The organism is Comamonas halotolerans (assembly GCF_030162935.1).
In the GTDB taxonomy this organism is placed as follows: Bacteria; Pseudomonadota; Gammaproteobacteria; order Burkholderiales; family Burkholderiaceae_C; genus Comamonas; species Comamonas halotolerans.
Map to the genome: position 1 here is coordinate 1 of NZ_JASAUZ010000010.1, position 53,947 is coordinate 53,947.

Sequence of the window (53,947 nt, forward strand, 5' to 3'; positions counted from 1 at the left end):
GAGAGTTCCATGACTGGAAGCAAGATTGTGGACTTGGTGGCAAGAGGCTCCTTATTTGCTTTCCTCTGGTGCATGAATGGCATCTGCTCCGTGCTTCTCACCACCCAAATCGACTTGATCACCAAATTGCATAATCATGTAAAGCGAAATGACGGCGAAGATGACAAAGCCCACAGCAATCTTCCACATAAAAACGTCTCCTTTTTGTATTGATAAAAGTGGGCAGCAAGAAAAAAGCCCCAACTCTTGCGAGTTGAGGCTTAAACCTTGGAGCAAGCCCTGCTTGGATTACACCAAGCAGGTATTGCAGAGAACTTACGTTTTATGAGTATTAGAACAGGTGGCGCACGCCCACTGCAACGGAGCGGAAGTCATCACCGGCATTGCTAACACCATAAGATGCATCGTTGCCATTGTTGATCTTGGTGAAGTAGCCATACACCTTGGTGCGCTTGCTCAGGTTGTAGTTGTAGCCCAGAGTCCATTGGGTAGCAGAGGTTTTGCTGCCGTCCAGGTCACCCTTGTAGCTTTGTGCACGACCAACGTTGGCGTGGAACTCGGATGCGCCAACGGTGTACATCGCAGCCAGGCGGTAAGCATGACGCTTGGTGTCGAAGGAGTTGGCATCAACCTTGTAGTACTGGTAGTAGGCACCCAAAGTCAGGTTTTGAATAGCGTAGCTGGCGCGCAGGCCCAGTTGCTGTTCTTTCACATCCAAAGCAGACTCGGTCTTGGCTTGGGTATAGCCCAGACCCAAACCCAGGGGACCATTGTTATAGTTCAGCGCTGCATCGAAAGCGCCCTTGTGTTCGCCCGTAGCGCTCAAGGCAGTTGTGCCAGGCATGCTGGTAGAGCGATCAGCTTTTTCGCCAAAACCGTAGTTGAATTCAGCAGTCAAACCTCCGAAATCAGGCGAACGGTAGGCAAGTTGATTGCCTTCAGGGAACACGTAGGCATACAGAGCATCAGCAGAAGTGCCGGTGTCATGGTTATGCATGCTGATGTAGTCAGCGGTGGCCAGGTAAGAACCCACGTTGAATTTACCCATGCGGATGGCACCGAAGCTACCGGACAGGTTGATTTCGCTGTGACGCTTGAAGTCGAAGCCAGAACCATCGTCAGAGCCAAAGTTACCTTCCAGTTGGAAGCCCGCCTTCAGACCATTTCCCAGATCTTCCACGCCGCGGAAGCCGAGGTAGGAGCTGTTGCTTTCCATTGCAGCGCGGGTATCACCACCGATTTTCTGGTGTTCTACAGTTGTGTTCACGCGGCCATACAGGGTCACGCTGCTTTGTGCCAATGCAGCAGAAGTACCGCAAACAGCCAGAACAGCCAGCATCAGGCGAGTTGTCTTTGTCATGTTTATTCCTAGGTGGGTTTGAGGGTAGCCAGAAACTTTGGCGTTCGACACATTTAAAGAGGTGTTTGACACTTTAAAGATCTCGACCAATTCTAGTTTTACCCAATAGGAAGAAGGCGGTTTTTATGAATATTTGGTGCCATATGATGTGTGGTAGCAACATTGAGTCGCCATAGGCACTAATAGTGAGCAGCACCGATCAATAAAAACCCCCGCCATGAAGCGGGGGCACCAAAAAGAGGCAGCTGTAATTTGCTATCGATTAATCGTCTGCGTAAATATCGACATTCTTGGTTTCTGGCAAGAACAGGGTGCCAATGACTGCCGTGACACCTGCAATGATGATGGGATACCACAAACCGTTATACATATTGCCGGTCTGCGCAACGATGGCAAAAGACATGGTAGGTAACAAGCCTCCGAACCAGCCATTTCCGATGTGATAAGGCATGCTCATCGATGTATAGCGGATGCGTGTGGGGAACAACTCGACCAGCATGGCGGCGATAGGGCCGTAGACCATGGTGACCAGCAGAACCAGATAGAACAGGATGAGAATCATCATCGGTTTGTTCATCTTGGCAGGGTCTGCTTTTTCAGGATATCCATCGTTTTTCAGTGTCTCAGACAAGGTTTTGCTGAATTCTGCGGACTTGGCCTTCAGCTCTTCGGCGCTAAGACCAACTTGTGAATAGCTTGGAATGCTATGTTCACCAATCTTGATGACGGCAGGGGTGCCTGCAGGTGCATTCTCCGTGTCATAGCTGACAGAGCGGCTGGCCAGTGCTTGCTTGGCAACGTCGCAAGAGCTGGTGAACTTGGCTGTACCGGTGGGGTTGAACTGGAAGGAGCACTCTGCAGGATCAGCAACGATGACGACCTTTGCGTTGGCTTGTGCAGCTGCCAAGTCAGGGTTGGCAGCACTGGTCAGTGCCTTGAATACAGGGAAGTAGGTCAATACAGCAAGTGCGCAGCCCAACATGATGATGGGCTTGCGACCGATCTTGTCGGACAGGGAACCAAAGATTACAAAGAAGGGTGTTCCCAGCAGCAAAGCTGCAGCAATCATGAGGTTGGCGGTGACCGCGTCTACCTTGAGTTGCTGCGTGAGGAAGAACAGCGAATAGAACTGGCCGGTGTACCAAACCACGGCTTGTCCAGCGGTAAGACCAATAAGGGCCAACAGCACAATCTTCAGGTTTTTCCATTGGCCGAAGGATTCGGTCAAAGGTGCCTTGGATGTCTTGCCTTCGGCCTTCATTTTCTGGAATGCCGGCGACTCATGCAGGGTCATGCGAATCCATACAGAAACTGCCAGCAGCAGGATGGAGACCAGGAATGGAATGCGCCAGCCCCAGTCCACAAACTTTTCTTCACCCAAGGTGGTACGTACCCCCAGAATCACCAGCAGGGACAGGAACAGCCCCAAGGTGGCTGTGGTTTGAATCCATGAAGTGTACGCACCGCGTTTGCCGTGGGGAGCGTGCTCAGCCACGTAGGTTGCTGCGCCACCGTACTCGCCACCGAGAGCCAAGCCTTGCAGCATGCGCAGAGCAATCAAGATGATTGGAGCAGCAACACCAATGCTGGCGTAGGTCGGCAGGATACCCACGATGAACGTGGAGATACCCATGATCAAGATCGTGACCAAGAAGGTGTACTTGCGGCCAATCATGTCGCCCAAGCGGCCGAACACTAGCGCCCCGAATGGGCGCACGATGAAGCCTGCTGCAAATGCCAGCAACGCAAAGATGAAGGCAGAGCCTGCATCCAAGCCACTGAAGAACTGTTTGGCAATAATGGCTGCGAGTGAGCCATACAGATAGAAGTCGTACCACTCGAACACGGTTCCGAGGGATGACGCAAAGATGACTTTGCGTTCTTCTGGCGTCATGGGGCGGGCAGCTACGCCTTTCGCTCCTACGCCTTTTGCAGCGTTGATGGCCATGTGTTGTCTCCTGAATATGTTTTTGAGCCGCTTGATGCGGGCAATCACATTTTTGGAGTCGGTACTGACCCGCTTCTGACGTCAATCCAACTATAACTTGCGTCAAACTGACGCATCTCTGACAAATTCAGGTCAAACCCGCGCTTGTGATTTCACCTTGTGACAAGGCTTCGATTTCCTAAATGCTGCCGAGTAATCTGGAATCAGGCTAAACCCGAGGAAATGCCCCTGGCGTTTTCCCAGGTCTTGGATTGGAACCAAGCGTTGCCATCCAGAAAATCACGCAGCATGGGAAGGCTGTCCATGCCCCAAAAAACCTCCCCTCTAACTTCAAACGCAGGAACTCCAAAGACACCTGCTGCGGATGCCTGCTCGCTGTTGTTGCGCAGCATGTGCTTGGATTGCTCTGCGACGTCTGCATGTGTGCGAATGCGTGGCTGCAAGGTGCTCTGCAAGGCTTGCAGTCGCTCGGGGGCCAATGGATCAAGGCCTCCTTCCCAGACATGCCGAAATACAGTCTCGGTGACATAGCGATTGATGCTGCCGTCAGTACTGGTTTGCAGTGCCAGGCGTAACAACTCAACAGGGTTGAATGGATGTACAGCGGGCATCTCCAACGAAAGTCCGTTGTGCTGAGCTAGCCAAAGTGCATGGTGATAGATCCATATGCGCTTTTTGGGAATGGTTGCTGGCCCCGGATTGCTGTTCTCGCGCAGCAACGCACCAAGTAAAACGGGGCGGTATTCCACATGCACGCTGAGCCCTTGCAGGGTCTGGGGCAACTGCTGGAAAGCCAACCATGCGTAGGGTGACACAAAATCCAGATGCATGATGATGTGGTGCATGGAGGCTTCCTTGGTGTTATGTGGGGGGCGTGCAGCGAGCACGAATGCGCAACCAGATCTCGCGCTGGGTTAAGGCATCTGCGCTGCCCCATGCGCGCAATTCGTCCAGTGTACGCAAGCATCCGACGCAGTACTGCCGCGCATCATCCATGCGGCATACGGATATGCACGGAGATGGCAGGGGCTGCGCGACTGGCTGAGCAGAAAGGTCAATACTGCGAAGTTTGTGTAGCAGTGCGTCTGGCGCTGGAGGTGGTGTTGTCACAGTGCTAGATCGCATTGCTGCTGTGTTCTTGGGCTACATCAACTACGGGAGCCTGGGCCAGACTTTGTAATTCGGTCAGTGTCATGGGAAAGACCGCATTGGGGTGCCCTGCTGCTGCCCAAAGCACTTCAAAGCGTGCCAAGCTGCTATCAATCAAGGTGACGGGTGGGTGCAGGTGCGCAACAGGGCTGACGCCACCAATGCTGAAGCCGGTTTGCACTTTGACAAATTCCGCATCGGCGCGGCCGATTTTTCCGACCAGAGCGGCGACCTTTTTCTCATCGACACGCCGATCTCCAGCTGCAACCACAAGTATGTGGCGCCCATCCTCTTTGCGCTTGAAAATCACACTTTTGGCGACCTGCCCAACCAAAATGCCGAGCTGATCTGCCGCTTCCTGCGAGGTGCGCGCTGCAGCCTGCAGCATCTGTGGGGCGTGGGTATGGCCAGCATGCTGCAAAAAGCGTGCGACACGTTGCACGCCTTCTGGCAAGGGAAAGACTTCAGCACCGCACATTCACACAGCCTCACACACGCTGTCGTTGGCGCGTTTGGCCAAAATGGCCTTGGCAACGCGCGACTGGGTGGTGCGGCCCAGCGCTGCGCTGATAAAGGCACCGGTGTCTACCAGCTGATCCAGATCCAGGCCGGTTTCAATTCCCATGCCGTGGAGCATGTAGACCACGTCTTCGGTCGCCACATTGCCTGTGGCACCCTTGGCATAGGGGCAGCCACCCAGGCCAGCCACAGCCGTGTCAAACTGCCACACACCCATGCTCAAGGCAGCCAGTGTATTGGCCACCGCTTGGCCGTAGGTGTCGTGGAAGTGCCCGGAAACGTCGTTGATGTCAAAGTGCTGCAGTGTGGCCTCGATGGCTTTGCGGATCTTGATTGGCGTGCCAACGCCAATCGTGTCTGCCACACCAATGTGCTGCACACCGATGTCTTTCATCAGCTTAGCCAGATACCCGACCTGCTGTGCGGAAACATCGCCTTCGTAGGGGCAGCCCACAGTGCAGCTCATTGCGCCACGCACATAAATGCCAGCAGCGCGAGCCGCTTGCACCACCGGGGCAAAGCGCTCGATGCTTTCAGCGATCGAGCAGTTGATGTTCTTTTGGCTAAAGGCTTCGCTGGCGGCACCAAAAACCACGATTTCATCAGGTCTGGTCAAGGCTGCGGCTTCGTAGCCCTTCATGTTGGGCGTAAGTACCGAATAACGCACTCCGGGCAGGCGCGTGATGCCGTTCATCACCTCAGCGTTATCTGCCATCTGGGGCACCCACTTGGGGCTGACAAAGCTGGTCACTTCAATTTCTTTGCAGCCTGCGGCTTGCAGGCGGTGAATCAGTTCGATTTTGGTGGCAGCTGGTACGGGCTGTTTTTCATTTTGCAGGCCGTCGCGCGGACCAACTTCAACCAGTTTGACGCGGGTGGGGTAAGACATGGCGGGCTCCTTGTAATACGAGTGGGCTTTCATTGAACGGCCGCAGGGTGCAGTTTTTTGACCTGAGGGAACCAGTCTCCACACAGGCTGTTGTCTGCGGGGGGAGGATAAGCGCCTGCCGCAGTGGTTGTGAATGCAGGTAGCTCGGCTTCATAGCCCAGCAGCTGACTGATGGCCTGGGCCGGCATCAGTGTGTTGTAGCGTGGTATGCCATTTTCTGAGACGGCATGCTGGCCGAGTGCCACCCATTGCTGCCACCAGTTGCCAGCTTGCTGGCGCACGGCCTCGTTGGTCCACAGCAGGAAGGGTACCTCATAGGTGCTACGTGTCACACCATGCACATAACTGCCTCCGCACACGGGGAAGTCTTGGCCATGGTCGGAGACATAGACCAAGGCAGTGCGCAATCCCTGGAGTGCATCGAGCTGGGCGATCCACTGTGACAGCAATTGGCTGGTGTAGTGCATGCTGTTGTCGTATGGGTCATCCCAGATGGCCGAGGCTTCAGGCGTGCGCTTTTCCACGCGCGGGTGACTGCCGTAGGTGTGCAAGGTGACAAGCAAGGGCTGTGAGGTCTTCTGTGCGGCTTGCAGCGCGGCTTCCAGATGCGGAGTGAATGCCTCATCGAGTTGACCATCTTGCAACTGCATATAGCTGTCAGAGCGCATACGCAGTGCCACATTGGCGAATCCGGGCGCTTGCTGGTTGGCATACACCGCATTTTTGAAGCCCGCCGCCTTGCCTTGATCCAGATAGGAAGACAGCGAGGTGGTGGGCAGAGGTGTCAGTGACTTGCCTGCAATGATCACGGGCAGTGTTTTGCCCGTATTGTTGCCGTTGGTGGTCAAAGGCATGCTGACCAAGCCCTGTTTCCAGGGGGCCAAGGCCGCATTGGTGTCATTGCCGGTGTAACCGAGCAAAGACCAGCGATGGGCGCTGGCGCTTTCTCCCAGAACGACCACCAGCACGTCGACCATGGGCGCGTTGGTTGGGGGCATGACATCGCTTTTCAATGCGGCCAGTTGCGCATTGCGTTCATAGCGCTCCCAGGACTTCACCATCATGAGTGGGTAGACACGGTCAACGCGGCTGAAGATGCGGTAGATGTCGTAGCCTTTGAACAGACTGACTGCGACCCAGAGTAGCCAGATGGCTAAAGTCAGCCACGCTAGGGCGCGCAGCTTGGTATTGCGCAGTGGTTGGGGCAGGCGCCAAAGGTGGATGCAGGCCCACAGTGCGGGTAGCGCCCACGCCAGCATCAGTGCGGCATCGGCAAGTCGAAAGGACAAGGCGTATTCCAGCGCTTCCGTCGCATTGGAGCCCAGGATGGATTGCCAGAAGAACTCGTCAGGCAGGCTGTGCACCGCGAAAAAATAGCCCAAAAAACACATGCCCACCACCCACAGCAGCACCACGGCAATGCGCGTGGTGACCTGTGAAAGCAAGATGCCCATCAGCAGCAGCGCAGAAAGCAAAACCTCGGTGGCACTGCGTGCGTTGGGCCACATCCACACCAAAGGGATGAACAGCCACAACCAAGCCAGCAAGGTCAACAGTTTGGAGGACAGGCCAGGAGTGGGTGCGGCAGGGGCGGAGGCGTTCATTGCAAACAAGGCGAGGCGGGCAAAAGGCGCATTCTGAAGGAGGTGTAAACCTTGGTTGATGCTGCGCGTCAATAACCGCGCTGCGGATTCACCATGCCTTGTACGGCCTCGCCGCGACTCATGGCAGCCACTTTGCCCACAATTTGCGCAATGCTTTCGTCACGCAGGGTGCGGGCAGAGGTGTGCGGTGTCATGGTGATTTGTGGCACCTGCCAGAACGGATGGTCTGCAGGCAGTGGCTCTTCACGGAAGACGTCGAGCATCGCGCCTGCCACATGCCCAGTTTGGATCATGGCAATCAGGTCCTCGTCCACCAGGTGTGCGCCTCGTGCCACATTGATGACGTAGGCGCCGGGGAGCAACTGCTGCAGCAAGCTGCGGTTGATGAGGTTCTCGGTATCTGGCGTCAGCGGGAGCAGGTTCACCAGAATACGGGTGCCACGCAGGAACTCGGACAATCCTTCTGCACCACTGAAGGTCTGAACACCTTCGACGTGCTTGGCACTGCGGCTCCAGCCGCGCACGGGAAATTCAAACACAGTCAGTGACTTGGCCACGCGTTCGCCCAGCACGCCAAGGCCCATTACGCCCACCGGGAAGTCGGCGCGCATCTGTGGTTTTCGGAACTTCCACTGACCTTGGCGCATATCGGCTTCGTAGCCATCGAGCTCGCGGAAATGGCGAATCACGGCCTGCGTCACATACTCGGCCATCTGTACAGACATACCCGCGTCATCCAGACGTACCACTTGTGCTTGAGGGGGGAGCTTCAGTTTGAGCAATGCATCGACACCAGCGCCAATATTGAACAGGCCTTTGAGCGCCGGTTGCTCATCCATGAACTGTTGAGGGGGGGCCCAGACCACAGCGTAATCCGCCTGAGGAGCGCCTGGCTCCCAGACACTGATCTCTGCGTCAGGCAAGGCCGCGCGCAAACCATCCAACCAAGGTTCGGGCTTGGTGCCCGTGCAGCAAAAAGTGACTCTCATGACTCGCAGATTACAGGGGGTAGAGGATGAAGTCAGTCACTTGCATGTACAGACTTCATAAAAATGAGCGTCAAACGCAGATATTGTCAGTATTTCAAAAGCTTTTCTATCTGAAGTACCCAATCATCGTGCGCTGGCAGCGCGCAGTATCATGCTGCAACCGCAGCCTCAATGCGAATCAGCTCTGCACCTTCTGTGACTTGATCTCCAGGCGCATACAGCACCTCAAGCACCACGCCATCAGCGGGGGCAGCAATGGTGTGTTCCATCTTCATGGCCTCCATCACCGCCAGAGGTTGGCCCTTGGTGACGCTATCTCCCGCCTTGACGGCAAAAGACACCACCTTGCCCGGCATGGGGGCGGTCAGGCGGCCACCTTCGCTGTGGCCTTCGCCAGCATGAGCCAGCGGGTCTTGTAACTCCAGCACGGCAGCGCCGCGTGGGGTGAAGATATGGCGCTCATCACCGACGGTGTGAACTTGCGCAGTGCTGCGGTTTTCTGCAAACGCCACGTCCAGGCCATTGCCTTGCACGCGCCATTGCAGTTCGCCTTGTGTATCACCCTCTTGCAGCAGCATTCCGCTGCGGCCATAGCTCAGTGTGGCGTTGACGGTGGCGCTGCCTTGCATGAAGGTGAAGTTACGGCGTACCACGCCATGGCTGTGCCAGCCATCGCGTTGGCTGAACGGGTCATTGCCCTGCAAGGCTTGTTCTGCCTGCAGTTGCTGGGCGATGGCAATGGCGACAGCCAGCGGTATGGGCACGGAGGTTTGCTCAAACAGCACGGCTTTTTCGCGCTCAATCAAGGCGGTGTCCAGCTTTGCGGAGGCAAAGGCATCACTGTGGACCACATGGCGCAGGAATTGCACATTGGTGGACAACCCCACAATCTGTGTCTGTGCCAGGGCTGTATCCAGGCGGGCCAGAGCCTGCTCACGTGTGTCACCGCGCACGATGAGCTTGGCGATCATGCTGTCATAGAACGGGCTGATGGCATCGCCCTCGCGCACGCCATCGTCCACGCGCACATCGCTGATGGTGAAGCTGCTGCAGGCTGGTTTGCGGTAGATGTGGAGCGTGCCGGTAGCCGGCAAAAAGCCGTTGTCTGGGTTTTCGGCGCAGATGCGCGCCTCAATGGCGTGGCCGAGAATCTGCAATTCGTTTTGCTGTTTGGGCAGCGGCTGGCCGGCAGCCACACGCAATTGCCACTCCACCAAATCTTCACCGGTGATGGCTTCAGTTACCGGGTGCTCTACCTGCAGGCGGGTGTTCATTTCCATGAAATAGAACTGCATGGCCTCAGGCTGCCCGTAGCCGCCAGGCTGCTCCACGATGAATTCCACCGTGCCAGCACCAACATACCCGACGGCTTTGGCTGCTGCCACTGCTGCCTCACCCATTTGCTTGCGCAGTGCCTCGGTCATGCCCGGGGCAGGCGCTTCTTCGAGCACTTTCTGGTGGCGGCGCTGCACGGAGCAGTCGCGTTCAAACAGATAGACCACATTGCCCTGGGTGTCGCCAAACACCTGAATTTCGATATGGCGTGGGCGCAGCACGTATTTTTCAATCAGTACAGCATCGTTGCCAAAACTGTTGATGGCCTCGCGTTGGCAACTGGCCAGCGCGGCTGCGAAGTCTTCGTGTTTTTCGACCAAACGCATGCCTTTGCCCCCGCCACCGGCACTGGCTTTGATGAGCACGGGGTAGCCAATCCGGTCCGCCTCACGCTGCAGCAGCTCCGGGTTCTGGTCGGTGCCGTGGTAGCCGGGCACCAGAGGCACGCCCGCTTTTTCCATCAACTGTTTGGATTCGGCCTTCAGACCCATGGCACGAATGGCACTGGCTGGTGGGCCAATGAAGACCAGGCCTGCCGCTTGGCAAGCTTGTGCAAAGTCTTCGTTTTCACTCAAAAAGCCGTAGCCAGGATGAATGGCTTGCGCACCGGTTTGCTTGGCAGCTTCCAGGATGCGCTCCCAGCGCAGATAGCTATCTCTGGGGGCGCTGCCGCCAATGTGCACGGCCTCATCGCAGGCTGCTACATGTTTGGCCTGGGCGTCGGCATCCGAATACACCGCAACGGTCCGGATACCGAGACGTTGCGCGGTTGCAGCAACGCGGCAGGCGATTTCACCTCGATTTGCGATCAATATTTTTTGAAACATGCCTTGTCTCCAATTTTTAAGTCTTTATGGCATTGAGCACTGGCGTAGCAAGCGCCAGCAGCTATGTTTTGGGTAATTGCAAAGGGTCTGGTTCCGAGGTCCCCAACCAGCTTTTGAGCTTGCGAATAGCCGCCTTGAGAAAGCGCCACAGCATCCAGGTCACGATCCACATCAAAATCACGGCCACCACCAGCACGCCCGCAAAGACGGCTGGGTTGGCCAGCGCCAGCCAGACAGCGCCTACGGCAGCGGTGTCTTCGGCGAGGCTGGCCCCCACATTGCTGAAGGGCTCGGGGCTGGTGTTGATGAGTGCGCGTGTGGTGGTCTTGGCAGCTTGACTGGTGGCAGCCAGCGTGCCGCCCATCAGCGCGGCTACGGTGGCCATGGTGGCGTTGTCAGCACCGAAAACCCCTGCCGCCAAAGCCGCGCCTGCTGGCACGCGCAGCACGCTCTGTAGAAGATCCCACAGCGAATCCACGCCGGGAATCTTGTCTGCGAAGAACTCCACAAACAGCAGTCCACCACTGGCAAAAAGCATGGCTGGATGTTCCAGCACATGCAGACCGCCGGGAAGCTCCATCAAGCCGAACGCGCCCAGGGCACCGACAATGAACACCACGATATACAGGCGAAAGCCGCTGGCCCACCCCAGCGCAGCAGCCAGCGCCAGCAGACTGGCCATGTCCATGCCGCTGGTGGCCTGGCCTACGGTGCTTGCCATTTCGCTGGCGCTGTCCAGCACGGCAGTGCCCGCACGCTCGATCACCTCGCGGTCGGGGTGCAGGCCCACGCTGTGCAGCCATTCAAGCAGGGTGTTCCAAAGTTCAGTCATGGTGGAGTGCTTTCGCTGAAATCAACACCCCATCACGATAACCAGGCTGGCTTGCGCTTGCTGAGAAAGGCTTGCACACCCTCTTTGCCTTCATTGCTGGCGCGGATATCGGCAATGGCCTCGACGGTATCGCGGGTCAGCTGGGCATTGATTTCCCGCTCTGCCGTGTCCAGTACCAGCTTCTTGCAGGCTTTGAGGGCCGTAGGGCTGGCTTGCAGCAGGTGCTTGAGCAGGCCATCCACGGCAGCATCCAGATCGTCCGCCGCAGCCACCTGGTGCACAAAACCTATGCGCAGCGCCTCTGCGGCATCAAAGCGCTCCGCTGTCAGAAAATAGCGATGCCCGGCACGTGGCCCCATGGCACGCAGCACATAGGGGGCAATAGTGGCTGGAATCAGACCGATCTTGACCTCGCTCAGGCAGAAGTTGGCGCTGTCTGCGGCCACCGCCATGTCGCAAGCCGCAACCAGTCCCATGCCTCCTGCATAGACATCGCCCTGAATGCGCGCAATGGTGGGCTGTGGGCAGGTGTAGATGGTGTGCAGCATGGCGGCCAACTTGCTGGCATCGGCCACATTTTCTTCGCGGCTGTAGTCGGCCATGCGGCGCATCCAGTTGAGGTTGGCGCCAGCACAAAAAGCAGGGCCTTCAGCAGCCAGTACCACGGCGCGCACATTGCTGTGCTGGGCCACGGTTTCAAAGGCGGCGGTGATTTCGGCAATCACTTCGTCGCTGAAGGCGTTGCGGATTTCGGGCTGCGTCAGGGCGACGGTGGCAACGCCAGCATTCATGGTGAGAGTAACAGGGCGGGACATGTGTGCTCCTTGTTTATGCAGTGGTCTGTGCCGCAGGCACAAAGGCTTGTTGCAGGTAATAGATCAAATCCAGCGCTGGAGATTCCACGCCCAGTTGCGTCAGCGCCGCAGTGATCTGGCCTCGGTGGTGTGTAGCGTGGTTGAACACATGGGCCACTGTTGCGGCCAGGGGTAGGCGCACTGCAGTGCCGTGCATGGTGGTGTAGTGGAGATCTCCGGCCCAACGCTCGGTATCCAGGGTGGGGATCCAGCTTTGCCAGCGTGCACTCAGGCTGCGTAGCTGCACATCCACCATGCCGCGATCTTCGTGCACGATGGCGTTGAGCTGAGCCTGAGGGGACTGGCCCATGGTGAGGCGTTGCCACCATATCTGATGCTCGGCCACCAGCAGGTGGTTCAGCGTGCCGTGGACGCTGCCAAAGAACAGGCCCACATCACGGCGGTAGTCTGCATCACTCAGCATTTGTACTGCATCGAGCAGGCGCCCAGTGGCCCACAAGTGGTAGCGTGCCAGAGTGACAAAGTGGTCTGCGGCGTGCATGGCAATCATTTACATGCGGAACACACCAAATCGGGTGTCCTCAATCGGCGCATTGCGGCTGGCTGACAAGCCCAGTGCCAGCACGCGGCGTGTATCGGCGGGGTCGATCACGCCGTCATCCCACAAGCGAGCGGTGGCGTAATAAGGGTGGCCCTGTTCCTCATATTGTTGACGGATTGGCGCTTTGAAGATTTCTTCGTCCTCAGTGCTCCAGCAGCCCCCCTTGGCTTCGATGCCATCTCGCTTGACGGTAGCCAGCACGCTGGCGGCTTGCTCGCCGCCCATGACCGAGATGCGGGCGTTAGGCCACATCCACAAAAAACGGGGGCTGAAGGCTCGGCCACACATGCCGTAGTTGCCTGCGCCAAAACTGCCGCCAATAACGATGGTGAATTTGGGCACACTCGCGGTAGCCACTGCGGTGACCAGCTTGGCTCCGTGACGGGCAATACCTTCGTTTTCGTATTTGCGGCCCACCATGAAGCCGGTGATGTTCTGCAGGAACACCAGTGGAATCTTGCGCTGGCAGCACAATTCAATAAAGTGTGCGCCTTTGACGGCTGACTCGCTGAACAAAATCCCGTTGTTGGCAATGATGCCTACCTGCATGCCTTCAATCCGGGCAAAGCCGCAGACCAGCGTGCTGCCAAAGCGGGCCTTGAATTCATCCAACACGCTGCCATCGACAATGCGGGCAATGATTTCGCGCACATCGAAGGGCTTGCGGGTGTCGGTGGGAATCACGCCATACAGCTCCTGGGCATTGAACAGCGGTGCCAAGGGGGCTGTGTCTGCAGGGATTGCGGCTTTGGCTTTGTTCAGATTTTTTACGGCTGTGCGGGCAAGCGCCAGCGCGTGGATGTCGTTCTCAGCCAGGTGGTCAGCCACCCCGGACAGGCGCGTGTGCACATCGCCACCACCTAAATCTTCGGCACTCACCACTTCACCCGTCGCAGCCTTGACCAGGGGCGGTCCACCCAAAAAGATGGTGCCCTGGTTTTTGACAATGATGGATTCGTCGCTCATGGCCGGTACGTAAGCACCGCCCGCCGTGCAACTGCCCATGACCACGGCAATCTGGGCAATCCCTTGCGCGCTCATATTGGCCTGGTTGTAGAAGATGCGGCCAAAGTGTTCACGGTCGGGGAAAACATCGTCCTGGTTGGGCAGGTTGGCTCCCCCTGAGTCCACCAGATAAATACAGGGCAGGCGGTTTTGCTGCGCAATCTCTTGTGCACGCAAATGCTTTTTGACCGTTAAGGGGTAGTAGGTGCCACCTTTGACGGTGGCATCATTGCAAACCACCATGCAGTCCACTCCGCTGACGCGACCAATGCCCGCGATCAGGCCTGCGCCCGGGGCATCGTTGTTGTACATATTGAGCGCGGCCAGCGGTGCCAACTCCAGGAAAGGTGTGCCAGGGTCCAGCAGTTGCTGGACGCGATCCCGAGGTAATAATTTGCCACGTGCCAGATGTTTGGCTCGGGCGGCTTCGCCACCGCCTTGGGCGATTTGTTCGCAGCGTGCGCGCAAATCGTCAACCAAAGCTTGCATGGCACTCGTATTCGCTTGGAACTCCGCCGATCGCGGATTCAGTTGACTGGAAAGGGTGCTCATCGTGTCTCCTTGCTTAATCTAGGGTTTTTACTTAGATATCCTTGAGGCTTTGAATCTGTCTGACAGCCGTGCGCCCTGGCGCGCAAAGAAAATGCCGCATGCATACCGTTGAAACCGTCTTGCTCGTGCTGATGTTGGGGGCCCTTACGGGCATTGCCGCACGTTATGTCCGAGCCATCCCGCTCCCACTGATTCAAATCGCCATTGGTGCCTTGATCGCATGGCCGCAAAAAGGCCTGCACATCGCATTCGATCCAGAGTTGTTTCTGCTGCTCTTCATTCCGCCGCTGTTGTTTGCGGACGGCTGGCGCATTCCCAAGCGCGAGTTTTTCGCACTGGCACGTCCCATCTTGCTGCTGGCCTTTGGTTTGGTATTGATTACGGTGTTGGGTCTGGGTTATCTCATCCATTGGATGATTCCAAGCATGCCGCTGACGGTGGCATTCACTTTGGCAGCCGTGGTTTCGCCTACCGATGCGGTGGCTGTCTCGGCCATCACGCGCAATCTGGGCATGCCGCACAAGACCATGCATATGCTGGAGGGCGAGTCGCTGCTGAACGATGCCTCGGGTCTGGTGGCCGTGAAGTTTGCCGTGGCTGCAACCTTGACGGGTTTGTTCTCCTGGAGCAATGTCGCCAAAGATTTCACCTGGATGGCCGTGGGTGGCCTGGCTGTTGGCGCCGCCTTGGGTTGGGGTTTCAGCTATGCGCGCGATGCGATCACCCGCCGTGTGGGCGATGTGGCGGCCACTCAGATGGTGCTGTTGCTGGTGCTGCTGCCTTTTGCCGCTTACATCGTGGGCGAAAAGATTGGTGTCTCGGGTATTTTGGCTGCCGTGGCTGCCGGTATTGCCACCAACTTCGCTGATCTTGATCGCTCCAACTTCATCTCCGAGCGTCTGCAAACCGAAGGTACCTGGAGCATGGTGGAAGCGGCATTCAACGGCGCCATCTTCTTGCTGCTGGGTCTGCAGCTGCCATCCATCATGGGAACCACCATCTTGCACTCGGGCTATGCCTGGTGGGAGCTGCTGGGCTATGTGGCGGCTATTTCCTTTGGACTGCTGTTTGTGCGCTGGGTCTGGATTGAGCTGGGCGTGCACCGCGCGCTGCGTACAGCCCACCAGCAGGGCAAGATGGAAGAAAAACCCTCGCACCTGCTGAATCTGGCCACTACCATGGCTGGTATCCGTGGTGCGGTGACCCTGGCTGCCGCACTGTCCATTCCCGTGAGTCTGAACAATGGCCGTCCGTTCCCTGAGCGTGACCTGGTGATCTTTCTGGCCACTGGCGTGATCTTGTTCACCCTGGTGCTGGGCGCTATTGCGCTGCCTTTGATCTTGCGCCGGATGCCTGCGCATGAAGATACCGAGACCCAGCAAGAAGAGCGTGCAGCCCGCACAGCGGCTTGCAAGGCAGCGATTGCCAGCCTGACCATGACCGACAGCGATGCGCAAAAGCACGACGAACAATGGGTGGCGCAGTACCAGGAGGTGGTGGGACGCATCACGCAGGAGTACCGTAACCGCATCCATTTGCTGGACGATAGCGGCATTGCGACGTCGACGGAGGCCCAGCGGGATGCACCCGAGATGGTGCAGGAGCGCCGTGAGCGTTACGTCAAGGAAATGGAACTGCGCCTGCACTGCATTCAGGTGGAGCGTGACACGCTGTACGTGGAGCGTCAGGCCCATCGGATCAACGATGAGACCCTGCGCGCCATGGTCAGCGAGCTGGACATGTCGGAGATTTCGCTGCGCAAGCGTCTGGTGGTGGCGCGCAAAGCTGCTGGCATGCCGATTACGGGCGATGCGCATTGAGCGAGCCGACACGGACAGAGGGCCACAGCGCATAGGCGAAAACGTCTCCTGAAGGGTTTTTCTGCAAGATGGGCTGCAAGTTGCTTTGGGCACTTGCAGCCATTTTTATATATCTATCCTAGGGTGGTCGCCGATACAGAAACAGTCACATAGGTTGCAATAATTGCCATATGAGTACACCTTTGTTGCTGGATGCCGTTACCGACCAACACCCTGCGCACACGCCAATGGCCTTTGTGCGTTGCGTGGTGCATGCCTACGCGCTGCGTGGCTTGGCAGCAGATGAAGCTTTGAAAGTGGCACAAATTGCGCCAAGTGCCCTGGATGATGACAAGCAGCGTATCACTGCCTTGCAAATGGAGCTGCTGTGTGACCACGCCATGCGCGAGCTGGACGATGAAGGGCTGGGCTGGTTCAGCCGGCGTCTGCCCTGGGGCAGTTATGGTCTGCTGGCAAGGGGCAGCATTGGCAGCTCCTCACTGGGTTTGGCAGTGGCGCGTTGGTGCCGACATCATGGGCTGCTCACGGATGACATTGTCTTGACCTTGCACGTGGACGGCACACAGGCCACGCTGCGATTGCAAGCACAGCGCGAATTGGGCGCGATGCAAGAGTTCTGCATGGTTTCGGTACTGCGCAATCTGTATGGGTTTGCCAGCTGGCTGGTGGATGCACGCTTGCCGCTTCGCCAGGCCAGCTTTCCGTTTGCGGCGCCTGCGCACCATGCGGTGTATTCCGTGCTGTTTGATGCTCCGGTGCGTTTTGGTGCGGCTGCGGCCAGCCTTGAGCTGGATGCCCATTGGCTGCAACTGCCAGTGCTGCGCGATGAGCAAGCATTGAGCACCATGCTGCAGCGCGCCTTGCCGTTGCAGATTCGTCCTTATAAGCCGGTGCAGCCATTGGTGCAGCGTGTGCGCCAGGCGCTGGCTGCGCACCCACAGTGCGGGCACACTGCAGCCAGCCTTGCACAGGTGCTGCACATGGCTCCACGTAGCCTGCACCGCCAACTGCAGCAGCAAGGCAGTAGCGTGCAGCAACTCAAAGATGATGTACGGCGGCATCGTGCACTGCATTTGTTGCATCGCAGCGATCTGCCCATCAAACGCGTGGCGCTGGCCTGTGGCTTTGCCAGTGAGAAAAGCTTTATGCGAGCCTTTCTTGCATGGACAGGACAAGCGCCAGGCGCATATCGACAGTCTTTGCGTGACCGCTGATCCCGCATGGCTTGGGTGTGCCACACTCAAGGTCATAAATCGGTGCAGCGGGTTTGCCGTGCTTGCGCCCTTCAGATGAAAGTTTTTCAGCCCCACATTCATGCCGCGCTCCGAAATCGAAACACCGTCGTCGTCCTGGCTTACTCCCAGCAGCCTGCTGCGTATTTCCATCGTGGTAGCGGTATTCACCATCGTGCTCAAAATGTTGGCGTGGTGGGTAACTGGCTCGGTGGGTTTGCTCTCCGATGCGCTCGAATCATTTGTGAATCTTGCCGGAGCTACCTTTGCGCTGGCCATGGTCACTATCGCTCAGCGACCACCGGATGAGGATCATCCCTATGGGCACCACAAGGCGGAATACTTTTCCGCAGGATTTGAGGGGCTGCTCATCATTGGTGCCAGCCTGGCCATCCTGTGGGTCAGCGTGGATCGCTGGTTTCATCCCCAGCCGCTGGAGCGCCTGGATTGGGGTTTGGGGCTTTCCCTGCTCAGCACGGTACTCAACGGTGCGCTGGCATGGGTGATGTTCCGCAGCGCACGCAATTACCGCTCCATGGCGCTGGAGGGCGACGCGCGTCACCTGATGACAGACGTGTACACCTCGGTGGGGGTGGTGATCGGCTTGGGTCTGGCCCATATGACGGGCTGGTGGTGGCTGGACCCCCTGGCAGGCGTGGTTGTGGCGCTGAATATTTTGTGGCACGGAGGCGTCATGCTCTGGCGTGCGTCACAAGGCTTGATGGACATCGCCATGGACCCGGAGCAGCTTGAGAAAATTCACGCAGTGCTGGCACAGCAAACACAGGCAGTGAAGGTGCAAACGGGAGAGCAGGTGGTGTTTGACAGTGTGCACACCCGTCAGGCGGGAGGACATGGTTTTCTCGATGTGCACATGCATGTGCCGGGTACATGGACGCTGGCACAAGCGGCTACATGGCGTTTGCAGGCAGAGTCTGCCTTGATGGTAGCCATTCCGACGCTCCAGGCGCGCATCGAACTGCTGCCTCAAGGCACGGATACGGTGCTAGAGCAAAAGAATGGCCAGAGCGCTTGAAGCGTGAAGGTCCCCACTCAACGATTCGAAAATTGAATTATTGATGCATTAAAAAGAATTGGACGCGAATGATCTGCGTCTCCAACATGGCGTCAGTGCTGGGCACACAGCACTGCCAAGTCACAAGGAGACAGAAATGAAATCATTGCGCGTGATAGCTGGGGCCATCTCATTGGCGGCGGCAACGGCTTCTTTTGCTCAGGACTATCCCAGCGCCCCCATCACCATGGTGGTGCCATTTGCTGCGGGTAGTGGAACTGATGCAGTCGCTCGGGTGGTGGCGACGAAGTTGGGTGAACGGTTAAAGCAGCCGGTGATTGTTGAAAACAAAGCGGGTGCCAGTGCACAGATTGGGGCCGGCCTGGTTGCCAAGGCAAAGCCCGATGGCTACACCTTGTTCATGACAACCAACACTTCGCATTCTGCCAACCCTTGGCTGATCAAGAACCTGAAGTACGACCCCATCAAGGACTTCACACCAGTGGCGCGGATCGGCGAGCTGCCTTTTGCGCTGGCGGTGCACCCGTCAGTGCCTGCGCAAACCTTGCAAGAGTTGATTGCCTATGCACAGGCCAACCCAGACAAGCTGTCTTATGGCACACCGAACAGCACCTCTTTGGTGGCCTCGGAAACCTTTAAGTTTTTGACAAAGACGCGCATCACCGCAGTGCCTTACAAGTCGAGTCCACAGGCATTGACAGATTTGGTGGGCAACCAGATCCAAATCTATGTGGCCGACTTGGGCTCAAGCTGGAGCATGCTGAAGACGGACCGCGTGCGTACATTGGCCGTGACGGCAGCCAAAGGCTCCACCTTGCTGCCGAATGTACCTGCCATGGCCACGGCATTGCCTGGGTTTGACATCACGTCGTGGAACGGAATTTTTGGCCCTGCAGGCATGCCCAAAGAGGTCGTTGAACGCTTGAATGCAGCGCTGCAGGACTTGCTCAAACAGCAGGAGGTGAAAGATCAGCTGGCACAAGTTGGTTTTGAGGTGTGGCCGACGGCAACCCCCGAGGAATTTGCCAGGTACGTGCAGGACCAACTGAACAATTGGGGAAGGTTGATCCAGCAGTCCAAGATTGAGGCGCAGTGAGGTTGGCATGGATCAGAGCAGCTCCCCGATGGGACCTTTAGCGGGCGTCAAGGTGGTGGATATGACAAGCGTCATTCTGGGACCTTTTGCTACGCAAATTCTGGCCTCCCTGGGGGCCGAAGTGATCAAGGTAGAGCCACCGGATGGCGACAATATGCGCCATGTCGGACCCATGAAAAATGCAGGCATGGGGTACATATTTTTGCAGGCCAACCAGGGCAAGCAATCGGTTGTGCTCGATCTCAAGCAAGCCAGTGCTCGTGAGGCATTGCTGCGACTGGTGCGTGACAGCGATGTGCTCATCAGCAATGTTCGCCCACAAGCCATGGCACGGCTGGGCCTGTCTTATGAAGACTTGAAAATGCACAACCCTCGGCTCATTCACGTGAGCTGTTGCGGTTTTGATCAATCAGGCCCTTATGCAGCCAAGCCTGCCTATGACGACTTGATCCAGGGCGCAACAGGGGTGCCCTGGCTTGCGCAGCAGTATGCAGGTGGAGCGCCGACTTATGCGCCCATGACGCTGGGAGATCGGGTTACGGGACTGCATGCGGTGTACGCCGTCACTGCTGCCTTGTATGCCCGTGAGCGCACGGGCGTGGGACAAGCGGTTGTGGTGCCCATGTTTGAGGCCATGACCCAGTTCATTCTGGGAGATCACCTGGCTGGTCTGAGTTTTGAACCTGCACAGGGGGAGCCAGGATATGCCCGCTTGCTGACCAGCCACCGCAGACCCTACCAGACCGCTGACGGTTATTTGTGCGTGCTGATCTACAACGACAAGCACTGGAACAGTTTTTTTGCAGCGATTGGGCAGCCAGAGCGCATGCAGGAAACGATGTTTGCAACCCATACCCAGCGCGCCGCCCATATTGATGCGGTGTATGCCGAGGTAGGGCGTCTGATGCTGCAGCGTACGACAGCGCAGTGGCAGCAATTGCTGGACGCGGTGGACATTCCCAATATGCCGATGGCATCGCCGGCGGATTTGCTGGTTGACCCGCACCACCAAGCAACAGGCTTTGTGCGCACGGTCGAGCATCCAACCGAAGGCACGCTGAAAATCACCGGCGCGCCGACGCAATGGTCGGGAACCCCTTTGACGCAAACCGTCAGTCCTGCGCCGCTGCAAGGCGAACACACCGCAGCCGTGCTGCAGGCGCTGGGCTTTTCGCAAGAAGAAATTGCGGCCATGCAAGCAACAGGCGCTTGTCGCCAGGCTGCATGCCGAGCAGCTTGAAGGAGATGCACATGTCTCGCTATTTGATTCGAGAGCAAGATATTGAAGGCTACAGCCCTGCCAACCACCACGGTACGGTGAACAAGCGCCTGATCAGTCAAGCGAATGTCGGTGCAAGGCATATGGAAGTCGTGCTGGGTACTTTGGAAAAAGGGGGCGGCGCCTTGCCACATGCACACCCGGGCATGGAGCAAGCCTGCTATTTGCTTGCTGGCACTGCAGAAGTGGAGATGGAGGGAGAGTGCTTTTCCATGCAGCCTGGCGACACATGCTTTTTCCCGGAAGACGTCATGCACATCTTTCGTGTCACCAGCGAAACGCCTGTGCGTTTGCTTGTGATCTACAGCCCGCCATATGGCGAAAACCCTGCACGCGTGCGCCGACCCTGAGGGCAGTGGAACGCAAGCATCAAGCTATCACAACGCAATGAAGGGAGACAGACATGGATTTCCTCTGGAGTGCAGAGCAGGAACAGATTCGTGATGCGATTGATCGCGTATGTAAGCCGTTTGACGCGGATTACTGGCTCGAGAAGGACAACGAGGGAGGTTTTCCCCACGACTTCCACAAGGCACTGGCCGATGCCGGCTGGCTAGGCATTGCGATGCCTGAAGAGTTTGGCGGTGCTGGCCTGGGCATCAGCGAAGCGGCTTTGATGATGCACACCATCGCGGCGACAGGGGCGGGTCTGTCGGGTGCATCAGCGGTGCATATGAATATTTTTGGCTTGCACCCTGCAGTGGTCTTTGGCTCTAATGCACAGAAAAAACGCTGGTTGCCGCCGCTGATTGCTGGCCAAGACAAAGCATGCTTTGGGGTGACAGAGCCCAATTCAGGACTGAATACCCTGAAACTTCAGACACTGGCAGTGCGTGACGGTGATCACTATGTCGTCACTGGACAAAAAGTGTTTATCTCGACAGCGCAGGTGGCCAACAAGATCTTGCTGCTGGTTCGTACCAAGCCGGTGCATGAGTGCAAAGGCACCGAAGGGTTGAGCCTGTTTTATACCGATCTGGATCGCAGCAAGATTGAGGTGCGGGAGATTCCGAAATTGGGACGCAAATGCGTGGATACCAATCAGTTGTTCATTGATGGGCTGCGCATCCCCGTGGAGGATCGAATCGGAGAAGAGGACAAAGGTTTTTCCTACATCTTGCATGGCCTGAACCCCGAGCGTATTTTGATTGCTGCGGAAGCGGTTGGCTTGGGGCGTGCAGCGCTGGAGCGTGCAGCACAGTATGCGAAAGAGCGTGTGGTGTTTGATCGTCCTATTGGTCAGAACCAGGGCATCCAGCATCCCTTGGCATTGGCGTGGATGCAGTTGGAGGCTGCGCATCTGATGGTGCAAAAGGCAGCCTTTTTATATGACAAGGGTTTGCCGTGCGCAGCCGAAGCCAATGCCGCCAAATACCTGGCTGCAGAGGCCTGCGGCAAAGCCTGCGAAGCTGCTATTTACACGCATGGCGGCATGGGCTACGCCAAGGAGTTCCATGTCGAGCGCTATATGCGGGAGTCATGGATTCCAAGGCTGGCCCCTGTCAGTCCGCAGATGATCATGAACTTCATCGCAGAGAAAGTGCTGGGCTTGCCCAAGTCCTATTGATCATCGTGATGCTCGGGAGCGCTGGCGCTTGAGGGTAAATGCTAGGCCAGCCAAGGCCTTGCAAGCCAATGTGTGGATGCAAGATAGCGTCTACATGAAAACCCATCTATTGCGTTACTTTGTTGCTTTGGCTGAAGAGCAGCACTTCGGCAAGGCGGCACAGCGACTGTCCATCACGCAGCCACCCTTGAGCATGGCGCTGAAGACGCTGGAAAGTGAGTTGGGCGTTGCTCTGATGGAGCGCAATGCCAAGCATGTGCACCTGACGCCTGCAGGGGAGGCATTGTTGGTGGAAGCCCGAAAAGTGCTCAGCCAGATTCAACGTGCTTCAGAGGTGGTACGCAGTGTGGCGCAGGGTGCGCAAGGCAGGCTGAATGTGGGGATCACCGGCTCGATGATCTATCGGCAAGTACCAGACTTTTGTCGTACCTTTCAGCAAGGGCGTCCCTTGGTGGAAGTATGTCTGCATGAAATTTCAACCCGCGAGCAAATTGGCGCACTCATTTCTGGTGAGCTGGATGTTGGTTTTTTGAATTTGCGCCAAGATGCGCAGCGCTTGGAAACATTGCCCATCGGCTCGGAGCCTCTGGTGTGCTGCATGCCTGCAGCACATCCGCTGGCCGAGAATGACAGCATCGATTTGCATCAACTGGAGGATGAAGTCTTTGTCATGTTTGCGCGAGAAGTTGCTCCCGCCAATTACGACAATGTCATCGCCTGTCTGCAGCAAGCCAATATCCATCCGCATACCACCCATGCTGCGCGGCAGTGGTTGACGGTGGTGGCGCTGGTATCCACGGGCCAAGGCGTTGCTTTGGTGCCGCAGTGTCTGGCGCGTGCCGGTATTTCTGGCGTGCGGTTTCTGCCTTTGAATGGCGTGCAGTTTTTCACGCCTGCGTATCTGGCCTGGCGGCGTGACCAGATGAGCCCTTTGGTCGATGCCTTTGTTCAAAGCGTGCAGCAGCAGGTCTCTGAAGATGCAGTGTTGAGGTAGAAGTACGGTTCTCGGTGGCCGATTGTCCTCAGAGCTTCATCTGAGATGCAGGCGCAGGATAATTTGGTTCTATGACTACCTCCATCAGCGCCGCAGGCGCCCCCGCTTCTACGGCGTTTTCTTCGCTCACGCTCCACCCGGCCACCTTGCAAAACCTGCAGGCCCTGGGCTACGAGCAAATGACGCCTATTCAAGCTGCCAGTCTGCCACTGACGCTGCGTGGTCGCGACCTGATTGCCCAGGCCAGCACGGGCAGTGGCAAGACCGCCGCCTTTGGCCTGCCTTTGCTGGAGCGCCTGAACCAGCGCTGGTTTGCTGTGCAGGGGCTGGTGCTGTGCCCAACGCGCGAGTTGGCAGATCAGGTGGCCACCGAAATTCGCCGCCTGGCGAGGGCACAGGAGAACATCAAGGTGGTCACTGTTTACGGCGGTGTTCCGACGCGCAATCAGATTGCCAGCCTGGAAAACGGTGCCCACATCGTGGTGGGTACACCTGGTCGGGTGATGGATCTGATAGACCGTGGCGCACTGGATATCAGCAAGCTGCAAACCCTGGTGCTGGACGAAGCCGATCGCATGCTGGATATGGGCTTTTATGCCGACATTGCCACCGTGGTGGAGCAGTGCCCGGAGCAACGCCAGACCCTGCTGTTTTCAGCCACCTATCCTGAGGGGATCGCCGACCTGGCCAAGCGTTTTATGCGAGAGCCTGAAATGGTCAAAGTGGCTGCACAGCACAGCACGCAAAAGATTGAGCAGCGTTGGTACGAAGTGCCCGCCAAGCAAAAGGTGGATGCGGTGGTGCAACTGCTGGCGCATTTCCGCCCGGAGTCGACCATTGCCTTTTGCAACACCAAGCAGCAATGCCGTGATGTGGTGACACAGCTGCAGGCACAGGGCATCAGTGCCCTGGCCTTGTTTGGCGAGCTGGAACAACGTGAGCGCGATGAGGTGCTGGTGCAGTTTGCCAACCGTAGTTGTTCCGTTCTGGTGGCGACCGATGTTGCTGCACGTGGTCTGGATATTTCCAATCTGTCTGCCGTCATCAACGTGGATGTGACGCCCGATGCCGAAGTGCATATCCATCGCATCGGTCGTACCGGGCGGGGTGATGCCGAAGGCTTGGCCTTGAATCTGGTTGCCATGGATGAGATGCTCCATGTGTCGAAAATCGAGCAGTTGCAGGAGCGTGCCTCCGAATGGTTCGAGCTGAGCGAGTTGACGCCTGCTCCTGGTGGCGCATTGCTGCCACCCATGATGACCATTCAGATCATCGGTGGGCGCAAGGAAAAGATTCGTGCGGGCGATGTCATGGGCGCCATGTGTGCGGATTTTGGGTATGCCAGGGACCAGATTGGCAAGATCAGCGTGAATGACTTTTCGACGTATGTGGCGGTGGATCGGCGCATTGCTGCAGAAGCCTGTGCCAAGCTCAATAACGGACGCGTCAAGGGCAAGAGTGTGCGAGCACGGGTGCTGTAAATAACTTTTCTTGGTTGTTCTCAAACTGGCTGCTAGCGATTACTGGGTAAGAGCTAGCAGCTATTTTTTGCTTGTTGTTTCTAGCTTCTGCAGTGTATTTTTTCCAGATGCCGGCTCGTCGCACAGGCGGGACACGGGTGCAGGGCGCGCTTCTTTTGCTTGCTTTGCTTGCGCGAGCAAGAAAAGTGAGTCTCCTGCCGCGCGACAGGCGGCCAGCGAAACTTGGAGCTACAACAAGAGAAAAAAGACCTGTAACTTTTCTTTGTCAAGCGTAAGAAGCTATCAATTTCAATCAAAAAAAGGTTGCCAAAGGGCAACCCTTTTCAACACACCGTAAACCTCAAATCTTCGTAATTTCCAAAGCACCCAAAACCTGAGAGGGGGAGCGCTCCAGCTCCAGGCGATTCAGGCGCGCATAAGCGGCTTCGGCGCGTTCGGTGGTGATACCGGTAAAGGCCAGGCAGTCGATAAACTTGCTGCGCATTTCGCTAGGACTCATGGGGTTGCTGGGTTCGCCCTTGGCACGCTCGACACGGGATTCGAGATGTTGTCCGTTCTTCAGTTGCACCATGATGTGGGCTGCGCTCGGGCCGCCCTTGGTTGGCACCAATGATGGGTCGGGCTTTCCTTGTACCAGCTGTGCCCATGCGCGCACTTCGGGGTCTTGCATGGCTTGGGGGGTGAAGTGCTGCAATTGAATGTCGCCGTAGGCTGCGGCGACCCCCACCACCCATGGATTGCTGAACTGCGCATCCACAGTGGTGTGCGGGCGGCGCTTTTTCTCGATGGGATCGAGCAGCAGCTTGTAATCGTCGGGGCCATTGGTCACGATGATGGTGTCCACATCGCTGCGCTGAATGCGGTGTTGCTGGAACAGGTTAAGCGCGGCCTCGGCGGCAGTATGGCTGCCGCGGCACGAGGGCCAGGGTTTGAAGGAGGTGGCGTCAATGGCGAAGCGCTGCCCCAAGTCTGCCAAGATGATGTCCCGGTCGTAGTTGCCGTGGTGGTACTGCTGATAGAAGCCTTTCACGCCTTCAAACACGCGGTGCGGGCCACGCACATTCAGGCTGGCCAGGCGGGCGGCATAAATGCCGTCATAGGCCGCAAAACCGGGGCCCATGCGCTTGGTCAGCGCGCCATCGACATGCGACTGCGCATTGCCTGCAGCCTGGTGCAAAGCGATGCCCAGTGCGGAAATGGTTTGCTCACGACTCAAGCCCATGAGCATGGAGGCCACTAGGGCGGCAGAAAAATAGCCGTAGACCGTCGTGTTGTGCCAACCCACCTTGAATGCATTGACACCAGGTTGCGCGGCCAGGGCCAGGCGACATGAGATGTCGGTGCCAGCTGCAATGGCGGTAATGATTTGCGAACCGCTCAGCTGTGGGTACATATCGGCCATGGCCAGTGCAGTGGGGACGCAGACAACGCCCGGATGCATAAAAGAGGGCTCATGGGTGTCGTCGTAGTCAAGTGCATGCGCCATGGTGGCATTAATGCGTGCAGCATCATGAGAGGGTAAATAGACCTTGCTGCCCCATACCCTTGATTCAGCGGATCCACCGATTTTCTGGGCGAGTGAAAATATCTCGGAAACACCTGGTTCGTGGTGACCCGCCAATGCCACGCCGAGGGTGTCGATAATCTGTCTCTTGGTATTTTCGATCACACTGGCAGGCAGCTGCTCGAATCGTAAATTCAAAGCGAAATCAACAATCTCACTGGCAGCATCGGGTCGTTGTTGTACCTGTGCGTGGGCACCAGGCACACCCAAGGCGAGGGCGGTGGCAGAGAATATTTTGTGAAACTGTCGTCTTTGCATATCGGAATTCAAAATCATGAGCCGTGTTTATCGCGACAAGGCATGAAATGTAAAAACGGGGAAACCCTTTTTTTGGGGAAATCCTTATGAATAATCAAATATTTGAATATCTGATATTTATTTTTGTGTGAGATTTTTAAGAGACTACGGCATGACAGCCCGCAGGTGACAACGTGGTCAGTCATTGCACAGAGACCCAAGCAAGCCGTTTTTTTGCATGATATGAGGTCATCTGATGACAAGTGGCAAGACACGGCATCGTTACCCTGGCGTCTTCTCTCACTGTCTGAAAGGCCAACCATGCACTTCCCAACCATGCATCGCCGTACCGCCTTGCTGCGCGTTGCCATTGCAGCCTCAGCCGCCACTCTGCTTGCTGCGGGCTGCGCGGTCAAAGTGCCTGCCAATGTGCAGCCGGTGCAGAACTTTGATGCGGCCAAGTACATGGGCCAGTGGCATGAAATTGCGCGCATTGACCATCGGTTTCAGAAAGGGCTGACCAAGGCCACGGCCAATTACACGCTCAACCCCGATGGCACGGTCAAGGTTGTCAACCGGGGCTTTAATGCGGCCAAGAATGAGTGGAAAGAGGTGGAGGGAGAGGCGAAGTTCTTGGGAGATCCCAGAACCGCTGCGCTGAAGGTGTCGTTCTTTGGGCCGTTTTATGGTGGCTATAACGTGGTGCACCTTGATCCGGACTATCAGACCTCGCTGGTAATTGGCGAGAACACGGACTACTTCTGGCTGCTCTCACGCAATCCGGATTTGCCCCAGAATCAGGTACAAGCCCTGCTGCAAAAAGCGCAGAGCATGGGCGTGGATCTGAACAAGGTGATGCTGTCACGCTAAACCGCTGCAGAGCCTCACAAAGGGCCAGTGCGCTGCATGCACAGGCCCTTTTCTAGTTGGCGCAAATTTTGATAAATGCCTGCCCTGGACCGCACTACGCTGAAGGCCGGTTGCGTTTCACGTCCTCTGAGTGTCTAACCCTTCATAAAAAACAGCGCCGCCATCACCAGTCCGGTCAGCACAATGCCCCAGCGAAGTACGTTGGCAGGGATTTTGCGGGCTACTCGGGCACCGCCATAGCCACCCAAGGTTGCAGCGACCGCCATTAAGATGGCATGCTTCCATTCCACGATACCGCCTACTGCATAGACAGCCACGGCAATAGCAGTCAGCAGGGCGGATATCAGGTTTTTCATGCCATTCATGGCATTGAGCTGGGTTTGTCCCAGCAGACTGAACAGCGCCAGGCACAGAATGCCCAGGCCTCCGTTGAAATAGCCACCATAAAAGGCCACAGCAAACATGCCCAGCACGGCTTTGGTGGTGTTGGCCGACGCGCTGGCATCGTTGCTGCGAGAGGCCCAGGCTCGAATCTGGGGGCCAAAAGCAAACAGCGCCGTGGCCCCAAGCAGCAGCCAGGGTACAACTTTGTTGAAAGTATCGTTGGGGGTGAATAGCAGTAGTGCAGCCCCACCAGCGCCGCCTATCAGCGCCAGGGCAATGGATTTGCCCATGGTCAGACCAGGAGGCGGCTCCATATCTTCTCTGAAGCCCCAGGCGCTGGCTGCATAGCCGGGCAGCAAAGCGACGGTTCCGGTGGCGTTGGCTGTGACAGGAGGAATGCCGGTAAACACCAGCGCAGGCAAAGTCAAAAAGCTGCCGCCGCCAGCGACTGCGTTAAGCGCACCCGCCACAAATGCGGCAGACAGAAGAAGGGCAACGTGTGCCCAGCTGGCAATGCCTAAAGTGCCTAAAAAGTCCATGTGTTTGTCTCCCTGTCCTTGGTGTTGTGTATGGGCGGACTTCCCGCAGCTATATGGTGCGGACGGGTGATCTTAGTGGTTACATGGACCTTGGCATTGCGCATTCAGGACAAAGCACTTTGGACTGCAACGCAGGTAGTGCGTGTGCTCGGCTCAGGAGCGGATGTAGGCCCAGCCGTAAGCTTGCAAGCGTGCCAGTGCCAGTACTGCAGGTTCGCTCAGTACTTGCAAAGGAGTGCGGCATTCGCGTTGGAGTTGCGCCAGCGTGTTGGGGCAGAGGTAGGTGAGCGTGTCAGCCTGCTCGTGCGGAGTGTCCAGCGCAGCAGCGACCGCAGCTGCGTTGACCAGAATACGTACTTGCGTTTGTGGTGCAGCGCGCAGTGCGTTGACGGCATTCATGCGCGCGCGTTGCAGGCCTTCGGCATCCGGAGCATGCAAGATGATGTGCAAAGGAGTGGTGTTCATAGTCAGGAAACAGGGTTGTTGCGTTGACGCCAGGCGTTCAGGGCCAGCAGCACAAGGACGGCAGCGACCAGCGGAAGCATACCTGCGTTGATGGCATCCCAGCCTGCGGTATGCAGCAAACGGCCTGAGCCAAATGAAGCGATGGCCACGCTGCCGAACACCATGAAGTCATTCACCGCTTGCACCTTGGCGCGCTCGGCAGGGCGGTAGCATGCGGTCAGCATGGCGGTGGCTCCGATAAACCCGAAATTCCAGCCGATGCCCAGCACAATCAGTGCGCCCCAGAAGTGCATCAGCTCCAGCCCCAGCAGGGCAATTCCACCAGAGATGCCTATCAGCACCAGTCCGAGTGCGGTGATGGCGACTTTGCCAAACCGCGCAATCAAGCGTCCGGTGAAGAAACTGGGTGCGAACATGGCCAGCACATGCCATTGCACGCCAAGTGCAGCCTCACCGACACTGAAGCCGCAGCCGACCATGGCCATGGGTGTGGCCGTCATCAGAAATGCCATTAACCCGTAACTGACCACGCCAGCCGCGCAGGCAACGATGAACGCAGGGGTGCGAACGATCTCTCCCAGTGGACGGGCCGGGCCGCTGATATTGGTTTTGACGGGCGGCGGCAAGCGCAGGCGGGCAAGCAAAGGTAAGGCCAGCAGTGCCAAAGCGGCTTGACCATAGAAGCTGCCAGCAAACGGCGTCATGGGCAGTGCGTCGCGGGTCCAGATCACCAGTTGCGGGCCAATCACAGCTGCGATCAAACCGCCGACCATAACTCGAGAAATTGCGCGGGCCTGCAATCCCGGCTCGACAATGGCATCCACAGCGGCAAAGCGGTAGCTTTGTACGCAAGCTCCATATAAACCGGCCAATGCTGTGCCAAGGCAAAACAGCACAAAGTGTTCCTGGGCAATGCCTTGCGCAGCAATCAGCCCCGCCAGAACAGCCATCATTGCCCCAAGAACGTAAGTCGTGCGCCGCCCACTGCGTTGCATCAGCCATGCCACTGGCAGCGTGGATAGAGCCAGTCCCAACTGGTAGAGGCTGACCGGCAAGGTGGCCAGGCCAGGGTTGCTTGAGAGTTGCTGCCCTACCAGCCCACCCAGTGAAATGATGATGGGAGGGGATGCCCCGCCAAGTGCCTGTGCGGCGAACAGAAGATTCAGATTTCTTGAACTCTCGGTGGTAGAGGCTGACATGACAACAGGCAAACAGGTGATGGGGTGACGCGATGGGGGCATTGCCCACATGGGCAATGCGTAGCGCGCTGATTGTGGGTGTTGTAGCTTGTCAGCGGTAGTACCAGTGGTCTCGCAGGTGCTTGATTGTTCGCTGTTTCGGTATCTGCTGCAGGTTAAATGATCCCAGGCTGGTTGTACCGCTAGAAGCAGCTTCTGCGCAGATCAACTATTTTGGGGTTCTAGGGTTGTGGAGCTATCAGGGCTATGTGACACAAGTGTCAACAAGAGCTGCCTAGAATGTCTTTTTCCCCTGAATGAGAAAGCAATCATGACTGCTGCCTTGCAAGCGCGCTATGGAGATCAAGCGCCTGACCTGAATCTGCCTGCATTGCCTGTATTGGATGCCATGCTTGGCCATCGCTCTGTACGCCACTTTCTGCGCGATCCATTGCCTGCTCACACCATAGAAACACTGGTGGCAGCGGCGCAGTCGGCGCCCACATCGTCCAATCTGCAAACGTGGAGTGTGATTGCTGTCGAGTCGCAGGAACGCCGTGAACAGCTTGCCAGCTTGGTGGGGCCGCAAAAGCATTTGGGTGTTGCGCCACTGGTGCTGGTGTGGCTGGCTGACTTGTCGCGCATTGAGCGCTTGGGCCAGGCACAAGGCCGCGATCCGGTGGGCCTGCATTACCTGGATACCTTCTTGATGGGGGTGATTGATGCTGCCCTTGCTGCGCAAAACGCCGTGGTCGCAGCCGAGTCCATGGGTCTTGGGACTGTCTATGTCGGTGGCATGCGCAACCAGCCCGAAGCTGTGGCCAAGGTGCTGGGCACCCCTAAGAATGTCTTTCCGGTATTTGGTCTGGTGGTGGGGCATCCAGACCCGCAGCGTCCTGCAGGCGTCAAACCACGTTTGCCGCAAAGTTCGGTGCTGCATCGTGAGCAATACCAGGTCCCTGCCGATCAAGCAGAGGAAATTGGCGACTACAACGCTGTTTTACGCACGTTTATGCAAACCCATGGCATGAAGGAAATCGACTGGAGCACCCAGGTCGTGGAGCGACTGGGCTCGCCCGAAGCGTTGACAGGCCGCCATCGCCTGTATGAGGCTCTGCGCAATGCAGGCTTTGAATACAGGGATATTTCGGGTTAAGTTGTTGCAAGAAGCCGCCGCTGGTGTGCGGGAAACATCACACCAGCAACGAAGGCATGAAGCTTTGTGAAAGCGGTAGGCAAAGAAAAACCCCAGGTCATTGCTGATCTGGGGTTGGGATACTTGGTGGCTTGGGACGGGATCGAACCGCCGACACGCGGATTTTCAATCCGCTGCTCTACCAACTGAGCTACCGAGCCATCTGCTTTTGCAGTAAGACTCGAATTCTAGCGCATATTTCAGCGTATTTTTTGAAATTTGGAAAAAACGGTTTTTTGTCTTATCCAGTAATTAGGGCGCAGCTGCAAATCCTGCATCCAGCGCGGGCTCGCGCAGCAGGTCTTGGTCAATGCCCATGCATTCACTGGCACGCTCCAAAGCTTGCCATAGCGCTGCAGGCATTTTCAAAATGTCATCCGCAGAGGTGGACTGCGCAATCCAGTCGCTGATATGCATGTGTTGCTCGGCCGTGAGCAGGTCGAGGTGCAGCATTTCGTCAATGGTCTTCATCGTGGGCTCTCTCGCAGGTGGTGCTATGGGTTTAGGGAATCAAGACCAGACAGGGTGTGTGTTGCTGCTGTACATGGTGCCAGAGCCAGCAGGTACAAGAGGCTGGCCAAGCATGGCATGCAAAAAAAAGACGCGGTAAGCAGTGCCAGGCTTGTGCCGGGTGAAATGAGATGTTCAGTCTTTGGCGTAGGGGTCTGCGAAGCCTAGCTCGGCCATGATGTCGGTTTCGTAGGCTTCCATCTCATCTGCGTCCTCTTCGCTGGTTTCATGGTCCCAGCCCTGGGCATGCAATGTGCCGTGCACCAGCATGTGGGCATAGTGCTCTTCCAGGGTTTTGTTTTGTTCCTGGGCTTCACGCTCAATCACGGGGCCGCAAATCACCAGATCAGCCTGAACGGTCGGCTCTTGCTGGTAATCGAAGGTCAGCACATTGGTTGCGTAGTCTTTTTGGCGGTACTGCAAATTCAGTGCGCGGCCTTCTTCGATGCCGACGATGCGTACCGCCATTTCGGCATCGACGGCCAGGGCGTGCTTGATCCACTTGGTGACCGTGGCGCGCGTGAGCAAAGCGCGGTGGGCGTCCACATTGTCAAACTTGCCAAATTGCAAGGAAAGATCGAGATTGTTGAGTGCCATTGGGTTTTCTAGTGCCGATCAGATCAGCGCTTTTAGTGATCAAAAAACTGGCTTTTTAAACGCGGCTACGGCCACCGTTGCTGGCGTCATAAGCGTCCACAATGCGCGCAACCAGAGGGTGGCGTACCACGTCGGCGCTGGTAAAACGGTTCATGGAGATACCTTTGACGCGTTTGAGCACACGTTCAGCGTCAATCAGGCCGCTCATCGCGCCTTTGGGCAGGTCAATCTGGCTGACGTCACCTGTTACCACCGCCTTGGCGCCAAAGCCGATGCGGGTGAGGAACATTTTCATCTGCTCAGGAGTGGTGTTTTGCGCCTCATCCAAGATCACAAACGCGTTGTTGAGCGTGCGGCCTCGCATGAAAGCCAGCGGCGCAATCTCCAGCGCATTGCGTTCGAACGCTTTTTGCACTTTCTCGTAGCCCATCAGGTCATACAGCGCGTCGTACAACGGGCGCAGATAGGGATCTACCTTTTGCGTCAGATCTCCAGGAAGAAAGCCCAGGCGTTCACCCGCTTCTACCGCAGGGCGGGTCAGCACAATGCGCTGCACGGCGCTGCGCTCCAGCGCATCCACAGCGCAGGCCACGGCCAGATAGGTCTTGCCAGTGCCGGCAGGGCCAATGCCAAAAGTGATGTCGTGGTCGGCAATGTTCTGCAGATACAGGGCCTGGTTGGGGGTGCGGGCACGCAGATCAGCGCGACGCGTGGCAAGCTGGATCGCATCGGGTTTGGCCTCGATCATCTCTGCGTCACCGGCCAGCATCAGCTGCAGCGTATCTTCAGGGATGGGATCATCGGCCATTTCGTACAGCGCTTGCAGCAACTCCATGGCATCCGTAGCCTTGGCTTTGGGGCCATCTACCTTGAATTGTTCGTGGCGATGTGCAATCTTGACCTGCAGGCCGGTTTCGATAGTGCGCAGATGCACGTCGGATGGCCCGCACAGATTGGCCAAACGGGTGTTGTTGTGCGGTGTAAAGGTGTGGCGCAAGATCACGCTGATAATTCCTTGCTAGGAAAGTCGCAGCCAATCGGGCTGCACAAAAAGGATCGCAATGATAGGCAAACTGACTGGAACCCTGCTTGAGAAGAACCCGCCCGAAGTCCTGGTGGACTGTCATGGCGTGGGCTATGAAGTGCAGGTGCCCATGAGCACGTTCTACAACCTGCCCAGTTTGGGTGAGAAGATCGGCTTGCTCACGCACTTTATCGTGCGTGAGGATGCCCAGTTGTTGTATGGGTTTGCGACCGCGCAAGAACGTCAGACATTCCGGGCATTGATCAAGATTACCGGTGTGGGCCCGCGCATGGCGCTGTCGCTGCTGTCAGGTCTGAGCATTGATGAATTGGCTCAGGCCGTGGCCTTGCAGGAAGTTGGCCGTTTGGTCAAAGTGCCAGGCATAGGCAAGAAAACCGCCGAACGCTTGTTGCTGGAGCTCAAGGGCAAGTTGGGCGATGCAGTGGTCAGTGGCGCGGCGACCCAGGTTAAAAGCGATGCGCAGTCTGATATTTTGCAGGCTTTGCTGGCATTGGGCTATAACGACAAGGAAGCCGCTGTAGGTCTCAAGGCCCTGCCTGCCGATGTAGAGGTTTCCGACGGCATCAAGCTGGCCATCAAAGCTTTGACGAAGTAAGCGTTCATGAGCATTCACACTGAAGATTTTGGCGAAGGCTTTGCCCCCACTCCTGCGCGCAAGCCTCGCACCAAGGCGCAGGAGCAGGAGTTGCCACAGAGTCATGTGCGCAGCACGGCCATTTCGCCTGCGCCCGTGAACAAAAATGAAGAAGCGCTGGAGCGCGCTTTGCGGCCCAAGTTGCTTGATGAGTACGTGGGCCAAGAAAAGGCGCGTGAGCAGCTGGAGATTTTTATCGGGGCAGCCAAAAAACGTGGCGAGGCGCTGGACCATGTGCTGCTGTTTGGTCCTCCTGGTCTGGGCAAGACCACGCTCAGTCACATCATTGCGGCAGAGCTGGGCGTGAATCTGCGCCAGACCTCGGGCCCGGTGCTGGAAAAACCCAAGGACCTGGCGGCGCTGCTGACCAACCTGGAAGCCAATGATGTGCTGTTCATTGACGAGATTCATCGCCTGAGCCCGGTGGTGGAAGAAATCCTCTACCCTGCGCTGGAAGATTTTCAGATCGACATCATGATTGGCGAGGGGCCTGCAGCACGCTCCATCAAGCTCGATTTGCAGCCCTTCACCCTGGTTGGGGCCACCACGCGTGCAGGCATGCTGACTAATCCGCTGCGAGACCGCTTTGGCATCGTGGCACGTCTGGAGTTCTACAACGCGCAAGAGCTGGCGCGGATTGTCACGCGCAGTGCTGGTCTGCTGGGTGCGCCGATTGATGCAGAGGGTGCCCAAGAAGTGGCCAATCGCTCCCGCGGCACGCCACGTATTGCCAACCGCCTGCTGCGTCGTGTGCGGGACTACGCCGAAGTCAAGGGCGATGGCACCATCACCCAGGAGATGGCGCGCAAGGCGCTGGCCATGCTGGATGTGGATCCGCGCGGTTTTGATGTGATGGACCGCAAGCTGCTTGAAGCCGTGGTGCACCGCTTTGATGGCGGGCCGGTTGGGGTGGACAACATCGCCGCCAGCATTGGCGAGGATGCGGGCACGATTGAGGATGTGATCGAGCCTTACCTGATCCAGCAGGGCTATTTGCAGCGCACGCCGAGGGGGCGCATTGCCACCAAGGCCGCGTACCAGCACCTGGGTCTGGTGGCTCCGCAGACAGCGGGCTCACTGTTTAACGAATAACGCTCTTGGAATAACGCTCTTGTCTGGCGTGAAAAGCATGGCAGATGTGCCATGCTGCGCGCAGTCTTGGGAGATATCTTGAACCTACCTACCCCCAGTCAGTCTGCGGCATCAGCTCCCCGCAGCGTGCGTACATCCAGCCAGCGCGTGTGGCTGGCGCTGGCTTTGCTCGTGTTGTTGGCGGCTGCTTATGTGGGCGTGCAGAAGTGGCGAGGTCCGCAGGTGCCCGCAGCGCAGGTGCAGATTCAGCCGCTGGTGCGTACGCTGCAGTTTTCAGCGCGTGTGGAAACCCGCTCGCGTGTGGGGGTGGGCGCAACCATTGTCGGGCGCGTGGAGCAGGTGAATGTGCGCGAAGGTGACGTTGTGCAGGCGGGGCAAGTGCTGGTGCTGCTGGAGCAGGCCGAGTTGCAAGCTGCGGAGCAACAGGCGCAAGCCAGTCTGGCGCAGGCCCAGGCGCAACTGGCCAATGTGCGCAGCAACAGCCGTATTGCCAACCAGGCACAAGTGGCGCAGTCCCAAGCATCCGTGCGGCAGGCGCAGTCGGATTGGGTACGCAATCAGCAATTGGTAGAGCAAGGTTTTCTCAGCCAGGCGGCCTTGGATGAAAAGCGCAAAGCTCTGGACGTGGCGCAGGCACAGTTGCAGGCAGCGCAGGCCCAAGCCGCGGCCTCTGCAGATGGTGGAGCAGAATTGAAAGCAGCGCAGGCGCAGGTGCTGCAAGCGGAGGCCGCATGGAAGGCTGCGCAAGCCAAGCTGGAGCAGACGCGCATCCTGGCGCCGAGCGCAGGCAAGGTGCTGTTGCGTGATGTGGAGCCCGGTCAGATTGTGCAAACCGGCACGGCATTGTTGCAGCTGGCGCTGGATGGTCCCACGCAGATCGTGGCCCAAGTGGATGAGCGCTTTCTGGACCAGCTGCGCGAGGGCCAGGCCGCAACCGTTGTGGCAGATGCGTTTGCTGCGCAGCGTTTGCCCGCCAAGCTGGTGTCGATTGCCCCTGGCGTGGATGCCCAGCGTGGCTCGGTGGAGGTGAAGCTGGCGCTGGATGAGGCAGCACCAGCTTTTCTGCGTGAAGACATGACTTTGTCCGTGCTGGTGGAAACAGGGCATGAAACGCAGGCACTGGTGGTGCCGCTGGAGGCGCTGCAGGACGCCACAGAAGGCAGCTTGCATGCCAAGGTATTGGTGTTACAGGATGGCAAAGCTGCGGCCAAAGACGTGCAGCTGGGTCTGCGCACTTTGCAGTCCGCCCAAATTACCCAAGGTCTGCAAACGGGCGATACGGTGTTGCTGCCTCCAGCCAAAGCAGGGCAGCGAGTGCGTGCGCAACTGCAGAAAGCACCCTGATGTCCATTCGCTTGCCCTGGGGATTTGAGTGGGTGGTGGCGCTGCGCTTCTTGCGTGAAGGGCGCATGCAAAGCCTGCTCATTGTTGCGGGCGTGGCGGGCGGGGTTGCCGTGATCACCTATATCGGGGCCCTGATTCAGGGTTTGCAGGCCAACACGGTCAACAAAACATTGGGCACGCAAGCCCACATCACACTGCGCGCACCTGAGGATGTGGTCACACCGATTCCTGCTCGTGCCAATGATGCCGTGGTCATGAGCGATACGCAGCCCCGGGCGCAACGGTTGCGGTCCGTGGCCAACTGGCAGCAGCTGTTGCCAGTTTTGGAGGCGGTGCCGGGCATGGTGGCGGTTTCGCCCATGGTGTCTGGCTCAGGTTTGGCACTGCGTGGCGAGGCTACGCAATCGATTGCCATCATGGGTGTGGAGCTGTCGCGCTACCAGCGCATCGTCAATCTGCGTGAAAAAATCGTTGCAGGTGTCTGGGGTTTGCAACCTGGAGACGCCATGATCGGCGTGGAGCTGGCTGCCGATCTGGGCGTGCGTGCGGGGGATCGCTTCACCATCGATACAGGCAGCATTACCGAATCCGTGCGCGTGACCGCGCTGCTGGATATGGGTGTCAAAGATCTGAACCGCCGCACTGTCATCATCCCTTTGCGCAGTGCGCAAAGCCTGCTCGGCGTACCGGGTGGCGCAACAGTACTGGACATGCAGATCGATGATGTGTGGCAGGCCGATGCGGTGGCCCAGCAGCTGCGGGCACGCTATCCGTATGAGGTGGAAAGCTGGCAGGACTCGAATGCACAACTGCTGTCTGCACTGAATGCGCAAAGCATCAGCACGCTGGTGATCCGTGTTGTGGTGCTGATTGTGGTGGTGCTGGGTATCGCCAGTGTGCTGGTGGTCAGCGTGGTGCAAAAGCGCAAGGAAATCGGCATTTTGCGTGCCATGGGAGTCACGCGTGGGCAGGTGTTGCGGGTGTTTTTGCTGCAGGGCGCGGTGGTGGGAGCGCTTGGCTCTGTCCTCGGTGTTGCGCTGTCCTGGACTTTGATTGCCCTGTTTACAGCGTTTGTGCTTGGGGAAAATGGAGGTCCATTGTTTCCCATCGCTTTGGGTTGGGGGGATGTGTTGTCTGCCACATTCACTGCGACGTTAAGTGGGGTGCTGGCGGCTGTGATGCCTGCGCGCAGCGCGGCTCGCATGGATCCTGCTCAGGCAATCCGGGTGTAAGGCCATGGCTGAAAAAAACCTTTCAACATCGCCCCTGTTGCTGTTGCAAGACGTGCGCAAGTCGTACAACGTGGACCAGCCTACAGAGGTGGAAATTCTGCATGGCGTGAATCTGCAGGTAAATCCTGGAGAGTTCATCGCACTGGTGGGGCCTTCTGGCTCGGGTAAAAGTACCTTGCTCAATATTCTGGGTTTGCTGGAGCGCATGAGCAGCGGCAGCTACCGCTTGCAGGGCCAGGAAACCAGCGCCCTGGACGACCTGGGGCTGACCTTGCTGCGCCGACAGGCGATGGGCTTTGTGTTTCAGTTTCACCATCTGCTGCCGGCGTTTACCGCGCTTGAAAACGTCACGCTACCTGCCCTCATGACCAATGGGCACGTCACTGCGCAAGATAATGCAAGAGCCAGCGCCTTGCTGGAGGCCGTAGGGCTGGCGCATGCACTGCACAAAAAGCCATCCGAGCTTTCCGGTGGTATGCAGCAGCGCGTGGCAATTGCACGGGCCCTGGTACACCAGCCGCCACTGGTGCTGGCGGATGAGCCGACAGGCAATCTGGATACACAGTCTTCTCAGGAAGTGTTTGAGCTGCTGCGCCAGATACACCAGACCCAGGGTACTGCGTTTTTGATCGTCACCCACGATCCACGGTTAGCGCAGCAATGCGACCGGCTGGTGGAAATTGTGGATGGAAAAATTGCCAGGGACACCCCAACGTCACAACTTTAGGCAGCTCATATCCAAGCGTCCAAGCGCAGCAGACTCGCCCCCGCCAGCGCTACTGGCGCACAGGCTGGCGCAGCACGTGCAGCATGCCGTGCACGATCAACCACTGTGCCAGGTAATAACTGGACAGTACCCATAGTTCAACGGCAGGCACTGGCTGTGCAAATTTGTTGATCGCCAAGATGGTGTCGCTGACCATAAAACTCACAGCGCCCAAAGCAACGCAACACGCCCCTGTGTTGCGCAAGATGGTGGCTCGCCCCAGGGCTTGGGCGGACATCCAGGCAATTACCAGCACGTAGGTTGCGACCGGAATGCGCAAGTCATCAGGCAGACCATGTTGCAGCAAACAGGCATAGACCGCGATACCAGCCAGCGCACTGAAGACCAATGCGGGCTTGCTGGGCAGCCAGGGCGCATCACGCGTGAAAACGGCGATATAGCAAACATGTGCCAGCAAAAAAGCCAGCAGACCGAGGATGAAGCCTTCGGGGATGAGTAAAAACACATCTCCGGCCAAGCTGCAGCCCAGGGCTGCCATCAGCCAGTACACCCAGGGTGCATGTGCCATACGGTCGGATAGTTGCCACACACAGGCCATGGCCAGGCACATGCTCAAGGGTTTGAGCACCGCGTAAGCCGTGAAATAGCCGAAGTGGCTGCTCAGCATGGCCAGCAAGGCGCACAAGGCAAAGGCCCATTGCAGCGGGTCTACAGCTAAAGATGAACGTATAGGCGTGGTGGTGTTCATGCAGACCAAGTCTGCCCTCACTACGTGGGCAGCGCATCGGGACAGTCCCGCCTGCCTGGTATCGGCCTGACCGAGCATTGGGCGCGTGACCATGCATTCACGGGACTCGGTAGAGATTCAGGCTTTCCTTTAAAATCGCCCCTCTTTACCTTTTGCGGTCTGCGGTGCACCTGTGCTTGCGGCCCTTTGTCTGCAACGCGTGGCAGCAGCCGCGCCTGAATAGCTCCCATCCAGTGTCATACGCTTCAGAAACACGGCGTCGCCGCACCTTTGCCATCATCTCCCACCCGGACGCGGGTAAGACCACACTGACCGAAAAGCTGTTGCTGTTTTCGGGTGCGATTCAGATTGCGGGTGCTGTCAAGGGGCGCAAGGCTTCGCGCCATGCCACCTCGGACTGGATGGAAATTGAAAAGCAGCGCGGTATCTCTGTAGCGTCCTCGGTGATGCAGATGAGCTATCGCGATCACGTGATCAATCTGCTCGACACGCCCGGCCACAAGGACTTCTCGGAAGACACCTACCGTGTGCTGACCGCCGTGGACTCGGCGCTGATGGTGATTGACGCGGCCAACGGCGTGGAGTCGCAGACCCGTCGCCTGATCGAGGTGTGCCGCCAGCGCAATACGCCCATCATCTCTTTCGTCAACAAGTTTGACCGTGAAGTGCGTGATCCGCTGGACATCATGGACGAAGTTGAACGCGAGCTGGGCATGCCCTGCTGCCCCATCACCTGGCCTGTCGGGCAGGGCAAGCTGTTCGGCGGCATCATCAACTTGCAGACACAGACCATGACGGTGTTTGCAGCAGGTAGTGAAAAGCGTCCTGAAGACTTTGAAGTGATTCCGCTGACGGAAACTGACAAGCTGCGTGCCCGCTTTGGTCAAGCCTTTGATGACGCCATCGAAAGCATGGAACTGGCGCAAGGCGCATCCGCGGAGTGGGACCACCAAGCTTTCCTGGAAGGCAAGCTGACACCGGTGTTCTTTGGCTCCGGTGTGAACAACTTTGGTGTGATGGAAGTATTGAACGCGGTGGTGGACATGTCGCCACCGCCCGGTTCGCGTGTGGCCTTCACCGAAGTGAATCGTCAGCGAGAAGAAAAAATCATTCATCCTGAGGACAAAGGCTTCTCGGGCGTGGTATTCAAGGTGCAGGCCAATATGGATGCCAACCACCGTGACCGTATTGCGTTCGTGCGCGTGGCTTCGGGCAAGTACACCCCCGGCATGAAGATGAAGGTGCAGCGCACCGGCAAGGAATTGCGGCCTACCTCGGTGGTGACATTCATGTCGCAACGGCGTGAGGCTGTGGATGAAGCCTATGCAGGCGACATCATCGGCTTCACCATTCACGGTGGTGTGCAGCTGGGTGACTCGATCACTGATGGCCCCAATCTGCAGTTCACGGGCCTGCCCTTCTTTGCGCCTGAAATGTTCATGACCGTGGTGCTGAAGAACCCGCTGCGCACCAAGCAGTTGCAGCAAGGTCTGATGCAGCTGGGCGAAGAGGGGGCAATTCAGGTGTTCAAGCCCGATGTCGGCGGCAATATGCTGCTGGGTGCTGTCGGCCAGTTGCAGTTTGAAGTGGTGCAGCACCGCTTGAAGACCGAGTATGACTGTGATGTGCGCCTGGAAGGCTGCCAGTACACCGGCGCACGCTGGATCACGGCAGACACACCTGCCGAACTGCGTGAATTTGAAAACGCCTACCCCATGCGCCTGGCGCACGATGCAGCGGATACCCTGGCCTTTCTGTGTACCAGCCCCTACGATGTGCGATTGGCACAGGAACGTTTCCCCAAAATTCATTTCCATCCGCTGCGCGAACACGCCGGTTTGGCGCTGGGCTCTGCCCATTAAGCATTGGTCATATCGGCCTGCAGACTTTGTTGCACTGGCTTGTCGTGGCGCTGCTACTGCCTACGCCGGTGCGGTGCGTCTGTACCGCTTTGCTGAATGATCTGCCCAATGGGGCAAGGATGCATTTCTCCCGTGCTCGGCACGGGTTTGTTGTTGAGAGTTTGCTGTGAGCCAAGAATTTCTGCGTCCTCTGTCTGAGTTGCCCGTGCCTGCCAACATTCTGGGCGTGCTGACCGACATTGATGACACGTTGACCACGGATGGCGTGGTGCCCGAGCATGTGGTGGCGGCCATTGGCCGCCTCAAAGAGGCTGGCCTGAAGGTGGTGCCGATTACGGGGCGCCCTGTGGGCTGGAGCGTGCCGTTTGCGCGTGCATGGCCGGTGGACGCCATCGTGGCAGAAAACGGTGCGGTGGCACTGCGGCGCAATGCCGAAGGCGGGCTGGACAAGCTGTACCAGCAAGACGACGACACCCGCGTGCGCAATTTCGCCAAGATGCAGGAGGTGCTGGCCCAGATCGAGCAGCAAGTGCCAGGTGCGCAGCGCGCCACCGACTCGCATGGGCGCGAGTGCGACATTGCCGTGGATCACAGCGAGTTCACCCACATGCCGCAGGCGCAAATTGATGAGTGTGTGGCCATCATGCGCGAGGCGGGCATGAATGCGACGGTGAGTTCCATCCACATCAACGGCTGGTTTGGCGATCACAACAAGCTCGAAGGTGCGCGCTGGATCGTGCGTGAGCTGTTCGATCTCGACCTGGATGCGACCTTGGGTCAGTGGATCTACATCGGCGATTCGACCAATGATCAACTGATGTTCCAGAACGTTCCCTTGAGTGTGGGCGTGGCCAATATCGCGCGCTTCGTGCCGCAATTGCAGCATCTGCCCCGCTACGTGACCGAAGCGGAACGTGGCGATGGGTTTGTGCAGCTGTCGCAGCGGTTGCTTGGCAGGTAAGCGCAGCGCACGGCTGTGTGTGGGGGCGCAGGCCAGCGTTCAGGTCTGTTCGCGAACCAAGTCGCGCAAACGGAATTTCTGAATCTTCCCGGATGGCGTGCTGGGCATGCTGTCCAGCACGATCAGCTTTTCAGGGACGTATTGCTGTGCCACTTTCTGCGCTTTCATAAAGCTTTGCAGGGCGGGCAAGTCTATCGTTTGTCCGGCTTTGGGGACGACGACCGCGCAGGCTCGCTCCCCAAGGCGTTCATCGGGATAGGCCACGATGGCGGCTTGGGCCACGGCAGGGTGGCGGTAGAGCAGGGCCTCAATCTCAACCACCGGGATGTTTTCACCGCCGCGAATGATCACATCTTTGCTGCGCCCCGTGATGCGGACATAGCCTTGCGCATCAATGCGCGCCAGATCGCCGGTGTCAAACCAGTCTTCGTCATCGGTACCGTTCAGATGGGCGCGTTTGAGGTAGCCGCCAAAGTTGGAGCACGAGCGCAGCATCAGCTTGCCAATCTCTCCAGTGGGTAGCGCCTTGCCATCAATATCGATGACCTTGACTTCCACGCCGGGCAGAGGGATGCCATCCGTATTGACTGCGCGTTCATCGTCATCGTCGAGCTGCGTCAGCGTGACCGCCCCGTTCTCGCTCATACCCCAGGCCGAAACAATTTTTGCACCCAGTGCAGCACGTGCTTGCTCAACCAGGGGGCCGGGAATGGGCGCACCAGCACACAGGAAGGTGCGCAGGCTGGAAAGGTCCGGTTTATCGGCAGGCTCACTGCTCATTACCGTGCGAGCCAGATCGGACAGAAATGGCGTGGAGGCCATGGTGAAGCTGACCTGCTCGGACTGGATCAGTGCAATGGCTTGCTTGGGGTCCCATATGTCCTGCAGAACAGCGCTGGCTTGCAGCATGATGGGCATCATCAAGCCGTACATGAACCCGGTCTGATGCGCCATGGGAGACGCCATCAGCACAACGTCATCCGCGCCCAGGTTCAAGCGCTGGGCGTAGGGGATGATGTTGGACATCAAGGTGTTGGCCGAGTGCATCACGCCCTTGGGCTCGCCGGTGGTGCCGGATGTGTAGATCAGCTGGGTGATGTCATCGGGCGTGGGCCGTGATTGCTGTAGCACGCTGTGAGCAGCGCCACCGTTTTCCCAGTCGGTGCCGCTGAGCAGGACTTCAAAGCTGTTATCGCCTTGACCGTCCACAATCACCACATGTTCAAGCTGTGGCAGAGCCTCTTTGAGACCATGGGCCATGGTCTCAAAATCAAAGCCACGGAAATTGCGCGGGGCTATCAGCACCCTGGCTTCGCCGTGTTGCAGCATGAAAGACAGCTCACGCTCACGGAAAATATGCATCAGCGGGTTCATCACGGCTCCGATACGCGAGCAGGCCAGATAGGTGAGCGTGAATTGCCACCAGTTAGGCAGCTGGCAAGCGACCACATCATTGCGATGTACGCCGAGGCGATGCAGGCCAAGCGCAATACGGTCGGCCATCTGTGCCATTTCTCTATAGGTGAAGCGCTGGATATGACCTGTTTCGACCTGTAGGGCGGTCAACGCCAATTTATCCGGGCAACGCGCCACGCAGGCATCCAGTGCCTCGTTGATCGTGCGGTCATGCCATAAGCCCAGGGCTTGCATGCGTGCACGGCGGCCTGGTAATAGTACTGCGTCGAATTCCATGGTTTGTCTCCGGTGGTTTTCAATGGGCGTGCTCAGGTTCGCTTCTTGAGCAAGGGCTTTCCTTGTGTCGCAGCCTGGCTTGTGCTGCTTTGGCGCTCTTTGGGCTGGTGTGGATGGTCTTCTAGGCTGCTGGCACAAACTTTCTGCCAGCACGTGTCCTGGCGATGATGGTTTTCATGATCTGCGCGGTGCCATCGCCAATCTGGAAACCCAGCACATCGCGCAAGCGTTGTTCCATGGGGCCTCGGTCATAGCCGCCATGACCAAAGCACAGCAGGCATTGATGAATCGTGTCATAAGCCAGCTTGGGTCCCCACCACTTGGCCATGCCTGCCTGCGCAGAGTGGGGCAGACCCTGGTCTTTGAGCCACAGGCCTTGCAGGCACAGCAGGCGGGCTCCCTCCACCTCGGTGTCGTACTGCGCCAAAGGGTGGGTCACGCCTTGAAAAGCCGACAATGGCTTGCCAAAGGCTTCACGCTGGGTGGTGTAAGCCCAGGCTTCATCCAGCGACACGCGGGCCACTGCCAGGCATTGCAAGCCAATCAGCGATCGTGAAAAGTCAAAGCCCTGCATGACTTGCACAAAGCCTTTGTTTTCATCGCCCAGGCGGTGGTTGAGCGGCACGCGCACATTCTCAAAAAAGATGGAGCCACGGCCAATGGCACGCTGTCCATGGCAGTCAAAGCGGCTGGTGGTGACGCCGGACGTGTTCATGGGCACCAGCAAGGCAGTCACCCCGTGAGCACCAGACTCGGCACTGCCTGTACGGCCAAACACCACGCTGATGTCGGCCTGATCTGCGGCAGAGATGGAGGTTTTTTCTCCGTTGATCACATAGTGCTCGCCCACGCGTTCCACACGTAAGCGCAGGTTGGCGGCATCCGAGCCTCCGCTGGGCTCAGTCAGGGCAATCGCGCAAATGGCTTTGCCGGCCACCAGCTTCTCCAGCCACGGTCCAACCACCTCGGATTGTCCGTAGTTGGAAAGGATTTGACTGTTGAGTGAGGCCAGCAAATTCAGGTAGGAAAAGCTCAAATCAGCACGCGCCATTTCTTCATGGATGACGCCGGCAGCCATGCAGCCCATGTCCAGGCCTCCAAAGCGTTCGGGCAGCTCGGGTGCGATAAAGCCCAGTTTTCCCATTTCTTGCAGTAAATCACGGTCCAGGGTGCGGCTGCGGTCGCGCTCCAGAAAGCCTGGTGCCACGCGCTCTTGTGCAAAGCGGCGCACCGTGTCTGCCAGTGCCTGCAAGTCTTCGGTGATGTAGGGGTTGGGGGTGATTGCCATGTCATCCTCTGAGCGCGAATGTGCTTACTTCACGTATTTGCGGAACTCGGGCTTGCGCTTTTCTTTGAGTGCATTCACACCTTCGCGTGATTCGTCGGTGTCGTAATACAGCTTCAAGGCGTACATGCCCAATCCGGCAATTCCGGCCTGATGGGCGGTATCCATGTTGAAGCTGCGCTTGGCAATGGCCAAAGCCGTGGGGCTGCGTTCGCACAGCTCTTCACCAATCTTCTGAACTTCTTCGTCAAGCTGATCATGGGGGACGCAGAAGTTGGCCAGCCCCATGGCAACGGCTTGCTCGCCGGTGTAGCGACGATTCAAATACCAGATCTCACGTGCTTTTTTCTCGCCTACAACGCGGGCCAAAAAAGCAGTGCCGTAGCCGGGATCCACAGAACCCATCTTGGGTCCTACCTGACCGAACTGCGCTTTGTCGGAGCAAATGGTCAGGTCGCAAATCGTGGCCAACACATTGCCACCGCCAATGGCAAAACCTTGTACGCGCGCAATCACGGGCTTGGGTACATCGCGGATGGCGGTATGCAGTTCTTCCATGGGCAGTCCAATGGTGCCGCGCCCGTCGTAATTGCCGTTATGGGCCGACTGGTCGCCGCCGGTGCAAAACGCACGGTCTCCAGCGCCAGCCAGCACAATGGCTCCCACCTCGCGGTCGTAACCGGCCTTGTTCAGGGCGCGGATGATTTCATCGCAGGTCTGGCCGCGAAAGGCGTTCATCTTTTCGGGGCGGTTGATGGTGATCCATGCCACACCGTTTTTGACTTCATACAGGATGTCTTCAAAGTTCATGGTCTGCTTTCTGTGAGGAAGAGGGATGTGCTGGCGTGATCAACCGTGCATGGTCAGTCCACCGGAGATGCTGAGCACTTGGCCTGTGATGAAGCTGGCGTCATCACTGGCGAAAAAGGCAATGGCTGCTGCCAGATCAGTGCCCTGACCCAAGCGACCCATGGGAATGGCGCTTTTGAAGGCTTCAATGAGCTTGGCAGGATCGCGTGCGCCTTCAGCCACACCGGCCAGCAAGGCAGTATCGGTCGGGCCGGGGCACACTGCATTGACGGTGATGCCATGGCGTGCATGCTCGCGCGCCAGGGTTTTGGACAGGGACACCAAACCACCCTTGCAGGCGGAGTACACAGCTTCGCCCGAAGAGCCTCCGCGTGCAGCGTCAGACGCCACGTTCACAATGCGCCCATAGCCCCTTTCCACCATGCCTGGAAGTACGGCGTGCAGCATGTGCAGATTGCCCGTCAGATTGATGGCAATCAGGCGCTCCCACTCTGCAGGCTCAGACTTCACAAAGGGCTTGAACACGTCCCAGCCAGCGTTGTTGATCAAGCTGGCGATGGGTCCCAGTTGCACTTGCGCAGCGGCCACGGCGGCATCCACCTGATCGCGCTGGGTGATGTCGCACTCAAAGGCCGCGGCCCGCCCGCCTGATGCCGTGATCTCGTGTGCAACCTGTGTGGCAGATGCTAGATTCCTGTCGAACACAGCCACAGCGGCACCTTCGGACGCCAGGCGTTGACAGGTGGCGCTTCCGATGCCGCCGCCGCCGCCTGTCACTATGACTGTTTTGTTGTCAAATCTTTGCATGCTCTGGCTCCATAAAGGCTTGTGTGAACAAGCTGTTCTGTGGGGTTGAATACGTAAATAGGTAAATATGTTGTCAAATATTAGGCGCAACGAGACAATGCACGCAAGCAGTCAAAAGCATTAAAAATCTATGGATAACCCTAAAGAATCAAACAATACGGCCAGAGCTGAGCTGGCAAATCGCATGTTCTTTCGTCTCTATCAATGTGCAAATATGTTGCATAAAACTGGAACGAGAGCGGTCGAGGCAGAGGGTTTGACGACCCAGCAGTGGGCGGTGCTGGGGGCGCTGTCTCGCGACGAGGTGCAAGATGGAATGAGCGTGGGAGATTTGGCGCGCTATCTCATGGTGAGCAGGCAAAATCTATCAGGCCTGGTCAGTCGCATGGAGCGCGATGGTCACGTGCAAAGTGCGCCAGATGGCAAGGATCGGCGCTCACGGCTGGTCAGCATGACGCCCTCTGGGCGCAAGGTCTGGCAGCATCAGGCGCTGCCGAAAATTCATGCGTACTACCAGCAAGCGCTGGAAGATTTCTCCACAGACGATGTGGCGCACGCCTTGCACTACCTGCTCAAACTGCTAGGCAATATGCAGCGACTGGATGTCGGGGGTGAAGAGGCTTAGCACCACGTAGTTGATACGGCGAGCGTGGCAGGACTGTGCTGCAGTTTGGGCAACATGGGTGAGTGGCGGCCTTGAAGATGAGTGTGAGCGTTGATAGCGGCGGACGGTGCAGTTGAACCACTGTGTTGATGCTGAGAAGTCAGCACAGTGCTGGTCACTTTGCGTCTATTTCAACTTTGTTTGTCTATGTCGGCTATGCAGCGGTTGCCGTCAGTGATGTAGGCAGCCTGAACTACTGCTTTCAGCCAGATAGAAGTCCTTCCCAGTACATCGTTATCAAATCCTCACAGGCTGCTTTCTGGTGAGTAGCCTGTTAAGCCTCAGCGGGGGGAGCATCACATAGGATTTCTTGTGCATTGCCGTACTGTCCCTGGGTGTCTGATACTTGCCGCCAGTCGGCGAGCCTGACAGAGAAACCCTTCCCAGCGATTTCCTTACCGACTAACCGCAGGTACTCTATGTCAGGCTCAAATGTACCTAGTCCGAGTACCTGCCTACCGATAGCCGTAAGCGTATAAATCTCGAAATTAAGCTCTTTCGCGGGATCTACGTGCTCTACGATTAGCGCTTTGCTGTGTGAGACGAGCGCCCGAAAGAATTTGTTTTCTACTAATGACTTATAGGTTTTAGTAAGTCCGAAAGAATCAATGCCAGAGACAACCCCTAACTCTTGCATTTGTAGCAGCGTCGAGAATGCCAAGCCTTTGGATTCTAGGTATTTCGCCTGACTAATAGCGATGTCCCCGTGGATAACATAGCGCGCTAACTTGCTAATCTTCTCGGCTTCCTCCTTGGAAAGCATCTTCAGAAACTCTAGTGTTCGAATTGAATAACTACCAGGTGCCTTTACTTCGCCTGCCAAGACACTGCCCCATAACCTTTGTAGATCCTCAGTAGATACCTTGCCGGCATGCTCACGCCACGCGAATAGCCAGTCTTCGTCCACATTCCGATCGGATGGAATCTGCGAGTCAGTTGCAAGTTGCTCTTCTGCAAATAGGATAGCTTTCGTTGCGTTAATTTCTGAGCGAGCTGCTGCTGCTACTGCAGCTCTGCTGCCGTACTCCACTGCTGCGGAAATCGATAGCGTTGGTTCAATGCGCTCGTCAGTGGCAGGCCGGATACCCGCTGCGCTTGTGAGCAGCAAAGTGCCATCTGGAAGAAGTTGCTTCTTGCCGGATCGAATATCAGCAGCGTCTGTTTCTGCCTGCGCCAGCATGAGGATTTCATGTCGGCGAACCTCGTTTCTTACCCTGCCTTCTCGGGCAGCTTGCCACGGCGAAAGCAATGCCCCGATTCCCTTCTCGGTCAGCGTTTCCCAGAGTTTGATCACTAACTTTTCACCGGGGAAATCCATGTCATCTCCTGAGACTTAACTGAATCTAGACGACAAGCAAAAAGTGTTCGTCGTTCTCATAAAAATGAATTTAGCAAGAAGTTTCAGAGTGAGCAATTGCAATCATGCTTGTTAGGCAAACCTGAAAATTCTGAAATTAAGGTCCGTTGCTTGTAGCCACGAGCATGTAATGGAGTGGCTGCTTCTGGCAGAGAACGCCATTTCGGTTAAGCCACCGAAAGCAGACGTCTAAATCTAGTTACGCTTCTTGAATCAGTGCAATGACTATTTTTGGCAACAGGAGTCATTCGTCTTGTGGTGTTGAAAGACATCAATCAGCCTGAAGCAGCCAGCTATCTAATGCTGTTGGCTAGTAACTCCGGCGGTCAGAAATCCAACCAGAATAACCAATTCGCATCGATAGAGTGCCGATGACAACGTTTGAGACAACCGTCCGCCAGAGCGATGCTGGAGATGGTCTACAAGTTGCTTGACCTAGAGACCAGCGCCCGAGCGTGTCGTGGGAACAAGGGCAGCTTTGTCATTCAGTTCGCTAAGCAGTTCCGACATCTTCCACTTTCAGCAGTTCAACTGGAGTTTGTCACTGTAGTATTGCTGGCACTGCGCCAAATCGCTTAAGAAAGATCCTTGCGCTGGTAACACGTCAAGCAATATGTGCGGAAGGCTACTGCTCTAAGTGGTGCCCTAAAGCTATCAATTGGGCGGAGCATCCTCCAAGAATTCAATGCTCTCTATAACTTTAAAAGCATAGGATGTGATATCGATATTTTTTTTATTGTTTATAAAATGAATATATCCAATATTGCTGCTGCCACAAATAGCGCTTTCTTGGGCTTTTATGCAATACCTCAAATACCTAGATCGAAAGCGTTCTTCTCCAGTTGTATCATCAAATGTGAGAACCCATCCTTCTGCATTCACCGATTTAACCGGAATAAATGTACTCCCTTCCTCATTCTTAAACTTCTTTCTACCATCTTCAATTACAAAATTAACATGCTCCTTTGGGGAACGATTTTTCCAAGACACTTTAAATTGTTCTTCTTCGGTGCTGTAGCATTCGAAATCAAATGACCATTCTCCATCGTTGGAAAAATTTTCAAACTTACCAGTTGAAAAGCCTGCCATTCCTCTGTATTGTTTGTTTTGATACCCTTGGCCAAGCTTGGCCTCTTTAGGAATATCCAATTTTATTCTGCAACCTGGACCAAGATTTGCAATTTGTTCTTCAAATTCACCTGTCCTTAAAAATTCTGAATGATCTTTGGCTACTTGAGCTGTTGAAACCAAATGATAGAAGAGAAGGAGGGGGGTAATATAATTTTTCATCAAGGATATCTATCAATTTGGCGGCGCATCTTCTAAGAATTCAATGCTCTCTAAAATTCTAAAAGCATAAGATGGGATATCAATATTTTTTTTATTATTTGTAAAATCAATATATCCAATTTTGCTGTTGCCACAGATAGCGCTTTTGATGGTTTTGATGCAATACATCAAATTCCTTAATCGAAAGCGCTCTTCTCCTACAGTACCATCATAAGTGATAGCCCAGCCCTGCGCATTCACTGAATCAACAGCAAAAAATGTAGTATTATCTACATCTATAAATTTCTTTTTGCCATTTGAAATTATAAAATCAACATCATTTTTGGGTGTTATATCTGTCCATATCTCTTGAAATTGCTTTTCCTTAGTGGTAAAGCACTCGAAATCAAAACCCCACTCACCATTATGGGAAAAATTTGAGCCTATTTCTATCGAAAAACCTGCCATTCCTCTGTAATGTTCATTCTGGCAGCCTTGCGCGAGTTTTGCACCTTTGGGAATATCAATTTTTATTCTGCAACCAGGGCCAAGATTGGCAATTTGTGCATCTAATGCGCCTGTACGTAAAAATTCCGAAGGATTTTGGGTTGCTTGAGCAGTGGAAGCTAAATGATAGAAGAGGAATACGGGGATAAGATATTTTTTCATCAATGATATTTATTAATTCGGCGGTACATCTTCTAAGAACTCAATGCTCTCCAAAACTCTAAAAGCATAGGATGCAATATCGATATTTTTTTTATTGTTGATAAAATCAATATATCCAATATCGCTACTACCACAAATAGCACTCTCTTTGGCCTTAACGCAATACCATAGATGTCTTAAACGCAAACGTTCCTCACCTGTTGTGTCGTCATAAGTGAGGGCCCAGCCTTCGGCATTCACTGACTGAACTGAAAAATAAGTAGCGCCTTCATCATCTGTGAACTTTTTTCTCCCTTTTTCAATTATAAACTTGACTCCATTTTTCGGAGATCTATCTTTCCAAACCTCTTGAAAATTCTTTTCATAAGTGTGATAGCAGTTAAAGGAGAAACTCCAATCCCCATTGTGTGAGAAATATTTTGGCATTTTTATTGAAAAGCCTGCCATTCCTCTGTATTGTTTGTTTTGGTACCCTTGACCAAGCTTTGCCCCTTTAGGGATATCCAGTTTTATTCTGCAACCTGGGCCAATATTTACAATTTGTGCCTCAAGGTTTCCAGTTCGTATAAATTCTGTATGGATTTCTCGTCCTTGAGTTGTAGTAATCAAATTAAAAAGCAAAATGAGGACGAGGGAATATTTCATCATAACGGGTTCCTTTTTGTATAACCTTCAGGAAAATCAATAACTAGCTCTCCTTGTGCATCGGGGAGTTTTGCTTCTGTGAGTATTGCCATGGCGTAGCCATACACACAACATCTAGAGTCGAACCCATTAAGACTTGAGCTATAGGTGCTGTTGATTTTTGCTGGCAGATTGACCGCTGCAGAAGCCTTCCAGAATGATGGGCTTCTGTAATAGATCTTAGAACCTTGTCTGTTCACAGTACTGACAACAACACGCTCAATGGTATGCGATTGATCAGCATATTTAGCCATTTGAAGGGATACCCAGTAAAATCCTGCACTATCGGAAGGAGCTAAAAATCTCTCCGGAGATTGCGCTAGTTCTTGATGAGCTTCTACAGAAATTCTCCAATTTATAATTTCTTGAGTTATTCCATGAAAATTACTGTCATTCATCACAGTTTTATTGCGCAATGCAGGGGTTTTGTTTTGTTCCGCACGCTGCGTAGACTCTAAACGTTCTTTTAATGAAGAAGATATGGTTCGACCACGCCATATCCAATACGCAATATAGTTGCCTGCATGTGTCAATTGCAAAAAACCACGACCATGCCATGGAGTATACCAATATGTTTCTCCACCAAACTCAGCCAGAGTAGCTAACCATGATGTTTCTTGAATGGCGTTTCCAAAGAATGCTGCTTGCCTTAGTGGGGTGTTGATGCAGTATTTACGCATCATTTTATTTAAAGGTACTAAGTGACCTTCAATGATCTCGTTGGTCTTTCTTGCACTGGTAGGAGGGACTTGTTCCCACAATGAACCTTTGGCTTTGGTTCTACTGTCTTGACCAATGCGCAATGCATGTGAAGGAATTAACTGGATGAACTCATTCACATTCAGCCATCCACACTTTCTAAAATGCGCAATAAATTCGCGTGGATGAAAATGCCAGTGTGTAAAAGTCAGCCTGTCCTTGTCTTCCTGGGGCAACTCTTCCCAAAAGCATAGTTTTTCCCCAAATGTGACCACTTTCTCGAACTCTTCGTCGTCCAGCGGAAACGGCATGTAAGGGTTGCCCTTGGCTTTGATCCATGCCCATCTGCTTCTGAGTTCGTTTTTGGCCCATTCGGTGGGGAACTTGCAAATTGTTTTGGCCAGTTTTTCTTGCACGGCAGGCTTGCACAGGTTTTGCAATCGGTTGGCCGCTCTTTGCTCGGGCGTGGTTTGTGCGGTTTCCGGTGCCTGTGGCGGGGGAGTTGATGGGCCGATGAGGCTGGGTGGCCCAGCAGGCGCTGCCTTGGGCTGGGCGGATGGCGAGAGCATGGCATCAATCAGTGCCGAGTTGCACTGGCTGTTGTTGTCCTCGGTATCGTCGTCAATGAGCTTCCAGCCCATCCAGTGCGGGAAATCCGCATCACTGAATTTGTAGGTGCCTGCTGCGTTGAGGTTGACCCACGCACCTTGGGGATGGCTGGGTAAAACGACCTTGCGCCAATGCGCTGCCTGGGCTGGCAATGGATCGGGGCCCAGGTTGCGGCCAAAGCGCAGCAGCTCATACCAGCCGCTGGGGCTGCTGTTGGCTCGCTCATTGGGGCTGAGCGCAGAGTGGCGTTTATTGGCTTCGGCGTAGAGCTGGTATTCGGCATCGGTTTCGACCGGAGCACTGCCAACAATCTCTCCCGTGAGTTGATAGGTGGTGAGCGTGGCGTGGCCTTGCTCGTATTGAATGCCGATAATCAGGTCTGTATTTCCACTGTCCCCGCTGGGCGCTGGCAGTGGCGCATTGCCGGGTTGTGTTGCGTGACATGCGCTTTTGGCGGGCAACAGAACATAGAGCTGTCCGTACACCGTGTTAGAGCGTCCGTCTTTGTTGAGAGGTAGCTCCGCTGTCTTGCGGCCCACCAGCTTTTGCGTGTCTGCATCGCCCGCAATGATTTCCAGGTGAATGCGGTTGGGTTGCCCGTGAATATCACCTGCCAGACCCAGTTTGTCTTTGCGGTAGATGGGCTGGTTAAGGGCTGGCAAGGCAGCATCCAGCTTTCTCAGGTGCTGGTAAATGGAGTAATAGGTGACTTCAACCGCTGTTGTGCCGTTGGTTCCTGGGTCAGCACCGATTTCTGTGGTGTGGCGAATGACGACGCAGCCGGTGGAGTGCGGTTGATTGTTGTATTCGGCAGTACCGCCTTCACGCCGGAAGATCACGATGCCATCTGCAATAGCGCGCACAGGCTCATTGGCGTTGGGGGCTGTGATGTGAAGGCCACCATGCCAGACCATGGCTTGGCTGACAGGAAATGCCCCGCTTCCCACAACACCACCGGGCATCACGCTGCGAACACACTGCTCGTCGTAGACGGGAATATCGGGTCTCGACAGGAATGGTGGGCTGATGATCATTGCTTGCCAGGGACTAAGCCGCAAAAGTGGATGGATGGCGGGACTGGGTTCGCTGTGGTGGCTCAATTTCACGCTGCCACGTCTGCAACCATGAAGTAATTGCCTTTTGTAGCAGCCGCTACCAATTCGCTTGTGAGTTAGCGCAATGGGTGGAGCATTGGCTGGCAATATCCGCCAGAACTTGCTGCGTATGCGCTACTTGCCTGGAAATACGCTCTACCAAAGGTCATGTGGTTGGCCCGGGCGTCGCAGAA

The 53,947-nt window shown here is 56.2% G+C and carries 50 protein-coding genes and 1 tRNA gene; 19 read left to right on the forward strand and 32 right to left on the reverse strand.

Features of this window, described 5'->3' with window-relative positions:
• Positions 1–51: 51 nt before the first annotated feature.
• The 14 genes from QEP11_RS06780 to QEP11_RS06845 form a co-directional block, all read right to left on the reverse strand.
• The gene (locus tag QEP11_RS06780) at positions 52–189 is read right to left on the reverse strand and encodes a hypothetical protein (protein WP_284335891.1); all 138 of its coding nucleotides are present in this window, start codon (positions 187–189) and stop codon (positions 52–54) included.
• Between the two features lie 142 nt (positions 190–331).
• A complete protein-coding gene (locus tag QEP11_RS06785) occupies positions 332–1,360 on the reverse strand; it encodes a porin (protein WP_284335892.1) in 1,029 nt (342 codons plus the stop codon).
• A 262-nt stretch (positions 1,361–1,622) separates the two neighbouring features.
• A complete protein-coding gene (locus QEP11_RS06790; protein ID WP_284335893.1) occupies positions 1,623–3,308 on the reverse strand; it encodes an MFS transporter in 1,686 nt (561 codons plus the stop codon).
• 203 nt (positions 3,309–3,511) lie between these two features.
• Positions 3,512–4,153 carry a 2-hydroxychromene-2-carboxylate isomerase gene (locus QEP11_RS06795; protein WP_284335894.1) on the reverse strand — a complete coding sequence of 214 codons (642 nt, stop codon included), beginning with the start codon at positions 4,151–4,153 and terminating at the stop codon, positions 3,512–3,514.
• Positions 4,154–4,169: 16 nt separating this feature from the next.
• Positions 4,170–4,433: a DUF1289 domain-containing protein gene (locus tag QEP11_RS06800; RefSeq protein WP_284335895.1), complete on the reverse strand. Its 264-nt coding sequence runs from the start codon at positions 4,431–4,433 to the stop codon at positions 4,170–4,172.
• Positions 4,423–4,935: a YbaK/EbsC family protein gene (locus QEP11_RS06805; RefSeq protein ID WP_284335896.1), complete on the reverse strand. Its 513-nt coding sequence runs from the start codon at positions 4,933–4,935 to the stop codon at positions 4,423–4,425. Before QEP11_RS06805 ends, QEP11_RS06800 begins: the two co-directional genes overlap by 11 nt.
• Positions 4,936–5,865: a hydroxymethylglutaryl-CoA lyase gene (locus QEP11_RS06810; RefSeq protein WP_284335897.1), complete on the reverse strand. Its 930-nt coding sequence runs from the start codon at positions 5,863–5,865 to the stop codon at positions 4,936–4,938.
• Positions 5,866–5,894: 29 nt separating this feature from the next.
• Positions 5,895–7,469: a sulfatase-like hydrolase/transferase gene (locus QEP11_RS06815; RefSeq protein ID WP_284335898.1), complete on the reverse strand. Its 1,575-nt coding sequence runs from the start codon at positions 7,467–7,469 to the stop codon at positions 5,895–5,897.
• Positions 7,470–7,537: 68 nt separating this feature from the next.
• Positions 7,538–8,458: a 2-hydroxyacid dehydrogenase gene (locus QEP11_RS06820; protein ID WP_284335899.1), complete on the reverse strand. Its 921-nt coding sequence runs from the start codon at positions 8,456–8,458 to the stop codon at positions 7,538–7,540.
• A 149-nt stretch (positions 8,459–8,607) separates the two neighbouring features.
• Positions 8,608–10,620: an acetyl/propionyl/methylcrotonyl-CoA carboxylase subunit alpha gene (locus QEP11_RS06825; RefSeq protein WP_284335900.1), complete on the reverse strand. Its 2,013-nt coding sequence runs from the start codon at positions 10,618–10,620 to the stop codon at positions 8,608–8,610.
• Between the two features lie 61 nt (positions 10,621–10,681).
• A complete protein-coding gene (locus QEP11_RS06830) occupies positions 10,682–11,452 on the reverse strand; it encodes a DUF4126 domain-containing protein (protein WP_284335901.1) in 771 nt (256 codons plus the stop codon).
• A gap of 32 nt (positions 11,453–11,484) precedes the next feature.
• Entirely contained in the window at positions 11,485–12,267 is a 783-nt protein-coding gene (locus QEP11_RS06835) for an enoyl-CoA hydratase/isomerase family protein (RefSeq protein ID WP_284335902.1), read from the reverse strand.
• A gap of 13 nt (positions 12,268–12,280) precedes the next feature.
• Positions 12,281–12,808 (reverse strand): DinB family protein, encoded by a 528-nt coding sequence (locus QEP11_RS06840; RefSeq protein ID WP_284335903.1) that lies wholly within the window; start codon positions 12,806–12,808, stop codon positions 12,281–12,283.
• A 9-nt stretch (positions 12,809–12,817) separates the two neighbouring features.
• Positions 12,818–14,425 carry a carboxyl transferase domain-containing protein gene (locus QEP11_RS06845; protein WP_284335904.1) on the reverse strand — a complete coding sequence of 536 codons (1,608 nt, stop codon included), beginning with the start codon at positions 14,423–14,425 and terminating at the stop codon, positions 12,818–12,820.
• A 98-nt stretch (positions 14,426–14,523) separates the two neighbouring features.
• Here QEP11_RS06845 and QEP11_RS06850 point away from each other — a divergent pair, with 98 nt between their 5' ends.
• The 9 genes from QEP11_RS06850 to dbpA all read left to right on the forward strand — a co-directional run bounded on the left by QEP11_RS06850 (position 14,524) and on the right by dbpA (position 24,930).
• Positions 14,524–16,245 (forward strand): Na+/H+ antiporter, encoded by a 1,722-nt coding sequence (locus QEP11_RS06850; RefSeq protein WP_284335905.1) that lies wholly within the window; start codon positions 14,524–14,526, stop codon positions 16,243–16,245.
• Positions 16,246–16,415: 170 nt separating this feature from the next.
• Complete coding sequence (locus QEP11_RS06855) at positions 16,416–17,459, forward strand: AraC family transcriptional regulator (protein ID WP_284335906.1); 1,044 nt, start codon at positions 16,416–16,418, stop codon at positions 17,457–17,459.
• Positions 17,460–17,559: 100 nt separating this feature from the next.
• On the forward strand, positions 17,560–18,513 hold the full coding sequence (locus tag QEP11_RS06860) for a cation diffusion facilitator family transporter (RefSeq protein ID WP_284335907.1): 954 nt from the start codon (positions 17,560–17,562) through the stop codon (positions 18,511–18,513).
• Positions 18,514–18,649: 136 nt separating this feature from the next.
• Positions 18,650–19,609, forward strand: a complete 960-nt coding sequence (locus QEP11_RS06865; protein WP_284335908.1) for a Bug family tripartite tricarboxylate transporter substrate binding protein — start codon at positions 18,650–18,652, stop codon at positions 19,607–19,609.
• A 28-nt stretch (positions 19,610–19,637) separates the two neighbouring features.
• On the forward strand, positions 19,638–20,849 hold the full coding sequence (locus QEP11_RS06870; protein ID WP_284335939.1) for a CaiB/BaiF CoA transferase family protein: 1,212 nt from the start codon (positions 19,638–19,640) through the stop codon (positions 20,847–20,849).
• 11 nt (positions 20,850–20,860) lie between these two features.
• The gene (locus tag QEP11_RS06875; RefSeq protein WP_284335909.1) at positions 20,861–21,238 is read left to right on the forward strand and encodes a cupin domain-containing protein; all 378 of its coding nucleotides are present in this window, start codon (positions 20,861–20,863) and stop codon (positions 21,236–21,238) included.
• 53 nt (positions 21,239–21,291) lie between these two features.
• Positions 21,292–22,455: an acyl-CoA dehydrogenase family protein gene (locus QEP11_RS06880; protein WP_284335910.1), complete on the forward strand. Its 1,164-nt coding sequence runs from the start codon at positions 21,292–21,294 to the stop codon at positions 22,453–22,455.
• 94 nt (positions 22,456–22,549) lie between these two features.
• Positions 22,550–23,449, forward strand: a complete 900-nt coding sequence (locus QEP11_RS06885) for a LysR family transcriptional regulator (RefSeq protein ID WP_284335911.1) — start codon at positions 22,550–22,552, stop codon at positions 23,447–23,449.
• A gap of 71 nt (positions 23,450–23,520) precedes the next feature.
• On the forward strand, positions 23,521–24,930 hold the full coding sequence (gene dbpA / locus QEP11_RS06890) for an ATP-dependent RNA helicase DbpA (protein ID WP_284335912.1): 1,410 nt from the start codon (positions 23,521–23,523) through the stop codon (positions 24,928–24,930).
• Positions 24,931–25,270: 340 nt separating this feature from the next.
• On the opposite strand, the gene QEP11_RS06895 is transcribed toward dbpA, so the two are convergent.
• A complete protein-coding gene (locus tag QEP11_RS06895) occupies positions 25,271–26,770 on the reverse strand; it encodes an MmgE/PrpD family protein (protein WP_284335913.1) in 1,500 nt (499 codons plus the stop codon).
• Positions 26,771–27,067: 297 nt separating this feature from the next.
• On the opposite strand from QEP11_RS06895, the gene QEP11_RS06900 reads away from it, so the two are divergent.
• The gene (locus tag QEP11_RS06900) at positions 27,068–27,601 is read left to right on the forward strand and encodes a lipocalin family protein (protein ID WP_349816758.1); all 534 of its coding nucleotides are present in this window, start codon (positions 27,068–27,070) and stop codon (positions 27,599–27,601) included.
• A gap of 134 nt (positions 27,602–27,735) precedes the next feature.
• On the opposite strand, the gene QEP11_RS06905 is transcribed toward QEP11_RS06900, so the two are convergent.
• From QEP11_RS06905 to QEP11_RS06915, 3 genes are all read right to left on the reverse strand, one after another.
• Entirely contained in the window at positions 27,736–28,524 is a 789-nt protein-coding gene (locus tag QEP11_RS06905) for a sulfite exporter TauE/SafE family protein (protein ID WP_284335914.1), read from the reverse strand.
• Positions 28,525–28,677: 153 nt separating this feature from the next.
• Entirely contained in the window at positions 28,678–28,989 is a 312-nt protein-coding gene (locus QEP11_RS06910; protein ID WP_284335915.1) for a hypothetical protein, read from the reverse strand.
• A gap of 2 nt (positions 28,990–28,991) precedes the next feature.
• Positions 28,992–30,188, reverse strand: a complete 1,197-nt coding sequence (locus tag QEP11_RS06915) for an MFS transporter (protein WP_284335916.1) — start codon at positions 30,186–30,188, stop codon at positions 28,992–28,994.
• 310 nt (positions 30,189–30,498) lie between these two features.
• Here QEP11_RS06915 and QEP11_RS06920 point away from each other — a divergent pair, with 310 nt between their 5' ends.
• The gene (locus QEP11_RS06920; protein WP_284335917.1) at positions 30,499–31,323 is read left to right on the forward strand and encodes an NADPH-dependent oxidoreductase; all 825 of its coding nucleotides are present in this window, start codon (positions 30,499–30,501) and stop codon (positions 31,321–31,323) included.
• Between the two features lie 124 nt (positions 31,324–31,447).
• On the opposite strand, the gene QEP11_RS06925 is transcribed toward QEP11_RS06920, so the two are convergent.
• The 4 genes from QEP11_RS06925 to QEP11_RS06940 all read right to left on the reverse strand — a co-directional run bounded on the left by QEP11_RS06925 (position 31,448) and on the right by QEP11_RS06940 (position 33,472).
• A tRNA-Phe gene (locus tag QEP11_RS06925) sits at positions 31,448–31,523 on the reverse strand.
• A gap of 91 nt (positions 31,524–31,614) precedes the next feature.
• Positions 31,615–31,833, reverse strand: coding sequence for a hypothetical protein (locus tag QEP11_RS06930; protein ID WP_284335918.1), 219 nt, complete (start codon positions 31,831–31,833; stop codon positions 31,615–31,617).
• A gap of 174 nt (positions 31,834–32,007) precedes the next feature.
• Positions 32,008–32,469 (reverse strand): rRNA maturation RNase YbeY, encoded by a 462-nt coding sequence (gene ybeY, locus QEP11_RS06935; RefSeq protein ID WP_284335919.1) that lies wholly within the window; start codon positions 32,467–32,469, stop codon positions 32,008–32,010.
• Positions 32,470–32,524: 55 nt separating this feature from the next.
• Complete coding sequence (locus tag QEP11_RS06940; RefSeq protein ID WP_284335920.1) at positions 32,525–33,472, reverse strand: PhoH family protein; 948 nt, start codon at positions 33,470–33,472, stop codon at positions 32,525–32,527.
• 58 nt (positions 33,473–33,530) lie between these two features.
• Between QEP11_RS06940 and ruvA the strand changes: the two genes are divergently transcribed.
• From ruvA to QEP11_RS06965, 5 genes are all read left to right on the forward strand, one after another.
• Entirely contained in the window at positions 33,531–34,109 is a 579-nt protein-coding gene (ruvA, locus tag QEP11_RS06945; protein WP_284335921.1) for a Holliday junction branch migration protein RuvA, read from the forward strand.
• A 6-nt stretch (positions 34,110–34,115) separates the two neighbouring features.
• Complete coding sequence (gene ruvB / locus QEP11_RS06950) at positions 34,116–35,240, forward strand: Holliday junction branch migration DNA helicase RuvB (RefSeq protein WP_284335922.1); 1,125 nt, start codon at positions 34,116–34,118, stop codon at positions 35,238–35,240.
• A 78-nt stretch (positions 35,241–35,318) separates the two neighbouring features.
• Positions 35,319–36,584 carry an efflux RND transporter periplasmic adaptor subunit gene (locus QEP11_RS06955; protein WP_284335923.1) on the forward strand — a complete coding sequence of 422 codons (1,266 nt, stop codon included), beginning with the start codon at positions 35,319–35,321 and terminating at the stop codon, positions 36,582–36,584.
• Positions 36,584–37,816 carry an ABC transporter permease gene (locus QEP11_RS06960; RefSeq protein ID WP_284335924.1) on the forward strand — a complete coding sequence of 411 codons (1,233 nt, stop codon included), beginning with the start codon at positions 36,584–36,586 and terminating at the stop codon, positions 37,814–37,816. The genes QEP11_RS06955 and QEP11_RS06960 overlap by 1 nt, the downstream gene beginning before the upstream one ends.
• 4 nt (positions 37,817–37,820) lie before the next feature.
• A complete protein-coding gene (locus QEP11_RS06965; RefSeq protein ID WP_284335925.1) occupies positions 37,821–38,543 on the forward strand; it encodes an ABC transporter ATP-binding protein in 723 nt (240 codons plus the stop codon).
• A 49-nt stretch (positions 38,544–38,592) separates the two neighbouring features.
• Here the strand turns inward: QEP11_RS06965 and QEP11_RS06970 are convergent, their stop codons facing one another.
• Positions 38,593–39,291, reverse strand: a complete 699-nt coding sequence (locus QEP11_RS06970) for a lysoplasmalogenase (RefSeq protein ID WP_284335926.1) — start codon at positions 39,289–39,291, stop codon at positions 38,593–38,595.
• 233 nt (positions 39,292–39,524) lie between these two features.
• Here QEP11_RS06970 and QEP11_RS06975 point away from each other — a divergent pair, with 233 nt between their 5' ends.
• Together QEP11_RS06975 and QEP11_RS06980 are read left to right on the forward strand one after the other, a co-directional pair.
• Entirely contained in the window at positions 39,525–41,153 is a 1,629-nt protein-coding gene (locus QEP11_RS06975) for a peptide chain release factor 3 (RefSeq protein WP_284335927.1), read from the forward strand.
• A 166-nt stretch (positions 41,154–41,319) separates the two neighbouring features.
• Positions 41,320–42,114, forward strand: coding sequence for an HAD-IIB family hydrolase (locus QEP11_RS06980; protein ID WP_284335928.1), 795 nt, complete (start codon positions 41,320–41,322; stop codon positions 42,112–42,114).
• Positions 42,115–42,153: 39 nt separating this feature from the next.
• On the opposite strand, the gene aliA is transcribed toward QEP11_RS06980, so the two are convergent.
• The 4 genes from aliA to QEP11_RS07000 form a co-directional block, all read right to left on the reverse strand.
• Complete coding sequence (gene aliA, locus QEP11_RS06985) at positions 42,154–43,806, reverse strand: cyclohexanecarboxylate-CoA ligase (RefSeq protein WP_284335929.1); 1,653 nt, start codon at positions 43,804–43,806, stop codon at positions 42,154–42,156.
• A gap of 121 nt (positions 43,807–43,927) precedes the next feature.
• Complete coding sequence (gene aliB, locus QEP11_RS06990) at positions 43,928–45,094, reverse strand: cyclohexanecarboxyl-CoA dehydrogenase (protein ID WP_284335930.1); 1,167 nt, start codon at positions 45,092–45,094, stop codon at positions 43,928–43,930.
• A gap of 24 nt (positions 45,095–45,118) precedes the next feature.
• Complete coding sequence (gene badI, locus QEP11_RS06995) at positions 45,119–45,901, reverse strand: 2-ketocyclohexanecarboxyl-CoA hydrolase (RefSeq protein WP_284335931.1); 783 nt, start codon at positions 45,899–45,901, stop codon at positions 45,119–45,121.
• Between the two features lie 39 nt (positions 45,902–45,940).
• Entirely contained in the window at positions 45,941–46,708 is a 768-nt protein-coding gene (locus QEP11_RS07000) for a glucose 1-dehydrogenase (RefSeq protein WP_284335932.1), read from the reverse strand.
• A 130-nt stretch (positions 46,709–46,838) separates the two neighbouring features.
• Here QEP11_RS07000 and QEP11_RS07005 point away from each other — a divergent pair, with 130 nt between their 5' ends.
• Positions 46,839–47,333 (forward strand): MarR family winged helix-turn-helix transcriptional regulator, encoded by a 495-nt coding sequence (locus QEP11_RS07005; protein ID WP_284335933.1) that lies wholly within the window; start codon positions 46,839–46,841, stop codon positions 47,331–47,333.
• A gap of 313 nt (positions 47,334–47,646) precedes the next feature.
• Here the strand turns inward: QEP11_RS07005 and QEP11_RS07010 are convergent, their stop codons facing one another.
• The 5 genes from QEP11_RS07010 to QEP11_RS07030 form a co-directional block, all read right to left on the reverse strand.
• Positions 47,647–48,690: a DUF2806 domain-containing protein gene (locus QEP11_RS07010; RefSeq protein WP_284335934.1), complete on the reverse strand. Its 1,044-nt coding sequence runs from the start codon at positions 48,688–48,690 to the stop codon at positions 47,647–47,649.
• A gap of 693 nt (positions 48,691–49,383) precedes the next feature.
• Positions 49,384–50,019: a hypothetical protein gene (locus QEP11_RS07015; RefSeq protein WP_284335935.1), complete on the reverse strand. Its 636-nt coding sequence runs from the start codon at positions 50,017–50,019 to the stop codon at positions 49,384–49,386.
• A 12-nt stretch (positions 50,020–50,031) separates the two neighbouring features.
• Positions 50,032–50,667: a hypothetical protein gene (locus tag QEP11_RS07020; RefSeq protein ID WP_284335936.1), complete on the reverse strand. Its 636-nt coding sequence runs from the start codon at positions 50,665–50,667 to the stop codon at positions 50,032–50,034.
• 12 nt (positions 50,668–50,679) lie between these two features.
• The gene (locus QEP11_RS07025) at positions 50,680–51,315 is read right to left on the reverse strand and encodes a hypothetical protein (RefSeq protein ID WP_284335937.1); all 636 of its coding nucleotides are present in this window, start codon (positions 51,313–51,315) and stop codon (positions 50,680–50,682) included.
• On the reverse strand, positions 51,312–53,765 hold the full coding sequence (locus tag QEP11_RS07030) for a M23 family metallopeptidase (protein ID WP_284335938.1): 2,454 nt from the start codon (positions 53,763–53,765) through the stop codon (positions 51,312–51,314). Before QEP11_RS07030 ends, QEP11_RS07025 begins: the two co-directional genes overlap by 4 nt.
• Positions 53,766–53,947: the final 182 nt, after the last annotated feature.

Bases quoted from the DNA above. Each gene is read 5' to 3' on its own strand.
- QEP11_RS06820 (WP_284335899.1), bottom strand. From the start codon at position 8,458: ATGAGAGTCACTTTTTGCTGCACGGGCACCAAGCCCGAACCTTGGTTG.
- QEP11_RS06970 (WP_284335926.1), bottom strand. From the start codon at position 39,291: ATGAACACCACCACGCCTATACGTTCATCTTTAGCTGTAGACCCGCTG.
- QEP11_RS06910 (WP_284335915.1), bottom strand. From the start codon at position 28,989: ATGAACACCACTCCTTTGCACATCATCTTGCATGCTCCGGATGCCGAA.
- badI (WP_284335931.1), bottom strand. From the start codon at position 45,901: ATGAACTTTGAAGACATCCTGTATGAAGTCAAAAACGGTGTGGCATGG.
- QEP11_RS06825 (WP_284335900.1), bottom strand. From the start codon at position 10,620: ATGTTTCAAAAAATATTGATCGCAAATCGAGGTGAAATCGCCTGCCGC.
- QEP11_RS06960 (WP_284335924.1), top strand. From the start codon at position 36,584: ATGTCCATTCGCTTGCCCTGGGGATTTGAGTGGGTGGTGGCGCTGCGC.
- QEP11_RS06875 (WP_284335909.1), top strand. From the start codon at position 20,861: ATGTCTCGCTATTTGATTCGAGAGCAAGATATTGAAGGCTACAGCCCT.
- QEP11_RS07010 (WP_284335934.1), bottom strand. From the start codon at position 48,690: ATGGATTTCCCCGGTGAAAAGTTAGTGATCAAACTCTGGGAAACGCTG.
- QEP11_RS06815 (WP_284335898.1), bottom strand. From the start codon at position 7,469: ATGAACGCCTCCGCCCCTGCCGCACCCACTCCTGGCCTGTCCTCCAAA.
- QEP11_RS06915 (WP_284335916.1), bottom strand. From the start codon at position 30,188: ATGTCAGCCTCTACCACCGAGAGTTCAAGAAATCTGAATCTTCTGTTC.
- ruvA (WP_284335921.1), top strand. From the start codon at position 33,531: ATGATAGGCAAACTGACTGGAACCCTGCTTGAGAAGAACCCGCCCGAA.
- QEP11_RS06840 (WP_284335903.1), bottom strand. From the start codon at position 12,808: ATGCACGCCGCAGACCACTTTGTCACTCTGGCACGCTACCACTTGTGG.
- QEP11_RS06865 (WP_284335908.1), top strand. From the start codon at position 18,650: ATGAAATCATTGCGCGTGATAGCTGGGGCCATCTCATTGGCGGCGGCA.
- QEP11_RS06855 (WP_284335906.1), top strand. From the start codon at position 16,416: ATGAGTACACCTTTGTTGCTGGATGCCGTTACCGACCAACACCCTGCG.
- QEP11_RS06870 (WP_284335939.1), top strand. From the start codon at position 19,638: ATGGGACCTTTAGCGGGCGTCAAGGTGGTGGATATGACAAGCGTCATT.
- QEP11_RS06805 (WP_284335896.1), bottom strand. From the start codon at position 4,935: ATGTGCGGTGCTGAAGTCTTTCCCTTGCCAGAAGGCGTGCAACGTGTC.
- QEP11_RS06895 (WP_284335913.1), bottom strand. From the start codon at position 26,770: ATGATTTTGAATTCCGATATGCAAAGACGACAGTTTCACAAAATATTC.
- QEP11_RS07020 (WP_284335936.1), bottom strand. From the start codon at position 50,667: ATGAAAAAATATCTTATCCCCGTATTCCTCTTCTATCATTTAGCTTCC.
- QEP11_RS06780 (WP_284335891.1), bottom strand. From the start codon at position 189: ATGTGGAAGATTGCTGTGGGCTTTGTCATCTTCGCCGTCATTTCGCTT.
- QEP11_RS06850 (WP_284335905.1), top strand. From the start codon at position 14,524: ATGCATACCGTTGAAACCGTCTTGCTCGTGCTGATGTTGGGGGCCCTT.
- QEP11_RS06860 (WP_284335907.1), top strand. From the start codon at position 17,560: ATGCCGCGCTCCGAAATCGAAACACCGTCGTCGTCCTGGCTTACTCCC.
- QEP11_RS06835 (WP_284335902.1), bottom strand. From the start codon at position 12,267: ATGTCCCGCCCTGTTACTCTCACCATGAATGCTGGCGTTGCCACCGTC.
- QEP11_RS06965 (WP_284335925.1), top strand. From the start codon at position 37,821: ATGGCTGAAAAAAACCTTTCAACATCGCCCCTGTTGCTGTTGCAAGAC.
- QEP11_RS06885 (WP_284335911.1), top strand. From the start codon at position 22,550: ATGAAAACCCATCTATTGCGTTACTTTGTTGCTTTGGCTGAAGAGCAG.
- QEP11_RS07015 (WP_284335935.1), bottom strand. From the start codon at position 50,019: ATGAAAAATTATATTACCCCCCTCCTTCTCTTCTATCATTTGGTTTCA.
- QEP11_RS06845 (WP_284335904.1), bottom strand. From the start codon at position 14,425: ATGAGCACCCTTTCCAGTCAACTGAATCCGCGATCGGCGGAGTTCCAA.
- aliA (WP_284335929.1), bottom strand. From the start codon at position 43,806: ATGGAATTCGACGCAGTACTATTACCAGGCCGCCGTGCACGCATGCAA.
- QEP11_RS06800 (WP_284335895.1), bottom strand. From the start codon at position 4,433: ATGCGATCTAGCACTGTGACAACACCACCTCCAGCGCCAGACGCACTG.
- QEP11_RS06930 (WP_284335918.1), bottom strand. From the start codon at position 31,833: ATGAAGACCATTGACGAAATGCTGCACCTCGACCTGCTCACGGCCGAG.
- aliB (WP_284335930.1), bottom strand. From the start codon at position 45,094: ATGGCAATCACCCCCAACCCCTACATCACCGAAGACTTGCAGGCACTG.
- QEP11_RS06795 (WP_284335894.1), bottom strand. From the start codon at position 4,153: ATGCACCACATCATCATGCATCTGGATTTTGTGTCACCCTACGCATGG.
- QEP11_RS06905 (WP_284335914.1), bottom strand. From the start codon at position 28,524: ATGGACTTTTTAGGCACTTTAGGCATTGCCAGCTGGGCACACGTTGCC.
- QEP11_RS07000 (WP_284335932.1), bottom strand. From the start codon at position 46,708: ATGCAAAGATTTGACAACAAAACAGTCATAGTGACAGGCGGCGGCGGC.
- QEP11_RS07025 (WP_284335937.1), bottom strand. From the start codon at position 51,315: ATGATGAAATATTCCCTCGTCCTCATTTTGCTTTTTAATTTGATTACT.
- ruvB (WP_284335922.1), top strand. From the start codon at position 34,116: ATGAGCATTCACACTGAAGATTTTGGCGAAGGCTTTGCCCCCACTCCT.
- QEP11_RS06880 (WP_284335910.1), top strand. From the start codon at position 21,292: ATGGATTTCCTCTGGAGTGCAGAGCAGGAACAGATTCGTGATGCGATT.
- QEP11_RS07005 (WP_284335933.1), top strand. From the start codon at position 46,839: ATGGATAACCCTAAAGAATCAAACAATACGGCCAGAGCTGAGCTGGCA.
- ybeY (WP_284335919.1), bottom strand. From the start codon at position 32,469: ATGGCACTCAACAATCTCGATCTTTCCTTGCAATTTGGCAAGTTTGAC.
- QEP11_RS06790 (WP_284335893.1), bottom strand. From the start codon at position 3,308: ATGGCCATCAACGCTGCAAAAGGCGTAGGAGCGAAAGGCGTAGCTGCC.
- dbpA (WP_284335912.1), top strand. From the start codon at position 23,521: ATGACTACCTCCATCAGCGCCGCAGGCGCCCCCGCTTCTACGGCGTTT.
- QEP11_RS06810 (WP_284335897.1), bottom strand. From the start codon at position 5,865: ATGTCTTACCCCACCCGCGTCAAACTGGTTGAAGTTGGTCCGCGCGAC.
- QEP11_RS06920 (WP_284335917.1), top strand. From the start codon at position 30,499: ATGACTGCTGCCTTGCAAGCGCGCTATGGAGATCAAGCGCCTGACCTG.
- QEP11_RS06785 (WP_284335892.1), bottom strand. From the start codon at position 1,360: ATGACAAAGACAACTCGCCTGATGCTGGCTGTTCTGGCTGTTTGCGGT.
- QEP11_RS06900 (WP_349816758.1), top strand. From the start codon at position 27,068: ATGCATCGCCGTACCGCCTTGCTGCGCGTTGCCATTGCAGCCTCAGCC.
- QEP11_RS06830 (WP_284335901.1), bottom strand. From the start codon at position 11,452: ATGACTGAACTTTGGAACACCCTGCTTGAATGGCTGCACAGCGTGGGC.